Raw genomic sequence first — 56763 nt, 5'->3', positions numbered from 1 at the left:
TCGGAATCTTCGCCCGCTTCACGCCTTTCACGTCGTCGGGGTCGATCCACGTCACGGTTTTCGCAGACGTATCGGCCGGTCCACGCCAACCGTGTTCCATCCACTGCCGTGAGTACGGCGTGAACACCTTGTACGGCTCACCGTCGTTCTTGGTGATCCGTCCGGGCGCAACGGCATACGGCGACCCGGTCTCGACCAGCGTCACCTTCTCACCGACGCGCTGGTCCCGCTCCCGGCCGTATGGACCGTAATCGGCGCTGATGTGCACCTCGTCGGCGTCGATCGCCTTCGCCACCTTCGGCACCACCGACTCGGGGTCGCCGTGCACCACCATCAGTCTTCCGTCGAGCTGCTCGTTCAGTGCCTCGAGCGACCGGAACAGGAAGTCCTTGCGCGGACCGCCGGAGGGCTTGAGCAATCGGTCGTCCAGTACGAAGAGCCCCAGTACCGGATCCCCGGTCTCGGCAGCGGCGGTGAGGGTGGGCAGATCCCCCAGTCGGAGATCACGGCGAAACCAAACGAGCGACATGCCGTCAGTCTTACCCAACCCGGCTACGAGCAACCCCCATCACTGTTTCGGGGATTCTCAGAGAATCGCCAATCCATGCTCACCGCCGCCGCAACATCGGCCTCTACCTTGGGAAATACGCCGATCAGCCGCGAGCAGAGGAGAGAACATCATGACGAACATCCGCCCCTTCCCCGGTGCCCTCTCCCTCGTCGAGAGCACCTGCACGTTCGAGAAGTACTACGAGCAGCTCTATGCCAAGGCACCCGCCCTCGCCTGGACCCTCGACGCCGACGTCGATCGCCGCACGGCCCTGGAAGAATTCTTTGCCAAGACGCCCGAGGAGCGGCGTACCACCGTCGACAGCTGGGTTGCCTAGCATTGGGAGGTGACCGAATCGCCGAGCACCCCCGCCACCGTCCTCGTCGTCGACGATGACACCGATGTGTTGTCGTCGTTGCAGCGGGGCCTACGCCTGTCCGGCTTCACGGTCATCACGGCGTCGGACGGGGCCGAGGCGCTCGGCGTGGTGTCGCGCACCTCGCCCGACGCGATCGTGCTGGACATCAACATGCCGGTACTCGATGGCGCAAGCGTCGTGACTGCATTGCGCGCCATGGGGAACGACATTCCGATCTGTGTTCTCAGCGCCCGCAGCTCTGTGGACGATCGCATCGCGGGTCTCGAATCCGGTGCCGACGATTACCTCACCAAACCGTTCGTGCTCGCCGAGCTGGTGGCCCGCATCAGGGCCATGCTCCGGCGGCGCGGCACCAGTCCGGTCATTCCCGTAGCCGATCCTGGCATCCCCAATTCAGCTGTCGCCGTGGGCACTTTGGTCGTCGACATCGCCGGGTACCGAGTGCACCGCGACGGCGTCGACATCGATCTCACGAAGCGCGAGTTCGAGTTGCTGGCCATTCTTGCCCGCAACAAGGGCGTCGTACTGACGCGTGAGCGACTCCTCGAATTGGTCTGGGGATACGACTTCGTCGCCGACACCAACGTCGTCGACGTGTTCGTCGGCTATCTACGCCGCAAACTCGAGAGCGACGGCTCGCCGCGCATCCTGCACACCGTCCGCGGTGTGGGCTTCGTCGTGCGGGAGTCGGTATGAGTTTCTCACTTCGCGCCAGGGTCGCGGCGGCGACTGCCCTCGGTGCCACCCTCGTCGTGGCGGCCCTGGCCGTGGTGACGTCGGTGGCCATTTCCCGTAACAACGTCAACCAGCTCGACGAGCGTCTGACGACGGCATCGCAGGTGCTGGTCCCGAACTCGTCGACGCTGGAAGCCTTCATCGATCAGCTGTCCGGCGCGTTCGCTGTCACCATTCGCAGCGGAGACATCGTCGTCGCCTCGACGCCGACGCGGTTGCCGGCCCTCGACACCGGTTCTCAGACAGTGGATGTGGACGGTCAGCGGTTTCGGGTCTACACCGCGACCTCGACCGTGGTCTCGTCCGTGTCCATCTCCATCGGTGTCCCGGCCATCGAGGCGCAGCAGGTGACCGACGAGCAACAGAGACAGGTGATCCTGCTGGGGCTGGCGGCGGTCGCCGTGTCGACGGGCCTGGGTTGGCTGTTCGGAGGACGTGCCGTCAGACCGCTGGTGACGCTGACGCGGCAGGTCAGCGCTCAGCCTCCGTCGGCGCCGCAGACCCGAACCGGAGTCACCGAGGCCGACGAGCTCGCGGTCGCGATCGGGGGCATGCTCACCCGACTGAACGAGGCACAGGAACGCACCAATGCCGCCCTGGACACGGCGCGCGATTTCGCGGCCGTGTCGGCCCACGAGCTGCGCACCCCGTTGACTGCGATGCGTACCGACATCGAAGTGTTGCGCACCCTCGACCTCGAGCGCGCGCAGCAACAGGAAATTCTGACCGACCTCGAGCGCACCCAAGGCCGAGTCGAGACGACGCTGACCGCGCTCGAACGATTGGCATCGGGTGAATTGTCCAGCGAGGGCGACCGGGTCGAGACCGACATCATCGACATCTGCGACGTCGCCGCGCAGGATGCGCAGCGTCAGCACCCGGGTCTGGACGTTCGGGTGGAGTCGGAACCGGAGTGCGAGATCACGATTCGCGCACTACCCACCGGAGTTCGACTCGCGGTGGACAACGCGATCGGCAACGCCGTCCGGCACGGCGGGGCGAGCACCGTCGTCATTCGCGTCGAGCGCGCGGACGCGCTGGTCCGAATCCTGATCGACGACAACGGATCCGGCGTTCCGGTGGACGAACGCGAATCGGTGTTCGGACGCTTCGAGCGTGGAGCCGGAGCCGCGAAGGGCGGCTCCGGCCTCGGTCTCGCGCTGGTGGCCCAGCAGGCCGAATTGCACGGTGGCCGCGCATATCTGGCAGACAGCCCCCTCGGGGGTGCCCGATTGGTGCTCGAGCTACAGGACCGCTGACGAGAGATCTGCTACTTGACGTCGAGCAGATCGATGACGAAGACGAGCGTCTTGCCGGACAGACGGTGACCTGCGCCGGCGGGGCCGTACGCGAGCTCCGGCGGGATGGTGAGCTGGCGGCGTCCGCCGACCTTCATCCCGGGGATGCCGTCCTGCCAGCCCTGAATGAGACCACGGAGCGGGAACTGGATGGACTCGCCGCGGTTCCAGGACGAGTCGAACTCCTCGCCGGTGTCGAACTCGACGCCGACGTAGTGCACCTCTACGTTTCCGCCCGGCACTGCCTCTGCGCCGTCACCTTCGACGAGGTCGACCGTCACCAGATCCAACGGTGCCGGTCCGGCTTGAAATTCGATCACTGGCTTCGTCACTGAAGTCTCCTGCGGTTGTGCCGGCCCGCCGACGCCGACTGCGGTGTTCTGGGCATGGTCGGCACCGATTTTACGTCGTCACGGTCAGCCGATCGGAGCTGGCATCAACATCGTCTTGTATTCGCAGGTCAGCGTATTGCCGGTTGCGGGGTCGGACATCTCGACCTTCCAGGTGTCGGCGAACTGGTTCACACCGGGGTGCATCGAGATGGTGCCGGAGATCAACACGGTTCCACGGGCGAACAGTCCACGGTCGGCGAGCACGTCGAGCCAGTAGTGCGGAGCGAGAAGATCACCGAGTGTTCCGGTCTGAATTGCGACGCCGTCCGCCCACGCGGTCAAGGTGATCTCGTCCAGCCGATCGGCGACCTCCGACAGACGCCACGCGCCGGTGCCGAGCACATCGGGAGCCGCGTTCTTGCTCCACGCGACACTGTGCACCTCCAGGTCACGGTCGGTGTGATCGCAGGCGACCGTCAGCAGCACGTCGTCGATCGTGTCGCCCAGGATCACCAGCGCCCACTCGGCCTCGCCCGACGTACGGCCGTGCTGGACGGCAACGGCGTCCGTCTGCTGCGCCAGGTACGGCGAAATGGGATACAGCGCCGGGGTCACCGTCGGAGCCGGAACGCCCAGTTCGGCCAGCTCCGCGATGTGCGACGCCACCTCCTCCTGGTTGCGTCCGGCGTACCCGGCGTTGAGCAACGCGTTCACCTCGACCGATTCGGAGGTGCCGTTGGGCAGCGTGAATGTGAGCATCAGTAAGGACCCTCTCCTCGTAAATTTTCTGTTTCCGATGCGCCCAAAGGCTTGCGCATACGTCTTGTATACAGCAAGTATGGAGCACGTACAACGGAAAGAGTGATCCCAGGCACACGAAGGAGTCGTCATGACCGAACCTGTTTCGGTAGATAGAAAAGGCCTGGCCAAGGCCTTTGCGGCCAGCCTCACCGGAACGGCACTGGAGTGGTACGACTTCGCGGTCTACTCGGCCGCCGCAGCTCTGGTGTTTCCGCTGGTCTTCTTCCCGGACAGTGACCCACTGACCGGGACTCTGCTGGCTTTCTCGACATACGCCGTCGGGTACGTCGCCCGTCCGGTCGGAGGGTTCGTCTTCGGACGGCTCGGCGACGTCATCGGACGAAAACAGCTCCTCGTCATCACCCTGATGTTGATCGGTGTCACGACCTTCGCCATCGGTCTGATCCCCGGATACGACTCCATCGGCATCGCGGCACCGATCATTCTCGTCACGATGCGCTTCTGTCAGGGCGTTGCCGTCGGCGGCGAATGGGGCGGAGCCGTTCTCCTGTCGAGCGAATACGGCGATCCACGCAAACGCGGATTCTGGTCCTCGGCAGCACAGATCGGACCACCCGCAGGCAACCTGCTCGCCAACGGTGCACTCGCTGTTCTGACGCTGACATTGACCGACCAGCAGTTCGAGTCCTGGGGATGGCGCGTGGCGTTCCTTTTCTCCGCGGTACTCGTCGGATTCGGTCTGTGGATCCGGTTGAAGCTCGAGGACACCCCGGTGTTCAAGGCGCTGCAGGAAAGCGGCGAACGTTCCGAGGCACCGATCAGCGAAGTGTTCAAGACCGAACTGCGACCCCTGGTGGCTGGCATCATGTCTCGTGTCGCGCCGGACGTCATCTACGCGCTGTTCACCGTCTTCTCCATCACTTACGGCACACAGAAGTTGGGCTTCGAGCGCAGTGAGGTACTGACCGCCATTCTGATCGGGTCGGCATGCCAACTCGGCCTGATCCCGCTCGCCGGAGCGGTGTCCGATCGCATCAACCGACGCCTCGTCTACGGCGTCGCAGCCGTGGGCGGTGTCGCGTGGAGTGCGATCTTCTTCCTCGTCATCGGCGGAGGATCGCTACCACTGCTGATCCTGGGTGTGGTGGTGGGCCTGGCGTTCCACTCGTTCATGTACGGGCCACAGGCAGCATTCGTCACCGAGCAGTTCAGCGTTCGGTTGCGCTCCACCGGCAGCTCGTTGGCGTACACGATCGCCGGTGTCTTCGGTGGTGCGATGGCCCCGCTGATCTTCGTCTACCTGTTGGACAAGACGGACAGCTGGGTGCCGATCGCCGGGTACATCGTCGTCGTCGGTGCCGTGACACTCGTCGGCCTCGCCCTCGGACGCAACCCGGACCCCACCGAGGACGAGCACTACGTGCTGCTGGGCCAGCAGCACGAAAACGCTACGCGCGCAACAGAGTCTGAAGCGTGACCTCGAGGTGAGCGTCGATCTTCTCGTGCACCAGGCCCTCGTCGCCGGCACTCAGTGCGTCGATGATGGCCTGGTGCTCGGCGCACACTCGGTGTTGCCGGTTGGCGGCGGTGAACAACGCACTCAAGCCCACTCGGAGCTGACGCGCCCGCAAACCGGCATACGTGCGCGAGAGCAGATCACTGCCCGCCGAATCGATCAAACTCTGATGGAACGTCCCGTCCCAGTCGATGAATTCCTTGGGAGCGTCGGTGCTGTCGGAGTTCATCAGCAGCTCCTGCTGATGCAACGCATGCTGCATCGCCGCGATCGGAGCGTCACCGGCACGCAACGCCCGCGACGCCGCGTGCCGTTCCAGAACGCCGCGCAGATCCATCAATTCGCCGATCTGTCGTCCGGACATCGCCGGCACATGGGCACCGCGCTTGGGCACCATCTCGACCAGACCCTCGGACTGCAGCATCAGCAACGCCTCACGCACCGGCGTGCGCGATACGCCGATTCGAGTCGCAAGTTCCTGTTCGTTCAGAAAAGTGCCGGTGGCGGCCGGTGACGACAACACCTGATCACGGACGAACTGGTACGCCTTGTCCCTCCCCGACAGTGGTTGCATACGATATGTATACCTGTCTTCCCCCGACGAAACCAGGAGTCACACCGTGAGCTCGACTATCCGCATCAGCCTGGCCCAGATCACCAGTGGCGAAAACCCCACCGAGAACCTCGAACTCATCGAGACCCACACCCGCGCCGCGGCGCACGCAGGCTCGGACCTCGTCGTGTTCCCGGAGGCGATGATGCGCTGCTTCGGCGGACCCATCCGAAAGTTCGCGCAGCCACTGGACGGCGAATGGGCACAGACCGTTCGTCGGATCGCGTCCGACGCCGGCATCACCGTCGTCGCCGGAATGTTCACTCCCGCGCCCGACGACAGAGTGACCAACACACTGCTCGTCACCGGCCCGGGCGTCGAGGCGAGCTACGACAAGATTCATCTGTTCGACGCGTTCGGATTCGCCGAATCCGATACCGTCGCACCGGGTTCCGACCCGCTCGTGCTCGACATCGCGGGAGTCCGCGTCGGCTTCGCGACCTGCTACGACATTCGCTTCCCTGCCCTGTTCCAGAAACTCGGCGACCTCGGTGCCGAACTCGTCGTGGTACCGGCGTCCTGGGGATCGGGTGACGGCAAAGTGGAGCAGTGGACCCTGCTCGCCCGCGCACGCGCCCTGGACTCGACCACTTTCATCGCGGCCTGCGATCAAGCCGAACCTGCTGCCGCCGAAGGCAATGCCCCACTGGGCGTCGGCCACAGCATCGTCTGCTCCCCCACCGGCGAGATCCTCGGCCAACTCGACGCGACACCCGGCATGCTGACGATCGACATCCATACCGAGCTGGTCGACGCCGTGCGCAAGAACCTGCCAGTGCTGAAGAATCGCAAGCACTTCGACGCCTGAGTGCGCCGCGAACTCGAAGTTATGGACGAATTCTGGCCCAAATCCGTCCATAACTTCGAGTTCAGCGAGGATCTGCGCGCCTGGACCAGAACTCGTCGACCACCTCGGCCAGTCGATCCGGCTGCTCCAACGCCGGTATCACCCGCGCGCCGCTGACGGTGACCTCGCGCGCATCGACCATCGTGGCGACCACGGCGCGGGCCTCCTCCGGCGTCCATTCACCACGATCGTCGGTGGTGACGAACAGGGTCGGACACGTCAAGGCCCGTGCAGCCCAATTCAAGTCCGTTCGATTCAGAATCGCCGTTTCGATGGCCAGGATGGTCGCCCGACGGCCCGCCCGCCCGATTGCGTCGCGCAGCAACTGCACCGCCTCGGGGTCGTGAGCTCGGGAGTGATCGGTGAAAATGGTTTCCTCGATGGCCGATCGCACCGGGCCACGAAGCCCGACAAGATGATACAGCGGCAGCAGCATGCGGACCTTGCGACGCAACGGCTCGTCGATGGGATGCGTCGGCGCACTGATCGCAACGAGGGTCGAGATCAAATCCGGTCGTCGCGCGGCCACCTCCATACCGACATGACCACCCCAAGCATTTCCGACCCAATCGACGCTGCCGAATCCCCATCGGCGCTGCATCTCTTCCACTAGTTCGACAGCGGCATCGGCACACGCCGAGATATCGGCGGCTTCGCTCAACGGGTCGCTCGAACCACAGGATGGGGCGTCGACCAGGTGCACAGTCCGAGCTGCAGCCAGCTCCGGCAGGACGCGATCCCAGCTCGAGGAGTCGACGAACATGCTGTGCCACAGCACAACCGGCGGTCCCGTGCCCGTCACTCGGACGTGTAACCGACCGAGTCGAGTAGGAAAGTGGTACTCGTTCATATTTAACATTACACAGCGTAATCTCAATTATGTCTAGACTGCGTCTCATGGCCAGGACTTACTCGTCGGACCTGCGTACCGAGCGCGCTCGACTCAACCGCGCCGCAGTGACCGACGCCGCACATGCGATGTTCCTGAGTCGAGGATGGGTCGCCACCACCATGGCCGACGTCGCGTCGGCTGCCGGTCTGACCCGGCAGACCGTCTACCAACAATTCGACGGCAAGCTCGCGTTACTGGACGGATGCATCGACAGTGCGCTCTCGAACGGCCTGGACTCGCCCGTCCGCCAGTTGCCGGACTACGAGAAGATGGGCACCGGAACGTTCGAGGAACGACTCGCCGCCGGCGCGGCCTGGCTCCGCGGGGCACATGAGCGATCCGCGGCCATACAACACGTGCTGGACGAGGCCGCAGTAGTGGATCCAGTTGCTGCGCAGCGACTCTCGGTCCGCGAGAAAACGCGATGGGACGAGAACCGTTGGGCAGCAGGGCTGATTCTCGGCGGTCCTCCGCCGGACATCGTCGTCGACGCCATGTGGTTGCTCACGGCTCGCTCGGTGTGGCTGAGATTGACCCGCGAGCGCGGATGGACCTCCGAGCAATGGGAGCAGTGGTTCATCGCGCACGCTCGAACAGAACTGCAGCCGCGAACTCGAAGTTAGGGATGGATTCCGGCCGAATCTCGTCCATAACTTCGAGTTCGCCGGGACACCAAGCCCCGTCACGCAGCGAGATCGCAGTTGTGCAGCCAAGAGTGGCCATATCACCTGCGTAACTGCGAACTCGGCGGGATACGCAGGCCGTAAACGACAACGCCGCCGACTCCCGAGGGGAGCCGGCGGCGTTGTCCTGCAGCAAGAGCTAGCGGGAGCTGACGTCCTGGTAGTCGCGCTCGGTGTAGCCGGTGTAGATCTGGCGCGGACGGCCGATCTTGCCGGTGGTGTCCTCGTTCTGCTCGCGCCAGTGCGCGATCCAGCCCGGGAGACGACCCATCGCGAACAACACCGTGAACATGCGCGGCGGGAAGCCCATCGCGCGGTAGATCAGGCCGGTGTAGAAGTCGACGTTGGGGTACAGCTTGCGCTCGACGAAGTAGTCGTCGGTGAGTGCGGTCTCTTCGAGCTTGAGGGCGATCTCGAGCAGTTCGTCGCCGTTGCCCAGCTTGCCCAGGATCGTGTGTGCGGTTTCCTTGACCAGCGTCGCGCGCGGATCGAAGTTCTTGTACACCCGGTGTCCGAAGCCCATGAGCTTGACGCCGTCTTCCTTGTTCTTCACCCGACGCAGGAAGTCCGTGGCGTCGCCGCCCTCGGCCTTGATCTTGTCGAGCATCTCGAGCACGGCCTGGTTGGCACCGCCGTGCAGCGGACCCCACAGCGCGTTGATGCCGCCGGAGATCGAGGTGAAGAGGTTGGCCTGCGAGGATCCGACGAGGCGGACCGTCGACGTCGAGCAGTTCTGCTCGTGGTCGGCGTGCAGGATGAGCAGCATGTCGAGTGCCTTGACGATCTCGGGATCGACCTCGTACGGCTCGGCGGGGAAGCCGAACGTCATGCGCAGGAAGTTCTCGACCAGGCTCTTCGAGTTGTCCGGGTAGAGGAACGGCTGACCGACCGACTTCTTGTAGGCGTACGCCGCGATGGTCGGCAGCTTGGCCAGCAGACGGATGGTGGAGAGCTCGACCTGCTCGGGATCGTTCGGCTCGAGCGAATCCTGGTAGTACGCCGACAGTGCGTTGACCGCGCTCGACAGCACCGGCATCGGGTGGGCGTTGCGCGGGAAGCCGTCGAAGAAACGCTTGAGGTCCTCGTGCAGCAACGTGTGGCGACGGATGCGGTCGGTGAACGTCTCGAGCTCGTCCTCGGACGGCAGCTCCCCGTAGATCAACAGGTAGCTGACCTCGATGAACGACGACTTGCCCGCAAGCTGTTCGATCGGGTAACCGCGGTAGCGCAGGATCCCCGCGTCACCGTCGATGTACGTGATGGCCGACTTGGTGGACGCGGTGTTGACGAACCCGCCGTCCAACGTCGTGTAGCCGGTGGTCGCCAGCAGCTTTCCCAGCTCGATACCGTTGTTGCCTTCACTGGCCTCGGCAATCGACATGGAATATTCGCCACCGGGGTAGGTGAGGGTGGCTTTGGCATCATTCTCAGCGGGCACGAATGGTCCCTCTCGAACTCGTGTAACGGACACGTACTTAAAACGGACAGTTCTAACGTCGCTAGTGAAACTAGTCTCTCGGTGCCTCGGACGCCCAGGGAGGGTCGGCACCGGGTCGTGAAACCGTGATCGCGGCTGCCGTGGCAGCGAACGAAAGAGCTTGCCGCCAATCCTCCCCGGTCATCTCCTGTACCGCTTTCGATGTGATAATGGTCTCTTTTTCCAGGTAGCTCAACAGTGCGCCGTGCACGGTGTCACCAGCGCCGATCGTGTCGACGACGTCGACGGCAACGCCCGGTACCGACACCTCCTCGGCTGCTGTCACTCCCGTGGCCGTCGTCTCTCCGGACGCGGTGAACACCGAGATTCCGTCCCCGCCGCGGGTCATCACCACCGCGGTCACCCCGGCGGCGAGCCAGTCGTCGACGGTGGTGCCCTGGGTGCCCAGTCCCAGCCAGTGCGAGTCGTCCTCGGACACCTTGAGAATGTCGATGCTCGGCAACCACGAGCGAAAGCGATCGCGGAATCCGTCGGCGGTGATGTCGCCGCTGGTGCTGTCGATGGCGGCCGGGCGAATATTGGGGTCGAGCATCGTCAGCTTGCCCGCGGCCCGAGCTCGATGCAGCAGTTCGGCGTACACCGACGCGCCGGGCTCGTACAGCAACGACAACGTGCCGAAGGACAGAACGCTGATCTCGTCGGGCAGATCACCGGGATCGGCGACGAGTCGATCGGCCGTGCCATCGGCGTAGAACGAGTACTCGGCGCTGCCGTCCTCGGCGAGGGTCGTCATCGCCAACGTCGTCGGCTCGTCACCGCGCTGCACCCACGAGATGTCGACACCGGCATCGCGCAGACTCGCCAGGATCTGCTCACCGAACGAGTCGCGAGAGATGCGGGAGAGATAGGCAACCGGCGACCCCAACCGACCGATCGAGATGGCGACGTTGAACGGCCCGCCGCCGAGTTTCGGTGAGAGCAGCGGCCCCTCGTGCACCGGCACCAGATCCACCAATGCTTCGCCGCACACCAGAATCGTCACTTCTCGTACTCCATTCCCCAGCTGCCGGACCAGGTCTGACCCGGGTCGAGCACGATCAGATCGATCTCGGAATTCAACGCGTCGGGCGGGCAGGTCATCGGTTCGATCGCCAACGCACGTCCCCGATCCGGGTACGCCTGATCGTTGGCGGGATCGGCGGTGAACACCTGCACCCACCCGAAGTTGCTGTCGGTCCACAGCACCGTCGCGGTGCCGTCGGGGCCACGCAGTGTGTGCTTCGCGCGTCCGTCCACGTCCGGCACCGAGGCACTGAACGGAGTGTCGAGCTGCACGCCCTCGAGGTTCCGAGGCTGCCGAAAGTCGTACTCGGTATCGGCCGTCGGAACCGAAAGTCCTACAGGCAGATTGCGTACCGGATCGAGCGGTAGCCGCGTACCCGCGGACAGTTCGAGCGTGCATTCGTCGAGGGGTACGTCCCCCACACGCACGTAGGTATGGAATCCCATCCCGTACGGCGCAGCCGATTCGCCCGTGTTCGTCGCCGACGCGGTCACCGTCAGACCGTCGTCGGACAGCTCGTGTGCCACCGTCAATCGCAACGAGAACGGCCAACCCTCGTGCGTACCGATGTCGACGCTCTGCTCGACGCGAGACTCGGTGTGCTCGTCGAGAGTCCACTCCACCCGTCGGACGAAACCGTGGCTTGCGTTGTTGCGGGCCGGTTCGGTGACCTCCAACCGATGTTCGACGCCTTCGAACGTGAACGTTCCGTCGGCCGTTCGATTGGGCCACGGGGCCAACACCAGTCCCGCCGACAGCGGCGGCTTGGTGCCCGCCTCCCACGTTTCGGTGAGCGGTGAGCCGTCGTATTCGAGGACCCGCAGGCCCGCTCCGACAGCAGCGACGTCGGCGCGATACTTGCCGCTCGTCAACGAATACGTCTGCGCCTCAACTGTGGGAGCCATGCGAGCCATTGTCCACGACGGTGTCGTCCACCGTCTTGCTACCGACGATTGCGCCCACTCGGTAGCGAATGAATGCCGGTAGCGCGAGGGCTGCGATCGAGACACCGATGACCACCAGCACACCACCTCCTGCGGCGGCCGCGGCCGTCCCCACCGAGGCCGCTGCCGCGCCGTGCAGAACATCGCCGATCCGGGGCCCTCCCGCGACGACGACGATGAAGACGCCTTGCAGTCGGCCGCGCATCTCGTCGGTCGCCACCGTCTGCAGCATCGTGCTGCGGAACGCCGCCGAGATCATGTCGGCACCTCCACCGAGCGCCAGAAACGCCAGTGCGAACCACAGGGCAACCGTCGTCGCTCCGTCGGTCGCCGCACCGACGGCGAGCCCGAATCCGATCATCGCCACGCCCCAGACGACGATGCAGATCAACACCGCAAGTCCTTGACGCTGCACGCGCGGTAGCCAACCGGAGAACACTCCACCGAGCACCGCTCCCGCGGACATCGCCGCGAACAGCATGCCGAGCACGGGCCCACCCGAGGCCGGGTCCCCGAAACTGTCGTGGGCGATCTGCGGGAACAGCGCCCGTGGCATCCCGAACACCATGGCGATGATGTCGACGACGAAGGACGCCAGCAGCACCTTCTGGGTCGCGAGGTACGCGAAACCCTCGAACACCGAACGTAATCCGGCGCGTTGACCGGACTTGGCCGGCGGAATGCCCGGCAGCCTGATCACCGCCCACAGCGTGGCGAACAGTGCGATGGTGTCGATCAGGTAGAGCGTCTCCAGTCCGATGTAGTAGATGAGGATGCCTGCACTGAGCGGACCGGCGATGGCACCGAAGTTCATCACCGTCATGTTCAGAGAGTTCGCGGCGGGCAACTGCCCCGCGGGCAGGATTCGCGGCAGTATCGCACTGCGGGTCGGCTGATTGACGGCGAAGAAGGCCTGCTGAACTGCCAACAGCACCAACACGATCCACACGTTGTTCAGTTGCAGGAACGCCTGCAACCAGAACAGTGCCGACGTTCCGATCAGGCCGAACGTAGTGATCATCAACAAGGTTCGGCGGTCCATCACGTCGGCGAGCGCCCCGCCCCACAGCCCGAACACGATGAGGGGCACCAGAGCGAACACGCCCGTCAAGCCGACGTAGGCCGAGCTCAGGGTGATCTGATAAACCTGTTGCGGCACAGCGACGATCGAGAGCTGCGCGCCGATGACGGTGACGATGTTCGCCAGCCACAGGCGGCGATATGCGGGAGTCTTCAGCGGGGTCGTGTCGGCCAGGATGCCGCGCAGCCCGCTCACGGTTGCAGTCGCACGATCACACCGCTCGCCGGCATCACTCGAATTCTGTTGTGCATCCGGCTGGTTCGACCCTGCCAGAATTCGACGACCTCCGGTTCGACGCGGATGCCGCCCCAGTTCGGCGGTACCGGCACCTCGCGTCCGTCGAACGTCGCGGTGACCTCGGCCAGTTGCGCGGCGAGGGCGTCGCGAGACACGACGGTTCGCGATTGCTCCGACGCCCATGCGCCCAGCTGCGAGCCGCGCGGTCGCGTCCGCCAGTACGCCTCGGTGGTGTCGCGGTCGACTCTGGTGACCGGTCCGCGGACGGTGAGCTGACGGGCGATGCCGATCCACGGAAAGGTGATGGACGCGTACGGCGTCGACGCCAGTGCGCGGCCCTTGTCCGAGTCGTAGTTGGTGTAGAACACCACGCCCTCGGCGTCGAGGTCCTTGCACAGGACGGTGCGGGTCGCGGGCCTACCGGCAGCGTCGACCGTGCCGAGCACGATCGCGTTGGGCTCGGGCAGATTCGCGGCAACGGCGTCCGAGAGCCACTGCCGGGCCAGTGGCAACCAGCCGTCGCTCAGGGCGTCGACGTCGAGATCCTTGGGCTCGCCGTAGTCCACTCGCATGGTGGCCAGGCGCTGTTCGTCTGCAGACACGAACCCAGACGCTACTCCCGCGTAAAAGCTCGCTATGGTTTCCGCAAGCACGCCCGGATGCGGCGCAGAGCCGGGCGCAGTCGCGACGAGGGAGTCCACAGACCATGGCTGTTCAACACGTTCCCGAAGATTTCGTTCCCGGTCTCGAAGGTGTGGTCGCCTTCACCTCCGACATCGCCGAACCCGACAAGGACGGCGGCGCACTGCGTTACCGCGGAGTCGACATCGAAGAACTCGTTGCACAGGGCGTCACCTTCGGCGACGTGTGGGCACTGTTGGTCGACGGCGAATTCGGCCGCGGCCTGCCACCGGCCGAGCCTTTCCCCCTGCCCATCCACACCGGTGACGTTCGCGTCGACGTGCAAGCAGGCCTGGCGATGCTCGCTCCCATCTGGGGGTATCAGCCGGTACTCGACATCGACGACAGCACCGCCCGCGACAACCTGGCCCGCGCCTCGGTGATGGCGCTGTCCTACGTCGCGCAGTCCGCTCGCGGCATCTACCAGCCCGCTGTGCCCCAGAGCCGCATCGATCAGGCGGCCACCGTGACCGAGCGCTTCATGGTCCGCTGGAAGGGCGAGCCCGACCCCGCCCACGTCGCCGCCATCGACGCCTACTGGGTGTCGGCCGCCGAACACGGCATGAATGCGTCGACGTTCACCGCCCGAGTCATCGCCTCCACCGGAGCCGACGTCGCAGCATGTCTCTCCGGTGCCATCGGCGCGATGTCCGGCCCGCTGCACGGCGGCGCGCCGGCCCGCGTACTGCCCATGATCGAAGAAGTCGAGAAGACCGGCGACGCCCGTGCGCTGATCACCGGGATCCTCGACCGCAAGGAGAAGCTCATGGGCTTCGGGCACCGCGTGTACCGCGCCGAGGACCCCCGAGCCCGCGTGCTGCGCGCCACCGCCAAGCGCCTGAACGCTCCGCGCTACGAGGTTGCCGCCGCGCTCGAACAAGCCGCGTTGACGGAACTGCGCGAACGCCGCCCCGATCGAGCCATCGAGACCAACGTCGAGTTCTGGGCCGCCGTGATCCTCGACTTCGCCGAGGTGCCCGCGCACATGATGCCCGCAATGTTCACCTGCGGGCGTACCGCCGGCTGGTGTGCTCACATTCTCGAGCAGAAGCGCCTGGGCAAGTTGGTGCGCCCGGCTGCCCTCTACACCGGCCCCGAACCGCGCACCCCCGACTCCGTCGACGGCTGGGACCTGATCCGGTAGTCGACGGTGTCATGACACCCGACTAGCCTGTGGAGGCCATATTCCATCGACGCTAGGACGCGCTACTCCATGGCCGATTTGCCGATCATTCCCGCCGATCTTCTTCCCGCCGACGGACGCTTCGGTTGCGGCCCGTCCAAGGTTCGCCCCGAGCAGCTGCAGTCCCTGGTCGACGTCGGTGCGTCCGTGTTCGGCACCAGCCACCGGCAGAAGCCCGTCAAGGACGTCGTCGGTCGCGTACGCAGTGGTCTGAAAGACCTGTTCTCGCTCCCCGAGGGCTACGAGGTCGTGCTCGGCAACGGTGGTACCACCGCGTTCTGGGATGCCGCTGCGTTCGGTCTCATCCGGGAGAAGTCGCTGCACCTGACCAACGGTGAGTTCAGCTCGAAGTTCGCCTCGGTGGCCAAGAACAACCCGTTCATCGGCGATCCGATCGTCGTCAAGGCAGAGCCCGGCAGCGCGCCCGAGCCCACGTCGGATCCGTCCGTGGACCTCATCGGTTGGGCCCACAACGAGACCTCGACGGGCGTGGCCATCCCGGTCAGCCGTCCGGCCGGCTCGGAGAACGCCCTCATCGCGATCGACGCCACCTCCGGTGCCGGCGGACTGCCGGTGAACGTCGCCGATTCCGACGTCTACTACTTCGCTCCGCAGAAATGCTTCGCCGCCGACGGTGGCCTGTGGGTCGCGCTGATGAGCCCGGCTGCGCTCGCCCGCGTCGACGAGATCGCCTCCAGTGGCCGGTGGGTTCCGGACTTCCTGTCGTTGCCGATCGCCGTCGACAACAGCAGCAAGGACCAGACCTACAACACCCCCGCAGTGGCGACGCTTCTGCTCTTCGCAGACCAGATCGAGTGGCTCAACAGCAAGGGCGGCCTGGATTGGGCCACGAAGCGGACTGCGGACTCGTCCTCACGCCTGTACGACTGGGCCGAGAACAGTGAATTCGCAACGCCGTTCGTGACGAACCCGGATCACCGCAGCCAGGTCGTCGGCACGATCGATTTCGACGAGAAGGTCGACGCGGCCCAGGTCGCCAAGATCCTGCGCGCCAACGGCGTCGTCGACACCGAGCCGTACCGCAAGCTCGGCCGCAACCAGCTGCGTGTCGGTATGTTCCCGGCCATCGAGCCGGACGACATCACCGCACTGACGAAGAGCATCGACTGGGTCGTGTCCACGCTGAGCTAGTCGGCAGCCAACTCACAGCTACAGCGCTCCCTCCGAGGCCTACACTTGCTATAAATTACGCAAGCGTAACGACCTCGGAGGGAGCGTTCGTATGTCCAGGCTCCTCTCCGTTGTTCTACGACTGCGGGTGACGCTCGTGTACTGCCTGCTCACAGCCGCAGGAACCGTCACTCTCGGGCAGATCGGGCCGCACGATCGTTGGCATGTGCTGCACGCCGCGAGCACCAACCTGCACAATCTCACCGACGGTCATCTCGCCACGCTCGTCACCAGCGCCTTCCTCACCGAAGGCCGGCCCGATTGGTGGTGGCTCGCCTCGGTCGCCATCCTGTTCGCCGTCGCCGAGTGGGTCTCGGGGTGGCGCCGGTTTCTGCTCACGTTCTCCGCCGGGCACATCGGCGCGACGGCACTGGTGGCTGTCGGGTTGTTCGTCGGCATCCACGTCGACTGGTTTGCCGACTCGCTGGCCGTAGCCGTCGACGTCGGGGTCAGTTATGCCGCAGCTGCGGTGGCGGGGTCCTTGATTCGATACCTGACGATGCCGTGGCGCGCAGTGTGGGGCGCATTGTGGATCGCCGTTGTCGCCGCCGGAGCCATCACGGATCCCTCGTTCACCGCTGCCGGCCACGCCCTGGCGCTGACCATCGGACTCGGACTCGGCGTGTTCTTTCTTCGCCGAGACGCAATGCCGTTGTCCCGCAATCGAATCGACTCGACTTCGGCCGATCGGGTGCAACCGAGCGCGCAGCTGTCTACTCTCTGAGAAAGAAACCGACGCCACCGCCGCGAGGCGTGTCGGACACCCGCCGAATACGGTAGGTGAACTAGGCTCGAATTCGACGGTATCGCGAGCCGGCGCGATGAGGAGGTCAAGGTGCGAGACTTACGTGTGGTGGGTCTCGAGGCCGACGGAAAGTTCGTCGTATGCGCAGATCCCAAAACCGGCGACAGATTCCGGCTTCCAGCCGACGACAAACTCCGCGCAGCCTCACGCGGAGACATCGCTCGACTAGGACAGATTGAGATCGAAATGGACAGTTTGCTCCGGCCGAAGGAAATCCAGGCCCGTATCCGCAGCGGCGCGACCATCGAACAGGTCGCCGCAGATTCCGGAATGGCCATCAGCCGAGTCGAGGTGTTCGCGCACCCCGTACTGCTCGAGCGTTCGCAGGCAGCGTCGATGGCCCAGGCCGGACATCCGCTGCGGCACGACGGCCCGGCTGTGCAGACCCTGCTCGACATCGTCACCCTCGCCTTCCGCGCTCGCGGACACAACCTCGACGACGCGGCGTGGGACGCCTGGCGCGACGAGGACAACAAGTGGGTCGCCCAGCTGAAGTGGCAGGCAGGGCGCACCACCAACAAAGCGCACTGGCAGTTCTTGCCCGACGGTCACGGCGGCACCATCGCACCACTCGACGACACCGCACGCGAACTGATCGACCCGGACTTCGGACGTCAACTCCGCGGCCTGGCCCCGGTACGTGCACTTGCCTCCGCCGAGGACTCCGACGACGAGACCTCGCAGCACAGTTTCGACGAGTACTACGGCACCACCGCCGACAGCGAGATCGACGCCGAGACCATCGACGTCGAGGTGGACGATGCGCCGACTCCCGAGCCCGAGCAGCCGCGCGAACCGGTGGCGAGGGAGCCCAGGCCCGCACCCAAGCCTGCCGCCGGTCACACCAGCGGCAAGGACAAGCGTGGCAAGCCGGCCATGCCATCGTGGGAAGACGTCCTGCTCGGTGTGCGCAGCAGCGGTCACAACTGAGTTCTTCGTGTGACCGATGTGCCGCGCGATGTCGGAGTGCCGACACCCACACCGTAGGCTTCGATGGAAGTCACGGAGAGAGAGGTGCCGGTAGTGGGGGCCAAAGCATCAACGATCTGGTACGTGGACGCACCGGATCCCATATCGGTACTGCGAGAAGCCACCACCTCCGACTGGAACGCCGCCAGTGCGCTCGTCGGACGGCTCTACCCCCATCTCACGGCCGTCCCCCTCGAGCAGGGACCCATCTCGACTTCGGCGGGTGTGGACGACGATCACGTGTTCATCGGGTGCTACCCCGGCGTCACCGTCGTCTGCGGATCCAACTTGTCGGTGCCCACGCCGTCGACCCTTCCCGAATCCGTCACCCGCCCACTGGCCTCCGAGCACACCTACCTCGTCGCCTCGGACCCCGAGCATGCCTGGGGTGCGTTCGCCTACTGGGAGCGCGGTGAATTCCGACGCTCGTTCAGCGCCACCCCCGTCTACATCTACGAAGACGTCGGGCTGCCTCTGGTGTGGGAGCGTCCGTTCTGGGCCGGTGACCACCCGCTGATCTATCCGCCCGGAGTGATGCCGGATCCGCAGTCACTGCCGTTCCACCCCCAGGAATTCGCCGAAGCCGCCAACGCCGAATGGCTCGGCTTCCGCTACACCGGTGCCCCGAAGCCCGGCGAGCTCGACCCGAATGCGCTGCCTGTCTGCGGTTTCACCATGTACGTACCGGGCCAAGAGCCGCGGCCGCAGAACGTGCCGGTCCAGAATGCACCCGCAGCGGACTCGGCCGAGCCCGCACCGCGACCGAAGAAGCGCTGGTTCTCCCGCAAATAGTGGCTCGGGTGGGCACCGTTGCACACAACGACCGGCAATCGACGGGATTCCGCCGATCGTCGCCGGTAGTGCGCACCCCTGCCCGGGCCGGCTCAGAACGCCAGAGCCGCCAGGGCCACGAAACTCAGAAGCGCACCGGCGCTCGCTCCGTACACGGCCCAACGCCATACCGGAACGCCGAACCACCGCATGACCGTCGGGGCTGCGCCTGCCACGACGACGAGGTTGAGGCCGATCGCGAGCAGCGGATGAACTCTGGCCAGTTCCAGGCCGAACGCCGTCAGTGCCACCGCGACGAGGATCGCCGCGATCACGGCAACCGGGACACCGGTCCAGCGAACGTCCGGATCCTTCACGTCAGACGCACCCGTTCGTAGAAGCCCATCGCCGCGGCCGTCGCGACATTCAGCGAATCGGTACCGGGAGCCATCGGAATACGAGCGCGAATGTCGGTGGCGCGCATGGCGTGTTCGGTCAGACCGGGCCCCTCGGCACCGAGCAGCAACGCGACCTTCTCCCCCGTCATCGCCGTCGCCAAGGACACTGCCTCCGGGTTCGGCGTCAGCGAGATCAGCTGAAAACCGTGCCGCCGCACCCGATCGAGGCCACGAGGCCACTCGGGCACCTTCGCGAACGGCACTCGGAGCACATGACCCATCGACACCCGGACAGACCGTCGGTACAGGGGATCGGCGCAGGCGGCACCGAACAACACCGCGTCCACCCCGAGACCGGCCGCATTGCGGAACATCGACCCGAGATTCTCGTGATCGTTGACGCCTTCCAGAATCGCCACCGTGCTCGCGCCCGCCAGCACGTCGTCCAGATCGAGGGCCGGCGGCCTGTTCGCCGCCGCCAACACACCACGATTGAGGTGGAAGCCGACGACCTCGGCCATCACCTCGGCCGACGTCCGATAGAACGGAACGTCCGAATCGGCGAGGTCCTCGCGCAACGCGTCGAGCCGTCGATCCACGCCGAGCAGGCTGATCATCGGAAAACGCGAGCTCAGCAGGCGCTGCGCGACGAGCACGCCCTCCGCGATCACCAACCCTTTGCCCTCGGGCAGATCGGGGCGCCTGTCCGAGGAATTGAGGTCGCGGAAGTCGTCGAGCCGCGGGTCGAGGGGATCGTCGATGTCGATTACATGCACCACCTGCTCATCTTCTCACCCGGCATTTCTGGCAGTCCCTCGGCGAACCACCACCCCGGTATGGAAAAGTTGTGAGCGATGACTACCGACGAATCGATCACCATCCGTACCGCCACCGACGACGACTGGGATGCCGTCGCGCTGCTCGACGCCCATGCTTTCGGCGAGCACCAGAACGCCGAGGACCTGGCCGAGACGCAGATCCTGACGAAGTCCGAGCACGTCTACCTGGCGTGGGACGGCGAGACCCCGGTCGGTGTGGCCATGCACTTCCCGATGTCGGTGACCGTTCCCGGCGGAGCTCAGGTCGAGGCATCGGGAGTGTCCTGGGTGTCCGTCGCGCCGACACATCGCCGACGCGGCATCCTGCGATCGATGTTCACCCAGCAGCACCGCGCTCTGAACGACGCGGGTGCGCCGCTGTCACTGCTGACGGCCAGCGAGGCGACGATCTACGGACGCTTCGGGTATGGGCCGGTGACCGAGGAGATCAGCGTCTCGATCGACCGTCGATTCGCGCAGTTCCGCAAGGACGCTCCCCCGGCGACGGGTGTGCGGCTGATCGAATCGGCCGAGGCCACCGAACTGCTCCCGGACATCTACCACCGGTGGCAGCAGCAGACCGCAGGCGCGCAGCCCAAGCCGCCGATCCGCTGGGAGCGCTTCTTCGCCGATCGCGAGAACCGACGCGGCGGACTGACCGCACTGTTCTTCGTCGTACATCCCGACGGGTACGTCGCTTACCGACGCGGACGCAACCCGAGCCGGGTGGTGGTGGAGGAATTCATCGCGGTGACCGACGACGCCTACGCCGCGCTGTGGCAGATCCTCGTCGGTGTGGACCTGGTAGACACCATCGAGGTACGGCAGGCACGCGACGAGGCACTGCCGTTCCTGCTGACCAACAACCGGCTGCCGAAGGTCACCGCTCACCACGACGCTCTGTGGGCCCGGATCATGCATGTCGAGGCTGCCCTCGAGGCGCGCACCTATGCCCTCGACGCATCACTGATCATCGCCGTCCGGGATCCCTTCCTCGACGCAGGCGGTACCTATTCGCTGACCGTCACGAACGGCAGAGCCACCTGCACGCGGGTGGAATCCGAGCCGGACATCGAACTCGACATCGATGTGCTCGCCAGCATCTACTTCGGAACGCACCGTGCCCGATTGTTCGCCGCGGCCAATCGCCTCACCGCCCGCAACGAAGAATCCCTGCACGCACTCGATCTGACGTTCGGAACAGCGCGTCCCGCCGTCATGGGTTGGGGTTTCTGAGCGACTACCCTGCCAGCCCGTGCGTGAAGGCGAAGTGCACGGCCTGCGCCCGATCTCGCAGTCGGGCTTTGGCGAACAGATGGTTGATGTGTGTCTTGACTGTCGCCTCGCTGACGAACATCTGCTGAGCGATCTCGCGGTTCGACAGGCCGGCCGCGATCGCGCGTAGGACCTCGACCTCACGCGGGGTCAAACCAGCTGGGATCTCGGGCGGACGGGAGTGCTCGACGGCTCCGAGCAGCCGAGCCTGTACCTCCGGGTTCAGTACGGACTGCCCGGCTGCCGCCGCCCGCAATGCCGCCGCTATCTCGACCCTTCCGGCGTCCTTGGTGAGATATCCGCGTGCGCCCGCACCGAGTGCATCGAGTATCGAGCGTTCGTCGGAGAAGGTCGTCAACACCACCACGGGTAGATCGGGGAAGAGCCCCTTCAGTATTCGGGTCGCCTCTATCCCGTCGGTGCCCGGCATCCGCAGGTCCATCAGCACGACATCGAGGGATTCGGTACTCATCGCGGCCTGCACTGCGGCGACCGCGCTGTCGCCGTCCGTCGCGGTCGAGACGACGGTGATGTCGTCGATCAGATCGAGCATGGTCGCCAGCGCCTCGCGCACCGACGCCTGATCGTCGGCGATCACTATCCGAATGCTCATACCCTCACCTTCGTGTCGTCTTCAGTGTGGTTGCGGCACAGCAACTGTGGCACGGACCGTCCAACCCCGCCCGTCCTGACCCGCCGCGATCGACCCGCCGACCAGTGCGGCGCGCTCGCGCATGCCGACCAATCCCATTCCGGTACTGTCGACCGGTTTCGGCGGCGACTGGGCCGGGCCGTTGGTCACGGAGAGCTCCACTTGTTCTGCCGCGAAGCGAAGCACTACGTCGACTGCCGCTCCGGGAGCATGAGTACGGGCATTGGTCAGCGCCTCCTGCGCGCACCGAACCAGGAACTGTGACTGCGGCGTATCGAGATCGGCAGCCTCGCCCTCGACCCGGAAGTTTCCGTCCGCATCCACCAGAGCGGCCATGGTCGGCACCAGGGGCAGCACGTCCTGACGCAAAGTCTGCACGGCCCTGCGGGTTTCGGTGAGGCCCTCGCGAACCAGGCTCTGCGCCTTGCCCACCGCGGCTCTGGCCTCGTCGGCGCGACCGGCGTCGAGCAACGCGTCGGCGACTTCGAGCTGCATGTTGACCCCGGACAGCGAATGCGCGAGAACGTCGTGGATGTCGCGTGCGATACGGGCCCGCTCGGCCAGGGCATGCTCGCGCAATTCGGCGTCGGTGGCGCGCCGGGCATTGCGCAGTGCGTCCAGACGACTGCGTCGTGAATACCCGATCAGTACCGGCCACCCGGCGAAAAGACCGGCGGCCCATGGCCACCCGTCGACACCGCGGTGATCGGCGATCCACAGCGCGCACGCGCACGCCACGCTGAGCGACACCGCATACGGAAACGCAATCGACGGCTTGAACCGCCACCCGGCATGTCCGGCGAACAGGAACGGAAACGCTGCTGCGACCCCGGTTCCGCCCAGAGGAAGAATCGCGGCGGAGGCGACCAGTGCGATGCCGGCCCCGGCGAGCGAGAGCCGGAGACCGGTCGACCGTCGCGACACCGTCGAGGCCGCCAGTACGAGACTGTTGACGACGAGCAGCGTGAGCACGAGCGGATCGTGCAGATCCGACGTCGCGAACGCCGCCACGACGACGACGGCCGTGACATACGGCCGACTCGACAGCCGGAAGCTGTCGAGTGCGGGTAACCGTACGTCCGGCGTGGGTGCCGACGTCACCGAATCTTCGCCCGTCCTTCGCGAACCCGACTGTGCATGTCGGCCAGCGTAGGCGACAACGTGTGGTTGCCGGACTTGTCGGCTCGCCACACGATGGTGGCCTCGGAATGCATGGCTCGGTAGAGCACCACGACCGACTCGGCGAGGAATCCGACCCCCACGGCCAACATGGTGGCCTGCCCGGCGACCGACGCTGCTGCCGGATCCACGACATTCTCCACCGGCACGAGGAGGAGGCGCACCGCGATCGCGGCCACCCACAGGCCGACCGACGCCAACGAGTAACGCATCCATGCCGCTCCGTCCCGCTCGGCGATCCGGACGGTGTAGCCGCGGACCACCCCGAACACGGCTCCGACGACACAGCCGAGGAGCAAGAACCCGATCGCCGTGGCCGAGAGCGCCGTCGAATTCAGTGACGCCAGTCCGGCGACGGCGAGGATCGCCGGAAGCACCAGCATGCGCCGAGCTTCCATGAGCTGGCCGGTCATGCGCCGCACCAGCAGGTATCCGACCAGAAGGACTACGAGAGCAATCGTTGCAATGTTCATGGCAGCAACGCTACGAAGATCGCGGTGGGGGCACATCGACCCACGGGTGGAGATCGGGTGGAGACACGCGCGCATGACGTTTGTCATGGCTGGACCGTGACGCTGTCACCTCAGGTCATGATGCGCTGCACTGTTTTCGGGGCTCGACGCGCAGCAGGATCGTAGTCATGAAGCAACCAGACGAAGGAAATCTGTTCACCGATCTGATGGAGCTCGGGCCTGCTCCGACGATGGCGCGTGAGATCGTCGTCATCGTCATCAGCATCGCGATCATCGCCGTGTTGTTCGCGATTGTGGGGCCGTCCGTTCCGGCGTTCGTCGCACTGGGCGTCATCGTGGCCTTCATGGGTGTCCGGTTCGTCATCGGACTGCGCCATTGGGGGACGCAATCATGACCATCATCGACGTCGACGGGATGACGCGCCGGTACGGATCGGGCAAGAACGCCTACGAGGCCGTCCAGGCTCTCGATCTCCATGTCGCGGAGGGTGAGCTGTTCGGCCTACTGGGCACCAACGGTGCGGGCAAGACATCCACTCTCGAAGTGATTCAGGGCCTTTCGCGACCCAGCAAGGGCACGGTGCGGATCATGGGAATGGATCCGGTGGCCGATCGCCGCAAGGTCCGGCCTGCTCTGGGAATCATGCTGCAGAAGGGCGGACTGCCTCAGGATCTGACCACCGCCGAGAGTCTTCGGATGTGGGCCGGCACCTGCAGCCATCCGCTGCCGGTGGCGGAGGTGCTCGGTCGCGTGGACCTGGCCGACCGTGCCGATACGCGGGTCAAATTCCTGTCCGGCGGCGAGCAGCGCAGGCTGGACCTGGCATGCGCGATCATCAGCCGTCCACGCATCTTGTTCCTGGACGAGCCGACCACCGGTCTCGACCCCGAAAGTCGCCGCAACACATGGCGGTTGATCCAGGAACTGAAGAACTCCGGCGTCACGATCATGTTGACGACGCACTACCTCGACGAGGCCGAATCGCTGTGCGATCGACTCGCGATCATGCACCGCGGCAGAGTCGTTCGCAGTGGCACCGTGGACGAGGTGGTCGCCGACCATCCTGCGAAGATCGAACTGAAGGCCCCCGGAACGGCACTGCCGTCGCTGCCGGGCACATCCATGGACGTCTCGGGAGAGACGGTCTCGATCCAGACGTCCTCGGTTCAGGAGACGTTGACCGATCTGCTGCTGTGGGCTCGGAACAACGGGGTGACCCTGCACGGACTGGACGCCCGCGCGGCATCGCTCGAAACCGTGTTCCTCTCCATCGCAGACGAATTCGAGAATTCCCCAATCGACGAACCAGCCGATGACAAGACCGAGGTGATGAGCGCATGAGCACGATGACCGCCCTGTCGCGAGCAGAATTCACACTGCTCGGACGCAACCGAGTACTACTGTTCAACGCGACCGTCATACCTCTCGTGCTACCGGTGGTCATGCTGATCATCAGCAGTCGGGGCGACGACGGATTGACCGACGTGGGCGTGGGAGCGGCACTCGAGTTCTTCGCGCTGTTCCTGCTGGTGTTCATGGTCTACTACAACATGCTCTCGATCTACGCCACACGTCGAGACGAGTTGGTACTCAAGCGACTTCGCACCGGCGAAAGCTCGGACATTCAGATTCTGCTGGGGCCGGCGGTCCCCTCGTTCGTCCTCACCGTCGTACTGGGCTTGATCGTCGGAGCTGTAGTGCTGGCCTTCGGTGGGCCCATTCCCACCAACGTCCTGCTCGTCGCTGTTGCCCTCCTCGGCGGCGCGGCACTGTTCGCCGCACTGGCGTTGATCACGTCTGCCTTCACCCGTAATGCGGAAGCAGCGCAGATCACCAGCCTGCCGGTCATTCTGATCGCGATGGCCGGCTCGGCCATGCTGCGCGACGTTTTCCCGGATTCACTGAGCCGAGTCGTCGAGCTGACTCCCATGGCCGCGGTGTCGGACCTGTTGAATCTGGGCTGGTTCGGTACCACCAACCCCGGCGACGCGTCGGTCGGGTTCGCCGCCACCTTCGGCGAGGCCGCCATGCCGGCGGCGGTGATGCTGGCCTGGATTCTCGGCAGCCTGCTGATCGCCCGCACCCACTTCCGCTGGGAACCGCGGTCCTGATCGCACTGTCGTCGCCCGTCTGCAAGGCTGGAGATCATGAAGCTGTACGAGTACCTCAATCCACTGCACGGCTGGAACGACAGCAGTGCAGTGGAGAAGGTACGCGTCTACACCCGCCAATCGTTCCTGCTGATCACCGTCGGTGTCGCCGTCGGCGCGATGCTGACGACGCTTCAGTACGACGACTATCGATCGACGGTGGCGGCAGCGGTGTGTGCCGCCGCCGCTTTCGTGGTCGTTCAGCGCACCCCGGCACTCGGCGGCGAGTCGACGGCCAACCCTCGAATCCCGTTGGCGATCACGGCCGTCGCCGCTGTGGTGCTGGTTGCCGGAGGGACGACGAGCAATGCACTCTGGGCCGCGGTACTCGTCACCACCGCGGTCGCGACCCTGATTCGATTGCGCTGGTCTCTCGCGGCAGCCGTGGCCGCCGCCGCGATTGCCGCGGCCGTGGGAACCCCGGCGCTGGAAACGGTAATACTCGGCGTCTTCATCGCTTTCATGGCCTTCACCGTGCAACTGTCGGCGTGGCTGCTGCGCATCGTGACCGAACTCGACGCCACCCGCGACGCAGCCGCAGCTCTCTCCGTCGCCGAGGAGCGCCTGAGGTTCTCGCGCGATCTGCACGACGTCGTCGGACGCGCGCTCTCGGCCATCGCGGTCAAGAGCGAACTTGCCGCAACGCTGGCCCGTCGGGGTGACGACCGCGCCGCGACGCAGATGGACGAGGTGCGCGCGTTGGCGCAGGAATCGATGACCGACGCCCGAAAGCTGGTGCGCGGCTATCGATCGGTGGATGTCGCAGGCGAACTCGACGGTGCCCGCTCGCTCCTGTCGGCGGCCGGGATATCCACCGAGCTCACCGGCGAGACCTCGGCACTGTCCGAGCGCGCGGCCGAGGCGGCCGCCTGGGTGGTTCGTGAAGGCGTGACGAACATACTGCGTCACTCCGCGGCCACCTATTGCCGAATCGAACTGACCGACAGCAGTATTCGACTGACCAACGACCACCCCGGTGCGCCGAACGGCCGCAACGACGGCACGGGTCTGAGCGGCCTGCGGGAACGCTTGGTCGCGGTCGGAGGGGAACTGCGCACGGAACAGACAACCGAGAAATTCACCCTCATCGCAGTGTTGCCCACATCGCCCCAGAACCCGAGGACCACACCATGATTCGAGTTCTACTGGCCGACGACGAGAACCTGATTCGATCGGCGCTGGCGACAATGCTGGATCTGGAGGACGACATCGAGATCGTCGGACAGGCCGATTCGGGCGAGAAGGCCCTGACGGTTGCCGCGGCCCTCGCACCCGACGTGGCAGTGCTGGACCTGCAGATGGGCGGGATCGACGGCATCGAGACGGCGCAGAAAATTGCCGAGACACTGCCCACCTGCGCGTCGATCATCGTCACCAGCCACGGTCGGCCGGGCTACCTGAAGAAGGCGCTCGAAGCCGGCGTGCGCGGGTTCCTCCCCAAGACCACCTCCGCCGCCACCCTGGCCGAGGTGGTGCGCACCGTGCACGGCGGCGGGCGCTACGTCGACCCGACGCTCGCCGCGGAAGCCATCGGGGCCGGGGACTCACCGCTCACACCGCGGGAAGCCGATGTGCTCGAGTTCGCCGCCGACGGCGCATCGATAGCGGAGATCGCACAGCGTGCGCATCTGTCGCCTGGGACCACCCGCAACTATCTGTCTGCGGCAGCGGCGAAACTCGGAGCGGCGAACCGGCACGAGGCCTGCGCACTGGCCCGACGCCACGGCTGGATCTGAACGCCTCACACCTTGGCGGTCGCGGCTACGGTATCGAGTGTGGGCAGCCGATGACCGTCGGCGGGCGGCACCACGGTGATCCGCAAGTTGTTGTGCCGCAGCAGATACACGGCAGCGAAGAGTCCCGTCGCCAATGAGATGACACCGCCGAACAGGAGCGGTGCGCGTGGGTCGAGGGCGTCGGCGAGCCAGCCGAGCACCGGGCTGCCCAGCGGAGTTCCGCCCAGGAAGCACAGCATGTAGATGCCCATCACGCGGCCGCGCATGTCGGACGGCACCGACATTTGCAGAATGTTCATCGCCGACGTCGTGAACGTCAGCGTCAATGCGCCGGTGGGCACCAACAGCACTGCCACGAGAACGTAATTGGGCATCAATCCCACGAGTAGCTCGAACAGACCGAACGCGATGACCGCACCGATGAAGAGCCGCAATCGAGGGGCGGTGGCGCGCCGGGCCGCCAGGGTCGCTCCCGCGAGCGTGCCGACCGCGAGGGTGGTCGACAGCAACCCGTATGCGTCGGCTCCGCTGCCGAACGTGTTGCGCGCCAGCACCGACAGACTCAGCGGAAAATTGAGACCGAACGTCGAGACCATGAACACCGTCGCCAGCAACACTCGTAGGTCTCCCCGCCCCCAGACGTAGCGAAAGCCCTCCCGTACCTGCCCTTTGGCGCGCGGTGCCGGTTCGACACGGAAGAGTTGACCGACGTTCATCGCCAGGAGGGCACCGAACACCGCGGCGAACGACACCGCGTTGATCAGGAACACCCAGCCGGTACCGACGAGGGTGATGAGCACTCCCGACACCGCAGGCCCGACGATCCGCGCCATGTTGAACGTCATCGAGTTCAACGCGATCGCGTTGGACAGAGTTTCCTTGCCTACCATCTCGATGGTGAACGATTGCCGCACCGGCGCGTCGATGGCGGACGAGCAGCCGAGGATGAAGGCGATGACATAGACGTGCCAGAGCTCGACCATGTTGCCGACATCGAGCACACCCAGCACCAGACCGCAGACTGCGGCGAACACCTGGGTGATCATGAGGAGTTTGCGCTTGTCGTACCGGTCTGCGAGTACTCCGCCCCACACCGACAGAAACAGCGTCGGCCCGAATTGCAGGGCCATGACGATGCCGACGGCGAAGCCGTTGCCGCCGGAGAGCGTCAGCACGAGCCAGTCCTGGGCCACCCGCTGCATCCACGTTCCGACCAGCGAGACGATCTGCCCCGACGCCCACAATCGGTAGTTGCGAGTCTTCAGAGCAGCGAACATCGTCGCGCCGGACGTACGTGAAACTGGAGCCACAGGTCAAATAATAAACCTAGGTAACTACTCGGAGTCGCTGACCAATGCGCTGATGATGCTCACCGCATCTCGCAGCGTCGCGAGCTGCTCGGGTCCGAGGCCTGCCAGCTGTGCGGTCATCCACGCCTCGCGAGCACTCGCCTCGTCCGCGATCAGTTCCTTGCCGGCCGCCGACAACGACACGATCACCTGACGGCCATCGGTGGGATGCGGCGTGCGCTCCACCAGACCCAGCTCGGCCAACGACGCGATCACCCGCGTCATCGACGGGGGCTGGACCCGCTCCCGAGCCGCCAACGCGCCAGGCGTCATGTCGCCCTCCCTACTCAGCGTGGCCAGAGCCGACAGCTGAGTGAGCGACACTTGCGAGTCCACTCGCCTACCTCGAAGGTGACGAGTCAACCTCACCACCGCAAGCGACAGGTCGCTTGCCAATTCCCGATTGTCTTTCACACTGTTTCCCGACGTCACAGCGCAGAGAATACGCCCTGGTACCGACCCAGCATCAGGTAACCGCATCCGTGATGGGACCGACTGCGAAAAACGCCACGAACAGCAACGCGACGACCCATAACAGGGGATGTACCGTCTTCGCTCGGCCCGAACCAACGGCGAGCACGACCCACGTGATGAAACCGACGCCGATACCGTTCGCGATGGAGTAAGTGAACGGCATCACCAGGATGGTGAGGAAGGCCGGCAGCGCGTAATCGAAGCGCTTGAAGTCGATGTGGAGAACCTGACCGATCATCAGGGCACCCACCACCACCAGCGCCGGAGCAGCCGCCTCGATGGGCACGACAGCCGTGAGCGGGGTGAAGAACATCGCCAGCAGGAACAGCAGGCCGGTGACGACGTTGGCCAGTCCGGTGCGTGCGCCTTCCGCGATTCCCGAGGCCGACTCGACGAACACCGTGTTCGACGATGCGGACGCGCCGCCGCCCGCAATGGCTCCGGCACCTTCGACGACCAACGCCTTGCCGATGTTGGGCAGCGTGCCGTCCTTGTCGAGATTCGCTTCTTTACCCAGACCCGTCATCGTTCCCATCGCGTCGAAGAAGTTCGCGAGGACGAGCGTGAACACCAACAGACTCGCGGCCAGCACACCGATGCGGGTGAACGCACCGAACAGGTCGACGTTGCCCACCAGCGACAGGTCCGGCGACTGTACGAGAACGCTGGGCAGCTGCGGCACGGACAGGTTCCAGCCCTTGGGGTCGACGCCGTTCGACGGCCCCACGTCGGTGACCGCCTCGATGATGGCCGCCAACACCGTCGTGACCACGATGCCGATCAGCAGACCGCCGCGGACCTTGCGCACCACGAGCACACCCATCAGCAACAACCCGAACACGAAGATTACCGTCGGCCACGACGCGATGGACCCGTCGATGCCGAGGCCGACGGGAACCGTCGTGCCTGCGGCGTCGGGGATCCGGCGTACGAAGCCGGAATCGACCAAGCCGATGAACGCGATGAAGGCACCGATGCCTGCGGCGATCGCAGCCTTCAGTTCGGGCGGAATCGCGTTGAACACCGCCGTCCGGAAGCCGGTGACGGCCAACAGAACGATGATGATGCCGTCGATGACGACCAGGCCCATGGCCTCGGGCCAACTGACCTGAGGAGCGATGGTGACGGCCAGGAGAGTGTTGATGCCGAGGCCGGCCGCGATACCGAAGGGGTAGTTCGCGATGATGCCGAACGCGATGCTCATGAAGCCGGCGACCAGTGCCGTCACGGCGGCAACCTGGGCGACGGGCAGGATGTTTCCGAGCACGTCGGTCTTGGCAGCTGCGTCGTCGGCGGAGAAACTACCGAGGATCAGCGGGTTGAGCACGACGATGTAGGCCATCGCCACGAAAGTGACGACACCGCCGCGAACCTCGGAACCCACAGTCGAGCCGCGCTCGGTGATCTTGAAGTAGTTGTCGAGTAATCGCGACGACATAGGCATGAGTGAAAGATAAAGCACACCGCGAGGGTTGGCGAAATATGGTGGCGTAGCGTGAATTCGTGGCCGACGTCCCGCAGATCCCGCCCCGCCTCACCGATCCGGTGCCGGTGTTGACGATCGGCATCCTCGGTTGGATCGTTGCGCTGGTCGTGTTCACCGCCACCGGCGACCGCAGCGACGACGCGGTGGCGACGTGTTGGTCCGGCATCGCGGTCGGCGCTGTCGGGTTCGCTCTGTTCCTGGCGCAGAGAGCCGCGTCACGACGCGGCAGCAGAACCGCCCAACGCGGCCTCGATTGAGATCAGGATCACGTTAGCCCGATCACGAAAACCGTTCTGACGTGGGCAAACTAACCCCTCAGCCGGTTGAGTAACACAGAGTTAACGTGGAGCATAGGTTATGTCAGTTTCGATAACCTTTGATCCACGAAAGCACAGGCCATGAAGTTCGTCGCTCAGTACCGCAACCGCCGCAACCACGTCCGCTCGCTCCGCGCCCTCTACGCACGCGCCAACGCTGTCTCCAGCCCGGCCATGCGTGACGAGCTCCTCGTTATCGCGCAGCGCTCGGATTTCTCGCGCTGATCGCTTTTTCGGCGTAGATCCAACCCAGCCCCCACAGGGCACCGAACACCCAGCCGGCCAGCACGTCCGTCGTCCAGTGCGCACCCAGATAGATCCGAGAGAATCCGATCAGCAGGGCCGCGACCACGGGCAACGTCAGTAGCACCGGCCGATGCAGCCACGGAGTGGACGATCGCAGCATCACCGCGATCGCCACCGTGGCAAGCAACATCGACATCGTCGCGTGGCCGGACGGAAACGAATGGCTCGAAATCTCCACCAGGCGTTCAGGAATCGGTGGACGTTCCCGCGCGAACGCGAACTTCAGCGCATTCATCAGCCCCCACCCGGTGAGCATCGAACCCGCGACCATCCACGCGTCGACAGTCCTCTTGGACGTCAGCAACGCGCCCCACACCCCCGCGGACAACACGAACATCATGAAGGTGTTCCCCACCGTGGTGATGATCCAGAACATCGTCGTGACCCAGCCGACTCGATGCTCGACCATCCACTCCAACACGGCATGGTCAGGCCCCACGAGGTCGCTCCCAACTTTCCACACAATGCACTGTTCCGTCCGCGGTCACCCACCACGGCACAGCACGGTCACCGCTGACAGCCCCCGACAACCGCACCACGAGTTCGCGGTGCACCACCACCGAACCTGTCGGCAGCGGTAGACCCAGCACCGCACAGGCCAGCACGGCCCCGGGCTCTCGATCCCACGAGCTGACGCGTCCGACTCCGCGAACCTCGCCGGTGATGGCCTCCGACGCCCGCCTGATGTCGAGGACATCGGCCAACGCGGCTGCCGTGGTCATGTCCGAGAGCACCGCCACCTCCGGTGGCACGACCGGTGCCAGCCATGGCGCATCGACGACCAACCCGTCCGACGCATCGGCCACGGTGCCGCCGAGAGTGCGCACGCGATCCGGTGGATCGAGATCCGCCACGTCGATGCGTCGATCCAGGACGGCACTGGCGATCAGCGTGTGCGTGCGCGCGATCACCGCCGCCGTCGGATGTCGCTGCGGGTCCTCGAGTGCACGCAACAACACCCGCGCGCTCTCGACGCTCTCACACGTCGACGCGGCGAGCACCGCGTGCAGTTCGTCGGCGCGCGGATGATCGAACGGATCGAGCAGACCGGCGAACGTCTCGTCCGACGGCGCCCGGAACGTGGTCGGCGAGCGGTTGTCGATCAGCGCATGACGTCGCAGCCACCATGCCGTGTAGCCGTCCCGGTCGGTCATGGCTGCACGGGTACTCGGTTCGTCGAGCAGAATCGTCAGAGCTTCGGCCCAGGCATCCGACCGGACCAGGTCGAGATCACGAACCGCAACAAGGGTTTCCGGCTCCGTGGCCAGACTCGACCACCAGGCGGGCTCGTCGTCCAGGTCGTGATCCGGCCCCGTCGGACACTCGTCGCGCACCACCGAGAACCCCCAGCCGACGCCCACCGCGCGCAGGGCCCGCTCACCGAACCTGGCCACCGAGGCCGCCGACAGAACACCGAACGGCGAATCCCGAACCAACAGCCTCGCCAACGGTGCACCGGGCAGCAACAGTTCGTCCGCACTGCGCAATTCGCCCTCGTCGTCTTCGAGTGGCAGACTCCCGAGCCACCCCGGAAGCTCTCCCGCCTCCCCCGCCAGCGCCAGCACTGCCGACACCAGGCCATCCACCTCGTCGCCGTCCCAATCGAGATCGTCGAGGGCCGCTTCGAGGGCGGGATCCGACAACAGCTCGGCCGCGGTGGCCTCCCGCGCACCCAGCCGAATCAACAACGGACTCACCGCATCCGGATGCACCAGGCGTACCCACGTGACCTCGGCCGACGCGTCCGACCCGACGACGGTAGTCCGTGGACCGGTGACCGTACGACCGTCCGCAAGCGGAACCGGCAGCGCAGCAAGTTCTTCCGCTGCCAACCCGTCGACGACGAGCGGAGTCAACGCGTCGTACAGCCGCCGCCACCAGGCCGGCTCACGGGCCTGCCCGCCGAGCATCTCGGCCAACCGCGCCAACCCGATGCGGTGCACTCCCACCGCCGACAACGCCGACGCGTGCCGCGCGCCCGACAGAGTGGCGTCCACCAGATTCGGGACCACATCGAGCAACACCGCGGCGAGTTCCTCGGTGGCATCGGCAAGAACATGCGCACGTTCTGGTACGAGATCGGGTCCGTCGGCAGCGGGAAGCCATGGTGCGGTGGACAATCGGCGGAAGATCAGCTCACGTAGCGCACCGTCGATCGCACTGCGCGCGAACCCGACCTCGGGTACGAACGACACTCGCGCGGACGCAGGCAACGACGCCACGAAATCGGGATAACCGTGGGCCACCTCGGCGACAGAGACGCCGGGCAACACCCGTCGACGATCCGGCTGCATGGGTACATCGGCAACGACCAACGCGGGCAACGACAACAGCTCGTCCGACCGCGTCGGGGCCCGCAACACATCCGGCGCTGCGGGAACGGGTAGACCGTCGACCATCGGAACGATCCACCGCGCAGCCGAGGTGGTGTACTGCAGCCACGTTCGCGAACCGATGGCGATCTCGACGCGTGCATCGTCGAGTTCCGTTCTCACACAGTCGACGACAACACCATCGATCTCGATGGAATCCAACGCGTCGAGCTCGAGCAACAATTCGACGGCCTCGTCGAGGAACCCCCCGGCAAAGGATTCCGCTTGCACATCGGGTCGCGGCGTCAACACGATCTCGGTATCGAACCCGGCAGCGGGAGGTGTGGAAGTAGGCCACGCCAACCGAAGCACCGGCACACCCGACTCCGGCACTGTCATGTCCCGCTCGCGCAACGCGCTCAGAGTGCGCTCGGCACTGAAGATCACCCCGCCACCGCGCGAGCGGACCTCGATCTCGTCGGACGCCGATCGCACCGCGGTGAAGCCGACCCCGAACTGTCCGACACCCGGATCGGCCGCAGCTTTCGCCGACGCCCGCAGCGCGGTGAGAGCGTGCACACCCGACACGTCCAGTGCGGCACCGGTGTTGGCGACATGCAGTGCACCCGCCTCGTCGGTCCACACCGAGAGCCGACCCGGGACGCCGGCTCGCTGCGCAGCATCAGCCGCGTTCTGTGCCAACTCGGTCAACAAACGATCGCGGTATCCCCCGCGCACCAGATCTGCCTCGGATGCCGAATCTTCCCGCAGCCGCGTGGGCGAGGAACCCCAGGACGCGAGAATCGACTCGCGAAGCGACCCGGTACCGAAAGGATCGATCAGCTCGGCGATGCCGAATCCTCCTGCTGCACAACATCGTCGACACTGGAATCGGCGACGAGGTCGACATCGGAACCGACAGCGGAGGAAGCGTCGTCAGCCGGAGAAGCGTCGGGGGCCGCGTCAGTAGAAGGGGCTGCGTCAGCGGCATCGTGCCCGGTCTCGACCACCTCTGGCTCTGCCGGTGCGGAGTCTGCCGACTCGGGTGCTGCCGATTCCGGTGCTGCCGCGTCGGGCTGGGGCTCCTCGGACTCCGCCACCGCTACCGTCTCGGCCGACGAGACGGTCGCCTCCAAATCATCTTCTGCAACAGCGTCGTTCGCGGTAGGCTCGTTCGACTGTGCGGCACCGGTCGGCGACGGAGTGACGTCGAGTGCTGCGTCGTCGTACGGCTCGAACTGCGGCGAGCCCGCTCCGGTGGGCAGCTCGGTATCGGAGTGCGCGCCGCAACCGTATTCGACGTGCACCACATGACCGTCTGCGGCGAACTCGTTGCCGCACACTCCGAACGCTGCGGAGAGCGATCCCGCGAGGGGTAGGTAGAAACCGCAGAGTCCGCACGTGGACGGCGCGGCCTTGGCCATCTCGCTGTCCGGGCCGAAGTCGCCGTCGTGCCATCGTTCGGCGGCATCGAGCCGTCCTTCGAGGCTGGTGACCTGAGTGCGGCCGAGCCCGATCTCGCCGGCCACCTCGTCGATGGCGGGGTCACCGGACGCGACGTATCCCGGCACCAGTCGCGGGTCGTCTCGACGTGGAGAGAGCAGATCGCCCGGCCCGAGATCACCGGGTCGGATGCGCTCGTCCCATGGCACCCAGGACGGTGCCACGAGAGCATCGGGACCGGGTAGCAGCACGAGTTCGCTGACGGTGGCGTGATCGGCGTCGTCGGGAGCAGCGACGACAACGGCCCACTGCCATCCGCGATAGCCGTCCAGATCGCTGGCGAAGCGGTGGGTGGCAGCACTGTCGTCCTCCACGGTCACGCCGAGGTACTCGCCGACACCGCCCTCTCCCAGCTCGAGCAGAGCCTGCCGCGCGAGATCCACGGCATCGGCCAAGACGGGGCGGATGGATCCGAGCTCTGGAGAAGATACGACACTCACACATTCAGTTTGCCGCATCAACTCGGTGACGCCCAGTTCGGGCTGCCATCATGGATGCAATGACCGTCCGCGCTCGCACCTTCGCTGCACTCGTGACGTCCCTGTTGACCGTCACCGCCTGCTCGTCGACGTCGGGTCCAGGCGACTCGGCCCCCATCACGTCGGACTCGGTACCCACGCTGGGCGCCGAGGTTCTGCGTTCCTACGATCGCGCCGACGACGCCTTCACTCAGGGGTTCGAGATCGACGGTGATGTGTTCTACGAGGGCACCGGGCTGGAGGGCTCCTCCTTCGTCCGCCGCACGTCGCTCGAGAACATGACCGAGCTGGGGCGGGTCGATCTGCCGTCCGACCTGTTCGGCGAGGGCATCACCGTCGACGGCGACACCCTGTGGCAGATCACCTGGCAAGACGGAGTCGCCATCGCCCGCGACCGAGACACCCTGGCCGAACAGCGCCGAGTGGACTACGACGGCGAGGGATGGGGGCTGTGCACGCAGGGTGAAGGAACCCCGGACGACCGACTGGTCATGAGCGACGGCACGTCCACCCTGACCTTCCGTGACCCCACATCCTTCGACGCCGTGAACACCGTCGACGTCACACTCGACGGCAATCCGGTGGAACGGCTCAACGAACTCGAATGTGCCGAGGACGGCTCGATCTACGCCAACGTCTGGCAGACCTTCGACATCATGCGCATCGACCCCACCACCGGCCGCGTCACCGCCGTCGTCGACGGCAAGCCGATGTGGGATTCGATGTCGGCCACCGAGCGAAACGGAGCCGACGTCTTCAACGGCATCGCCCAGATCCCCGGGACCGACAGATTCCTCGTGACCGGCAAATTCTGGCCAAAGATCTTCGAGGTGCGATTCACCGATCCCGCGGCCGTAGGACAGAATTGATCACGTGACCGATCCGCGACTCCCCCACCCCACGCCAGGTGCGGAAAACTCGGGCGCTGGCACCGAAATAGGTCACTCCGCAGGCTCCGCTCCTGGCAACGAAACCGGTCACTCCACTGCTGACGAACAGAGCTCGGAGCATCCCGGTTTCGTCAACTATCCACCGGCCGACCCCAGCGCCGGCGGCCACGTTCCGAGCCGCCGCCAACCGTTGCCGCCGCTGCACCCGGCGCGCACGCAGCAGATCACTGTGGCGCGTGGCCGAACCGGCGGGCGTAAGCCACCACCGATGCCCAAGAAGCTCACCGTCACCCGCGTCGCGGCGATGCGTGGGCGCGAGCTGACCGGCAAAGGAATCGCGTCGTTCCAGCGGGCCGCGAAAGCCGATGGGGCCGACAAGTCCGGGCTGACCGCGCTGACCTACGCGACGATGGCGAACTTCGCATCGGACGCTGCCCTGGCGATTGCACTGGCCAACACGCTGTTCTTCTCCGCGGCGACCGGTGAGGACAAGACGAAGGTTGCGCTGTACCTGGTGATCACCATCGCTCCGTTCGCGCTGATCGCGCCGCTGATCGGCCCGTTGCTCGACCGGTTGCAGCACGGCCGACGCATCGCGCTGGCCACCTCGTTCGGCCTGCGTACCGTGCTGGCGGTGGTGTTGGTGTTCAACTTCGACAGTTGGGTGCTCTATCCAGCGGCGCTGGGCATGCTCGTCCTGAGCAAATCGTTTGCGGTACTCAAGAGTGCGGTGACGCCGCGGGTACTGCCAGCGGAGATCGACCTCGTCCGCGTCAACTCGAGGCTCACCGTCTTCGGACTGCTCGGGGGCACCATCGCCGCAGGCGCTGTCGCCGGCGGTATCGCCTTCGTCGCCGATTCGCCCGGCGCACTGTGGTTCGTCGCCGCGATCACCGTGCTCGGCGCATACCTGAGCATGCGCATCCCGTCCTGGGTGGAAGTGACCGAGGGCGAAGTTCCGGCCACCCTCGGCTACCACGCCGACCAGCATCACGGCAGCGATTACCCCGGCAGCGGTGCCCCGACCGAGAATCTGAGGCGCACCCCGCCGCCTGCCACCGCCGCCAAGAACCGCAGGCAGCCACTGGGCCGTGCGGTGATCGTCGGACTCTGGGGCAACGGCACGATCAGAATTCTCACCGGCTTCCTCACGCTGTACATCGCGTTCGTCGCAAAATCCCGCACCGAACACGAGCCGCTGCAGCAGGCCGCGATGCTCGGACTGGTCGGAGCCGCCGCCGGTCTCGGCAACTTCGCCGGCAACGCACTCGGTGCCAGGATCAAGCTCGGCCGACCATCGGTGGTGGTCCTACGGTGCACGGTCGCGGTGACGGTCGTCGCCGTCGTCGCAGCCGTCACGGACAGTTTGCTCACTGCCGCCGTGGCCGCCCTGGTCGCGTCGAGCGCGAGCGCACTGGCCAAGGTCTCGCTCGACGCGTCTCTGCAGTCCGACCTGCCTCCGGAGTCCATTGCATCCGGGTTCGGCCGCTCGGAAACCGTCATGCAGCTGTGCTGGGTTCTCGGCGGAACGCTCGGGGTGTTGCTTCCCACCGAGTACTGGCTCGGTTTCACGGTCGTGTCGGTGTTGCTTACGATCGGCCTCGTGCAGACCTTCCTGACGTACCGCGGTCGATCATTGCTACCCGGGTTCGGTGGCAACCGGCCCGACCATGTCGAACAAGAAGTATCCGACAGCTCCTACGGCGAAAACGTGACCAAGTGAACCTGGCTCCCCGCACCAAGAAGATCGCGTCGCTGATCGCCGCCGGCCTGTTCGTCATCGCCGTCGCGTTCGTCGGTGTACTCGCCGTCCTGATCGGCAATGCTCCCGACAAGGAACCGGTCGTCACGGCGTACTCCAACGGTCGAGCCGTACAAGTCGAGCCGTACCTGTACTGCGCCGTGAGCGACCCGCTGTGCACCAACGTCGGCGAGACCGCCGAGATACAGGTGGGATCTGCCCCGACGGTGCAGTTGTCGATGCCCGAGGCCGTCTACTCCGCGCCGTGGGAACTGGCACTGGTCTACGGCGACGACACCGGGGCGGTCGTCGAGAGCAGCCAGTTCAACCAGCCCGGAACCCGGCTGAGCGTCACCGTCCCGACGACGGACGACGGCGGCCGAACGTTGCTCGGCATCGAGGTTCGGCTACCCACGGGAATCATCGACACCGACACCAATACCGAGAGCTTCGTCAGCCACGCGATCTGGTCCATCGGCGCGCGTCCGTAACGATCAGCTGTCGAGCTCGCGAGCGACGGCGCGGACCACCTCGGAGATGCGCTGAGCGATCTTGCGGTCCGGGTACTTGCCCTTGCGGAGTTCCGGCTGCACCGTCGCTTCGAGCAGCGTGATCATGTCCTCGACCATGCCGTGCAGTTCGTCGGGTGTGTGCTTGCGCTCGACGGGCTCGCGGCGGGTGCTGCCGCTGTTCTGGCGAATCGACGGGGCAGGCTCGAGAACCTTCAGGCTCAGTGCCTGCGGGCCACGACGGCCCGCGGCCATGCCGAATTCGACGCGCTGGCCGGCTTTGAGGCCGTCGACGCCTTCGGGCAGCGCTGACGAACGCACGTACACGTCCTCGCCTTCCTCCTGCGAGAGGAATCCGAATCCCTTGTCGACGTCGTACCACTTCACCTTGCCGGTCGGCACTGAGCTCACCCGTTCATCTGTTGCTGTCGTTGGTTTCGTATCCGCACGCCCGATGTCGGGACCCTGCGGTGTGCACAAGTTTCGCGCCCCACGAAAACGCAGGACGCGAATACGCCAGTCTAGCGCGCAGGCCCCGAATAGGGCATTCCGGTTTTTCGCACGACGCAACGCCGCGCACTACCGTGGTGGTGTGGACTCATCAACTCGCAAGCGAAGTACTGCACTGCTGCGCATCGCGCTGGTGCTGTTCGCGATCGGCCTCGTTGCCATCGTCGCGATCCTGTTCTTCCCGGTCTTCTCCGACGCCAAGCCGCCACTGGGCCTGTACCTGACGGCGATGTTCTCGGCACCCGCCGGATTCGTGCTCGCTCTGGTGTACGCGCTGCTCTCCGGCCGACGGGCGCGATAGATCATGCGACTGCTCCTGAACGTCATCTGGCTCGTGTTCGGTGGACTGTGGCTCGCACTCGGCTACTTCTTCGCGGGACTCCTGCTGTGCATCCTGATCGTGACCATTCCGTTCGGGATCGCGTCGTTCCGCATCGGCGTCTACGCCCTGTGGCCGTTCGGGTCGACGATCGTCGACAAGCCCGGCGCGGGTTCGGGTGCCCTCGTGGGCAACGTGCTGTGGCTCGTCCTCGCCGGGTGGTGGCTGGCGCTGACACACGTCGTCACGGCGATCGCGATGGCCATCACGATCATCGGTATTCCGCTCGCGATCGCGAACCTCAAGTTGATTCCGGTCTCGCTGATGCCGCTGGGAAAAGACATCGTTGCGGTTCGGTGACCTTTCGAGGCCCCTTCGTGTGATGTGACTTCCGTCACATCACGCTTCGGTAACAGACCGGCAACAGCACGGGGTCGATCACCGAGAACAGCCACTAGCTGGGCCTATTCGAGCGACCGGAATCAGACCGTCGGGACGGTCGCTGACACACGAAAAAATCGACAGTTACCAAATAGTGACGTAACCCGGGAATTTCAGTACGGTCAGCAGCGGCCGGAAAGTTCGGCCGAATTCCGGCCCGCAGCGCCAAACCTCGTCCCGCGGGAACCGGAACAACCCTCGACGATCACCCAGGGGACGAGGACGGGGGACCCACGTCCTCCACGGACAACCGGGAACTTGTAGCGACTCACGAAGCCGCACCGAGTTCCCTTGGGGTGAAGCCCAATTGCTCATCCGATATGGAAGAGCAAGAAGGCCGGGCTACCTCTCAGCCCGAACCCGACAGCTGACCTCGCAGGCGCGTGTGGAGAGGATTTCAACTCGTATGAGCGGACGTCATCGCAAGCCGAGCACCACTGGCAAGACCGTCGCAAAGGTCGCCGTCACCGGTGCCATCATGGGCACCGCGGGCATCGCCTTCACCGGTACCGCCAACGCGGCACCGGATTCCGACTGGGATCGCCTTGCACAGTGTGAAGCAGGCGGCAACTGGGGCATCAACACCGGCAACGGCTTCCAGGGCGGATTGCAGTTCTCCCCCAGCACCTGGAACGCACACGGTGGACAGCAGTACGCGGCAACGGCCAACCAGGCCAGCCGTGAAGAGCAGATCGCAGTCGCCGAGAAGGTCCTCGACTCGCAGGGCTGGGGCGCATGGCCCTCCTGCTCCTCGAGCCTCGGTCTGAGCAGCGCACCCACCGAGCGCAGCGTTCCGGCCACCCCCAAGGCCCCGGAAGTTCCCGCCCTCCCCGATCTGACGTCGATCCCGTCGATCGATGCGTCGGCCGAGGTCGTCAACGGCATCGTCACCGCCGTCCAGAACATCACCAACGATCCCCAGATCGCGTCGTTCGTCCAGAACGCCGCTCAGGGCATCCAGCTCGATCCGCAGGTCGTCAGCTTCTACCAGGCGAACAAGGCGTTCCTGCCCCAGTAGCAAGAACCGCCGCTATACGAGAAAAGCCCCCGACATCGCGAAGATGTCGGGGGCTTTCTCGTTTTCGGGTGCCGTTGTCAGCGATTGACGACGGTCACCGGATGGGCGTAGGGCAGGTCTTCGACGGGCAGCGGGAACTCGGTGTCCTCACCGAAGGGCGACAAGCCACCCGATCGAGCGGACGAGAGTTCGGTCACCGCGTGGTCACCGCGAGCGGTTTCCGGCCAGCCTGGATCGACATAGGGCTTCTTCGACTTGTTCACCATGGGCCCATTTTGACACCTGCCCTGCGGCGAGCACCAGCCCAGGTCTCTAATCTGATAGACGATGACCGACACGACTGCGCCCCGACACACCGACATGCCTCCCGATCTGCCTCAGTGGATCGCAGCTCGCACCGACGCGGAGCTGATCAAGGCCATGTCGTTGCGTCCGGATCTGACTGCGCCGCCGCCTGCCTCGCTGGCCGTGCTGGCCGGCCGGGCCGAGCAACGCCGGTCGATCCTGCACACTGCGGACACCCTCGACACCCTGGCCCTGACCGTGCTCGAGATCCTGGCCATCGAAGAGGCCTACGAGCGTCCGGTCACCAGGGCCACGCTGCTGTCCGTCATTGCCAAGCGCGCCCCGGCCAAAGCCGTGGACAAAGCGCTGTCCCAACTGCGCGAACGCTTTCTCGTCTGGGGCGACGCCGCCGGGTTCCGGATCAGCGCAACCGCTGCGGACGCCGTGCCGTGGCGCATCGGCCGCGCACTCGACCCGGTGGACACCCTCACCGAAACCCACATCACCACAGCGCTGGCCGCACTCGAAGACGGCGAACGCAATCTTCTCGACACCCTGGCCAGGTCTTCGCCCACCGGCCGTACCCGAGACGCCGCACCGGGCACCCCACCCGATCGGCCCGTGCAGAAACTGCTCGCCGCAGGCCTGCTGATCTGGTTGGACGAGCAAACCGTCGAACTCCCCGCCCAGGTCGGACAGATATTGCGCGGCGAGCCCATGACGGATCCCCGCTCACTCGCCGAACCGAAGCTGACGACCACTGCACATGCGCTCGCCGACGTCGACGCTGCCGCGGCGGGCGAGGCACTGGAGCTCGGGCGGCACTGTGTGGCCATCATCGAGGCGCTGTCCGCGTCACCGGCTCCCGCCCTCAAGGCCGGCGGGCTCGGAGTGCGCGAGCTGCGCAAGATCACCAAGGCCACCGGACTCGACGACGACCGCGTGAGCATCCTCGTCGAACTGCTCGCCGCCGCCCATCTGATCTCCAGCGGAACCCCGGACCCTGTCCCCTCCGCCGACACCGGCGACGACTACTGGGCACCGACGCCCGCCGTCGACGCGTGGCTCGCTGCCGCCCCGGCCGCCCGCTGGCACACTCTCGCCTCCGCCTGGCTCGAGACGCCGCGAGCCCCGTGGGTGATCGGCATGCGTGACCCCAACGACAAGCCCATCGCTGCGTTGTCCGACGAAGTCCGCTCGCCTGCCGCGCCCCGCGACCGTCGCATGATCCTGGAGCTGCTCGCCGAGCTCGGCAGTGGACACGCCGCGACACCCACCGACCTCACCCGCACACTGACGTGGCGTCGACCCCGGTGGTCCGGACGGTTCGGCGTGACACCCGTCGGGCACGTGATCGCCGAGGCGACCGCGCTGGGAGTGGTCGCGCGCGGCGCGATGTCGACGCCGGGACGCTCGCTGCTGCACGACGGTAATGCCGAGGCCGACATGCGCGCGGCACTCCCCGAGCCGATCGACTACGTGTTGGTGCAGGCCGACCTGACGCTGGTGGCACCGGGACCGCTCGAACCGGATCTGCAGGATCGGATCGCGCTCGTCGCCGACGTCGAGTCGGCGGGTGCCGCGACGATGTATCGCATCAGCGACACGAGCCTGCGCCGGGCCCTCGACGTGGGCCTGACGGCCTCGGAGTTGCATTCGTTGTTCGCGACCCATTCCCGCACTCCGGTTCCGCAGGCCCTGACGTATCTGATCGACGACGTGGCCAGGCGTCACGGCCGGCTACGCGCCGGCGTGGCCGCGTCGTTCGTCCGGTGCGAGGATCCGGCGTTGCTCGCCGAGGTGATGGCCTCTGCGGCCGCCGAGTCGCTGGCCCTGCGCGCCCTCGCCCCGACCGTCGCGATCTCCCAGGCACCGCTGGCCGAGGTGCTGTCGGTACTCGCCGGGGCCGGATTCGCGCCCGCGGGTGAAGACTCGTCCGGCACCATCGTCGATCTTCGAGCCCGCGGCTCCCGGGTGTCGGCGCGGCGTCCGCGCCAGACCTTCCGTACCCCGGCCGTTCCCACCGACGAGCAGCTCGGGTCGTTGGTACGCGGAATGCGAGCCGCCGACCGCGCTGCGGGCAACGGCGGTGCGGTGGTGCGCGCCGACGGATCTCGCGCGAGCAGCACCGCGACGATGACGCTGCTGCAGACAGCAGCGAAGGTCAAGCGCAGCGTCAGCATCGGGTACGTCGACGCACAGGGCGTCGCGACCCACCGCATCGTCGATCCGATCAGCATCGGCGGCGGTCAACTCGACGCATTCGACCCCGCCACCGGGGGCGTGAGGCGGTTCACTCTGCACCGCATCACCTCCGTCGCCTTGGTGGACTGAGTCACTGCTCACGTGCACGCGGGCCCCTACCTGTGGACAATGGAGAAGTTGCGCTCTTTCGGGCGCAGCAGAAGTCTCTAGGAGGAACCGTGACCGACGGCCCGCTGATCGTCCAGTCCGACAAAACGCTGTTGCTCGAGGTCGATCACGAACTCGCGGGCGCAGCGCGGGCGGCGATCGCACCGTTCGCCGAGCTCGAACGTGCGCCCGAGCACGTGCACACCTACCGCATCACCCCGCTGGCGCTGTGGAACGCGCGCGCTGCCGGTCACGATGCCGAGCAGGTGGTCGACGCGTTGGTCAACTTCTCGCGCTATGCGGTACCGCAGCCGTTGCTGGTCGACATCGTCGACACGATGGCCCGATACGGCCGGTTGCAGTTGGTCAAGAGCCCGGTCCACGGTCTGGTGCTGATCAGCCTGGACCGCGCCGTGCTCACCGAAGTGATGCGGCACAAGAAGATTGCGCCCATGCTCGGCGCGATGGTGGACGAGGACACGGTCATCGTGCATCCGAGCGAACGCGGCCACGTGAAGCAGATGTTGCTCAAGATCGGCTGGCCCGCCGAGGACCTCGCCGGCTACGTCGACGGCGAAGCGCACCCGATCGAGCTCGATACCGAGGGTGGCAAGTGGACGCTGCGCGACTACCAGGAGATGGCCGCGGATTCGTTCTGGGCCGGCGGCTCCGGCGTCGTCGTGCTGCCGTGTGGTGCGGGTAAGACCATGGTCGGTGCGGCGGCGATGGCCAGAGCCAAGGCCACCACGCTGATCCTGGTCACCAACACCGTCGCCGGCAGGCAGTGGAAGCGCGAGCTCATCGCTCGCACGTCGCTCACCGAGGAGGAAATCGGCGAGTATTCGGGCGAGCGCAAAGAGATCCGCCCTGTGACAATCGCCACGTACCAGGTCATCACCCGTCGAACCAAGGGTGAGTACAAGCACCTGGAGCTGTTCGATTCCCGCGACTGGGGATTGGTGATCTACGACGAGGTACACCTGCTTCCCGCACCGGTGTTCCGCATGACAGCCGACCTGCAGTCACGGCGTCGACTCGGCTTGACGGCCACGCTCGTCCGCGAGGACGGACGCGAGGGCGACGTCTTCTCGCTGATCGGCCCGAAGCGCTACGACGCGCCCTGGAAGGACATCGAGGCGCAGGGGTGGATCGCACCGGCCGAGTGCATCGAGGTGCGCGTCACCCTCACCGACGCCGAGCGCATGTCGTACGCGGTCGCCGAACCCGAGGAGCGCTACAAGCTCTGCTCGACGGCGCACACCAAGATCGCCGTCGTGAAATCGATCCTTGCCAAACACCAGGACGCTCCGACGTTGGTGATCGGCGCGTACCTCGATCAGCTGAACGAACTCGGTGAAGCCCTGAACGCGCCGGTGATCCAGGGCTCGACCAAGAACAAGGAACGCGAGGTGCTGTTCGACGCCTTCCGCAAGGGTGAGATCCAGACTCTGGTGGTGAGCAAGGTGGCGAACTTCTCGATCGACCTTCCCGAAGCGTCGGTGGCAGTCCAGGTTTCGGGAACGTTCGGCTCCCGACAGGAAGAAGCCCAGCGACTGGGCCGATTGCTTCGGCCGAAACACGACGGTGGTCAGGCGCACTTCTACTCGGTGGTCTCGCGCGATACCCTCGACGCCGAATACGCCGCGCATCGGCAGCGGTTCCTCGCCGAACAGGGATACGCGTACCGCATCACCGACGCCGACGACCTGCTCGGCCCGGCAATCTGACGCTTCGTGTCGGGATCGGCGGCATGCTAGGAATAGCAGTGTGCGCCGATTCGAGTTCCCTGTAGACGTAGCCCACGCGAAGTCGGTCAACGAGACGTTCACCGAACTTCGCCGGCTGCGGATGTCCGCGGCGCTCACGGCAGCGGTCCTGCTGGCACTGGGGATCTGGTTCTTCTGGATCGCGACGCCGTGGTCGTACATCCTCGGCGGCGTGTTCTGCATCGGGGCGGCGACGTCCCTGTGGGTCATGGTGTGGGCACCGAAGAAGATGGGGTCCATCGAATCGCTCTACACCCGGGGCGATCTGGTTCCGGCGGTGGTGGCCGAGACGATGCCGAGCGGCGCGACGTTGCTGTCGCTGGTCGATGTCGCGAAACCAGGAGTCGACGAGCCGCACTACGTCCTGATCACGCGCGTCGTCCGTGCGCTGCCCGGCCACGCCGTCGAACGCGGTGCCGAGGTGCCTGCGGTGTCGGTGCTCGCCGATCGCGGCCGTAACACCGGTGGACGCACCTGGCAGCTGGTGTCGGCGATGCCGATCGCCTGGGGCACCACCGACGCGGCCGTCCTGGCGCGCGCCGCCGCCGAGATCACCGAGGGCGAATGGGCACTGCTGCACGCCAACATCGGACTGTCGGAGAAGGTACGCAAGGCCAAGAACCAGCAGCTGCTCGTGGACCCCGCCGATCTACCCGAGGACCTGACGCGGCCTACCGAAGAGCCGGGAGTGGAGCCTGCGGAACGACCTACCGAAGAGCCGGGATGACCTCGCGCTCGAAGAGTTCGATGCCGGAGCGGTCGTAGGCGGCTTCCGGGAAGTAGAAGATTCCGTACGTCATGCCCTGCTGCTGCAGTTCGGTGAGGTTCTCGACGATCTGCTCGGGTGTTCCGACGGCGGGCATTCCGCGGTATGCGCCCAATGCCTCGTGTGCCTTCTCGGCTCCGACGTGTTCGGTCAGTCGAGCTTCGAGAGCGCGTAGCCGCTCCTGCACCTCGGCCTCCGTGGAGCCGATGGCCACGTTGTAGTTGGCCGAGCGGACGATGGCGTCGAAGTCCGTGCCGACGGTTGCGCAATGATCGCGCAGCAGAGCCGATTTGGCGGCGAAACCGGTAGGGGTTCCATCGAAGTTGGTGTAGTTCGCGTATTTCGCTGCGATCTTCAGTGTCACTTTTTCGCCGCCACCGGCGATCCACAGTGGGATGCCGCCCTCCTGCAGGGGCAGTGGGCGCACCACGGCACCGTCGATCTCGTAGTGCTTGCCGTCGAGATACACCTCGCCGGTGGTCCACGCTTGTTTGAAGATCTGTACGCCCTCGTCGAGGCGGCCCAATCGTTCACCGGCAGAGGGAAATCCGTAGCCGTAGGCGCGGAACTCGTGCTCGTGCCAACCGCCGCCGATACCCATCTCGACCCGACCGCCGGAGATGATGTCCACTGTCGCAGCAACTTTCGCCAGATAGGCGGGGTTGCGGTAGGACATCGCCGTGCACATCTGACCCAGTCGGATACGCGAGGTGGACGCGGCCAATGCGGACATCAGCGACCAGGCCTCGTGCGTCGCCTCGTCCGTCGCGACAGGAACGGTGTGGAAGTGGTCGTAGACCCACAGCGATTCCCACGGTCCGGCTTCGGCGGCAACGGCATGCTCGCGCAGCACACTCCACTGCTGGGCCGGATCGATCCCGACCAGATCCAGCCGCCAACCCTGAGGCACGAACATTCCGAATCGCATGACAGGCACAGTACAGACGCAGGTCCGACGCTCGCGCCGACTGTGTGAACTACGCTGCAGGAATGTCCGAGATGTTGCCGTCGCGCACAGTGACCCGGTTGCGCCCGTTCGCATCGACCATTTTCGCCGAGATGACCGCACTCGCGGTGGCGAAGAACGCCGTCAATCTGGGGCAGGGATTCCCGGACACGGACGGACCGTCGGCCATGCTCGAGGCCGCGCGAGACGCCATCGCGAACGGCCTCAACCAGTACTCCCCCGGCCCGGGCATGCCGGTCCTGCGCGCCGCCATCTCCGACGACCGGCTCGCCCGGTTCGGACTTCGGTACGACCCCGATTCGCAGATTCTCGTCACCGTGGGTGCCACCGAGGCCATCTCGGCGACGCTGCTCGGCTTGATCGAGGCGGGCGACGACGTGCTGTTGATCGAGCCGTTCTACGACTCCTATGCGGCCGCTGTGGCGTTGGCCGGAGCCACTCGCACGGCCGTACCCCTGGTCACCGACGGCAACGGATGGACCGTCGACACCGACGCCCTCGAACGGGCCGTGAGCCCACGAACGCGCATGCTGATCGTCAACTCGCCGCACAATCCCACCGGCACCGTGTTCGATCGCGAGACGATGATCCGTATCTCCGAGATCGCGATCGCCCACGACCTGCTCGTGCTCACCGACGAGGTGTACGAGCATCTGATCTTCGACGACGGTGTGCACACCCCGATCGCGACGCTGCCGGGCATGTTCGAGCGAACCGTCACCGTGTCCAGTGCCGCGAAGACGTTCAACGCCACCGGCTGGAAGACCGGGTGGGCGCTCGGACCGAAAGAGCTGATCGATGCGGTGCGCGCCGCCAAGCAGTTCATGAGCTTCGTCGGCGGTACCCCGTTCCAGCCCGCCGTCGCGTACGCACTCGGTCACGAGCAGGCGTGGATCGCCGCCATGCGCGACGGTCTGCAGCACAAGCGAGACACGCTGTCCGCGGCGTTGACCGAGGCGGGTGCGGACGTCAAGCACAGTGCCGGAACGTATTTCGTGTGCGCCGATATCGCGCCGATCGGCCGCGGTGATGCGTACGAGTTCTGCCGCAGCCTGCCCGATCTCGTGGGCGTCGCCGCGGTACCGGTGACTGCGTTCGTCGACGAGCCCGCGCCGTGGAATTCGTTGGTGCGATTCGCTTTCTGCAAGCAGGACCACGTACTCGCCGATGCCGCCGAGAGGTTACGGCGATTGTGACTGCGCAACCGACGATTCCGGCGTACTTCGTCAGGCAAGCCGTCGACCTCGCGGCCAACGGCGGAGTGGACCTGACGTACCCGTTGTCGATGGCCGGGATCGGAACCACCATTCTCGACGACCCGGCGGAGCGGCTCACCACCCGACAGGTCACCGCGTTCACCCAGGCCGTCTGGGCGATGACCGGCGACGAACTCTTCGGACTCGCCGCAGTTCCCGTGCGGCGCGGCAGTTTTCGGGTGGTGTGTCAGACGTTGATACACACGGAAAATCTGTGGGCAGCGCTGATTCGAATGTCCGAGACCATGCGCGTGCTCATTCCGGTGAAACCGATGACGCTGGATCGAACCGAGCAGTCGACGGTTCTGACGGTGCACGTCGAAGCCACGACCGATCTCAGCCCCGAAGCGAACGAGCTCGCCGAACGATTGCTGACCGACTTCCTGTTGATTCTGCTACATCGGTTCGCGGCGTGGCTGATCGGTAACCGGGTCAAACTCCTGTCGGTTCAGTTGCCCTATGCACTGCCCGGGCCCGAGGCCGGGAAGATGTACGACACCATATTCGGAACTCATGTGCAGTTCGGATCCGACCGCGCCGCACTGGAATTCGACACCGCGCTCATGCGCGCCCCGATAGTGCAGACCGAGGCCACACTGGCCGAGTACCTCGCGGAGTCACCCAACCTGCTGTTCTCGTCGAGGGACTACGACAGCACTGCGTCGAGTCAGGTCCGAAGGGCCCTGGAGACCGGATTCAGAGGCGGTACGCCGGCTACCGAAGAGATTGCGGCCATGCTCAACATCAGCCCGCCGCATCTGCGCCGCGTCCTTCGCCAGGAAGGCACCTCCATCAATCAGCTCCGCGAGGAGGTTCTGCGCGACGCGGCCATCTCGGGGTTGAGCCGCGGCGACAGCGTGGACGACATCTCGGCCCGCCTGGGCTTCTCCGAACCGAGCGCATTCCGCCGGGCCTTCAAGCGCTGGACCGGGCAAACTCCCGGCGCGTATCGATAGAGCCGGCGCGATCAGCTGACGCAGAACTCGTTGCCCTCGGGATCGGTCATGGTGATCCAGGTGCTGGGCCCTTGCTGCCCGCGATGCAGTAACGACGCGCCTCGACCTTCGAGTTCGGTCACCACCGCCTCGCGTCCGTCACCGACGCGAACGTCGAGATGGAGTCGGTTCTTCACGGACTTCGATTCGGGTACCGCCTGAAACAGCACCCGCGGGGTGCCCGGAGATTCCGGATCGGTGATGCCCTGGCCTGCTCGCCACACCAGAACGCCGTCGAACACGGTTGTGTCCTCCTCTCGGGCGTGGCCTGCCGCAACCATCTCGCGAATGAACTCCTCGTTGCTGGGTTCGACCTGCCAGCCGAGAGTCTGTGCCCACCATGCCGCGAGCGCATGCGGGTCGACGCTGTCCACGACGACCTGAATTCGGTAACCCATGCGAGAACGATACCGCCGGGAGCTGGTAATGGGAACACCTGTTCGATACAGTCGAGTCATGTCGCTCGCGATGCAAGGTTCGCTGTTCGGTGACGACGACGGTGGCGTCGGGTCGCTGCAGTCCGTCACCCGCCGCGAGCTGACGCTCGGTGCCTGGGTCGATGTGCGGCCGGGCTGGTTGTCCGACAGCGACCTTTTCGATTCGCTGGTCACCGACGTCGACTGGCGCGCCGAACGCAGGCAGATGTACGACCGCGTGGTCGATGTGCCGCGCCTGGTTCGGTACTACGCCGAGCGGGAGCACTGGCCGCATGCGGCACTGTACGAGGCCCGCGATGCACTGGACGACCACTACCGAAGCGAGCTCGGAGAGTCGTTCGCCACCGCGGGACTGTGTTACTACCGCGACGGGTCCGACAGCGTCGCCTGGCACGGCGACAACATCGGCCGCAGCGCCACCGAGGACACGATGGTGGCGATCGTATCGCTCGGTGCGACAAGACAACTCATGCTCCGTCCCCGCGGCGGCGGGACCTCTCTGAAATTCACCCTCGGTCACGGCGACCTGGTGGTGATGGGCGGGTCCTGTCAACGGACCTGGGAGCATGCAATTCCCAAATCGACCCGCGCGGTCGGCCCACGCATCAGCGTGCAATTTCGACCGCGCGGGGTTCGGTAACGCACGACGCGTCAGCGCGCGGCGTTCGAGGCCCGACGCGTCTCGACGGCCGCCGCGAGAGTGGCCAATTGCGTTGCCGTCGTGTCCCAGTCGAGGCATGCATCGGTGATGGACTGGCCGTACACGAGCTCGTCGCGGTGGCCGAGCTCGAGGTCCTGACGCCCCGCGACGAGGAAGCTCTCGAGCATCAGCCCGACAGTTCCGTGCTCGCCGGCCGCGACCCTGGCGGCCACGTCGGTGACGACGTCCACCTGCTTGTTGTGATCCTTGCGGCTGTTGCCGTGGCTGGCATCGATGACGACTCGCTCCGGCAGACCCGACTTACGCAGGCGAGCAACGGTATCGGCCACGGACTCGGCGTCGTAGTTCGGTCCGTCGACGCCGCCGCGCAGGATGACATGGCAATCGGGGTTTCCGACGGTCCTGATCAAAGCCGCCTTGCCGTCGAGATCGGTTCCGGGGAAGACGTGGCTCGCCGCGGCGGCGCGGGTTCCGTCCACGGCGACCTGGATGTCACCTTCGGTCGAGTTCTTGATGCCGACCGGCATCGACAAGGCGCTGCACAGCTGCCGGTGCACCTGGCTGGCTGCGGTCCGTGCTCCGATGGCACCGTAGCTGACCAGGTCCGCAATGTACTGCGGGGTGATCGGGTCGAGGAATTCGCAGCCGACGGGCAGGCCGAGCGCCGAGATGTCCAGCAGCAGCTGGCGTCCCACTCGAAGACCTTCGTTGATATCGAAGCTGCCGTCGAGGTGCGGATCGTTGATCAGACCCTTCCAGCCGAGCGTCGTCCGCGGCTTCTCGAAGTAGACCCGCATGACGATGTGCAGTCGATCGCCCAGCTCGGCTGCCGTGGCGGCGAGGCGTCGGGCGTAATCGAGGGCAGCGTCGGTGTCGTGCACCGAACACGGGCCGACCACGACGATCAGTCGGTCGTCACGGCCGTCGAGAATGTCGACGACACCGGAGCGTCCGGTACGAACACTCGCCGAGATCGCGTCGTCCACCGCGTGCTCGCGGCGTACGACCGACGGAGCGACCAGCGGACTGATGCTGATCGTGCGCTGATCGTCGAGTGACGGGGTGTCGAGGGAGAGCGTCATGAGAGGGTTTCCTGTTCCCAGGCCGGCTCCGCATGCTCCGCGCGCACTTCGAGCCGGTCTGTATCCGGCTCGTGGGGTGGAGGGTCAGCGCATGGCGTCGCTGGCTGACCCACCCGGGGCCGGCCTGCTAAACCAGAAATACGTGCGCTGCATGAAGAGCACCGTAACAGACTCTCCCGCGATGCATCTATGCTCGTCCCTGCAGTCGGTTCGCCAGGTGGTCATGAGGAGCCCCGAAGTTCACCTCGGCGTCGAGCGGTGCGTGCAGTCACGGCGCATCGCGAGAGGGAACCCGGTGAGAATCCGGGACTGTCCCGCAGCGGTATGCAGGAACGACCACCGTCATCACGCACTGAAGAAGCCTCTTCGGGAAGCGACGGCCAGTAGGAGTGGGCTCTTCGTCCGCGCGCCTGCAAGTCCGAATACCTGCCCTCTGTGCTGTGCACGCCGTGTGCAGCGGTTCACCGCCTCGTGGAATGGGCGCGTAACCCTGGTATGGCTGTGGTCAGGGCTCACCGGGATCTGCGCGCCCGTGAAGACGGTGCACCACCCACGTGTAGTCACCCTGGAGATCAACTGTGAACAACGATTTCACCGCCACCGTGCTCGGTTCGGCTCGCATCGGACCCAACCGAGAACTGAAGAAAGCCGTCGAATCCTATTGGGCCGGAAAGATCGACGCCGAGGCCCTCGAATCGGTCGCGAAGAATCTTCGCGAGAACGATTGGCACACACTCGCAGCCAGGCTCGATTCCGTTCCGGTGAACACCTTTTCGTACTACGACCAAATGCTCGACACTGCGGCCCTCCTCGGAGCGTTGCCACCGCGAGTCGAGGCGGTCGAAGGTGAACTCGATCGGTACTTCGCCGCCGCCCGCGGCACCGAGACCATCGTCCCGCTCGAAATGACCAAATGGTTCGACACCAATTACCACTACCTCGTGCCCGAGATCTCGCCGGAGACCACGTTCTCCCTGCACCCGGACAAGGTGCTCGGCGAGGTGAACGAGGCTCGTGCACTGGGGATCCCGGCACGTCCGGTGATCATCGGACCGGTCACCTTCCTGTTGCTGTCCAAGTCCGTCGGCTCCTCCGATTCGCTGCTGGGACGGGTGGACGAACTGATACCGCTCTACGACCGTCTGCTCGAACTCCTCGCCGCAGCCGGAGCCGAGTGGGTCCAGATCGACGAACCGGCGCTGGTGCGCGATCTCGACGACGAGACCGTCGCAGCGGCGACCCGATGCTTCGAGCAACTCGCAGCCTCGCAGACCCGCCCGGCCATTCTGCTGGCGTCCTACTTCGGCGACCTGGGCGACGCGCTGCCCGCAGTGGCGTCCACCGGGATCGAGGGCCTGGCCGTCGATCTGACCGTTCCTGGTGTGGCCGAGCAACTTGCAGCTACTCGCGCTACCTCGACGATGCTCGTCGTGGCCGGCGTCGTCGACGGACGCAATGTCTGGCGCACCGATCTCGACGCCGCGCTCGAGACACTGTACGAGGTCGGCAGACATGCGCGCGCAGTGGCGGTGTCGTCGTCGTGCTCGCTGCTCCACGTTCCCTATTCGTTGGACGCCGAACCTCAGCTCGAACCGACACTGCGGTCGTGGCTGGCGTTCGGGAACGAGAAGATCACCGAGGTCTCGGTGCTCGCGCGCGCACTCCAGGGCGGAACAGCCGGGGAAACCGATCGATTCGTGTCGGACCGATTCGAGTCGGCCCGCGCGGCTCTGGATTCGCGGAGACACGATGCACGGTTGCACGATCCGGCAATCCGTACGCGCGTGACCAGCGCTGCCGGCCGTGACCGCAGCCCAGGAGACGTCCGCCGCATCGTGCAGTCCGAGCATCTCTCGCTCCCTGTTCTGCCGACGACGACCATCGGCTCCTTCCCACAGACGAGCACGATCCGCCGCGCGCGGGCGGCGCTGCGCAGCGGCACCGTCGACGAGGCGGAGTACGTGCGGCAGATGCGTGCGGAGATCGCCGATGTCGTTGCACTGCAGGAGCGTCTGGGGTTGGACGTGCTCGTCCACGGCGAGCCCGAACGAAACGACATGGTGCAGTACTTCGCCGAGCAACTCGACGGATTCGTCGTGACCGCCAACGGCTGGGTGCAGTCGTACGGGTCACGGTGCGTGCGACCACCGATCCTGTACGGCGACGTCTCGCGCCCGGCACCGATGACGGTGGAGTGGGCGACGTACGCGCAGTCACTGACCGACAAACCGGTCAAGGGCATGCTGACCGGCCCGGTGACCATTCTCGCGTGGTCGTTCGTCCGAGACGACATCCCGGCGGCCGAGTCGGCAGCTCAGATCGCCTCGGCGATTCGAGACGAGACGATCGACCTGGAGTCGGCGGGGATCCGCGTCGTCCAGGTGGACGAGCCCGCGCTCCGCGAACTGCTACCGCTGCGCTCGAAAGATACTGCAGCGTATCTGGATTGGGCCGTCCGCTCGTTTCGGATCGCGACGTCCGGCGTCGACGACGCGACACAGATCCACACGCACCTGTGCTATTCCGAGTTCGGTGAGGTCATCGACGCCATCGTCGCCCTGGACGCCGACGTGACGTCCATCGAGGCCGCACGCTCGCGCATGGAGGTGCTCGACGACCTCACTGCGGTCGGCTTCGCACTCGACGTGGGACCCGGTGTCTACGACATCCATTCGCCGCGAGTTCCGACGGTCGCCGAGATCACCGAGTCGCTCCGCGCAGCGGCCGAGGCAGTTCCCCTCGAACGGCTCTGGGTCAATCCGGACTGCGGACTGAAGACACGGGGCCCGGCCGAGGTCGAGCAGTCGTTGAGAAACATGGTGCTGGCCGCGGCAGCGCTGCGCTGACCCCATGTGAGCGGAACTTCGACCCCTGCTACGAAGTTCCGCTCACGTGGTCGCCAGGCTAGGGTTACCTATCCATGCCCGCTCGGTGAAAGAGATCGAAGTGAAACGTCTGCTCGTCGTCACTGCCCTCGTCGCAGTCGCAGCTCTGACCACCGTCGCGTGCGGCGACAGCGGCGGGCAGACACCGAGCACCGCCACCCCTCCCACCTCCAGCACCGACGCGGCATCGGACGCACCGGGCCCCACCGGCATTCCCGACGGCATGGGTTCGGGTGCCGCCGACGGCGAGTTCCCGCGCACCGTCGGGCATTTCGGCGGATCCACCGACATCCCCGCCGAGCCGAAGAAGATCGTGGTGATCGCCACCGGCCAGCTCGACGCCGCATTGACCCTGGGCGTGATCCCCACCGGTGCCGCCTACGGCGACGGAGCCGATCTGGTGCCCGACTACATCAGCTTCTCGTTCCCCCAGTACGCGGACCAACTGACGCAGATGGCAGATCTGGGCAACCGCCAGAGCGTCGACATCGAGGCCGTCGCCGCCGCCGAACCCGACCTCATCCTGGCCAACAAGACCGGCTCGGAAGACATCTACGCGACGCTGTCGGCCATCGCGCCGACCGTATTGACCGAGGGCACCGGCGTGAACTGGAAGCAGGACTTCCTTCTTCTCGCGGATGCACTGGGACGCACCGAGCAGGCGCAAGGGTTCCTGGACACATTCGCGTCCGACGCTCGCGCACTGGGTGATTCGGTCTCCAACGGCGGCGGATCCGGGGGCGCTCCGACGGTGTCGTTCGTCCGCTTCACCGCAGACCGGGCACGCGTGTTCGGCGTCGCGTCGTTCGCTGGATTCATCGCCTCGGACGCCGGTCTGGCGCGCCCGCCCAGCCAGCAATTCGACAAGACCTCGCAGGACTTCAGCGAGGAAGAGATCCAGTTGGCGAACGCCGATTGGGTATTCGTCTCCAGCCAGGACGCGGGAGCCGATTCGAACGCTGCGTCGTACACCACCAATCCATTGTGGACCGGGATGAGCGCGGCAACACAGAACCACATCGTGCGCGTCGACGACGACCCGTGGTACCTCAACGCCGGCCCCACGGCGGCGACCATCGTGCTCGACGGCCTGAGAAACGCTCTGCAGAGCTGACCCCCATGTGAGTGACACTTCGTAGCAGGCTACGAAGTTCCACTCACATCGGGCGGATAGGTTGCGCACAACTTAACCGTGCGCTACCGTTCTTCTCGTGACCAACGAACTCGCACTCGATCGTCAGGTGTGCTTCGCGCTGTACTCCGCTTCGCGGGCTACCACCGCGGTGTATCGCCCGATGCTCGACAAGTTGGGCGTCACGTACCCGCAGTACCTGGTTCTGCTGGTGCTGTGGGAGAAGGACGGGCGCGGCGTCAAGGACATCTGTGCCGAACTCGACCTCGACACCGGCACGCTCTCGCCGATGCTCAAGCGACTCGAAGGTCTCGGTTTCATCGAGCGTCGACGACTGAGCACCGACGAACGCCGCGTCGAGATCCACCTCACCGAGACCGGTAGCGCCATGCGCGCGAAGGCACTCGACCTCCCCCGCAAGCTGGCCGAGAAGACCGGCATGGGAGTCGACGATCTCGTCAGGCTCAAGGAATCGCTCGACGCATTGACGAGCGCTCTCCATCACACCGATTCGCGCACGACAGAAGGAGAATCATGAAGACCATCTACACCGCAGAGGCACTCGCCACCGGCGAAGGCCGTAACGGCCACGCCCGCACCTCCGACGGACGTCTCGACCTCGATCTCGCCATCCCGGAGGCCATGGGCGGCAGCGGAAACGGCACCAACCCCGAGCAGCTGTTCGCAGCCGGCTACGCCGCGTGCTTCCACTCCGCACTGCAGATGGTGGCGCGTCAGGACAAGGCCGACGTCACCGACTCGGCTGTCGGCGCTCGTGTCGACATCGGCCCCAACGACGCAGGCGGCTTCCAGCTCGCAGTCACCCTCGAGGTGACTCTGCCGAACCTGAGCCGCGAGAACGCCCAGGCCCTG

At 65.6% G+C, this 56763-nt stretch carries 61 protein-coding genes and 2 riboswitches (2 of these 63 running past the window's edge); of the genes, 35 read left to right on the top strand and 26 right to left on the bottom strand.

Annotated features, from left to right (window positions below; genetic code table 11):
• On the bottom strand, window positions 1–529 hold the 5' portion of the coding sequence (locus K414_RS0110660) for a deoxyribodipyrimidine photo-lyase (protein ID WP_027495936.1). It extends 800 nt beyond the left edge of the window; only the first 529 of its 1329 coding nucleotides appear in the window; it begins with the start codon at window positions 527–529; its stop codon lies beyond the left edge, outside the window.
• A 151-nt stretch (window positions 530–680) separates the two neighbouring features.
• Here K414_RS0110660 and K414_RS0110655 point away from each other — a divergent pair, with 151 nt between their 5' ends.
• The 3 genes from K414_RS0110655 to K414_RS0110645 are packed head-to-tail and all read left to right on the top strand — an operon-like array spanning window position 681 to window position 2923.
• The gene (locus tag K414_RS0110655) at window positions 681–887 is read left to right on the top strand and encodes a hypothetical protein (protein ID WP_032365896.1); all 207 of its coding nucleotides are present in this window, start codon (window positions 681–683) and stop codon (window positions 885–887) included.
• A 9-nt stretch (window positions 888–896) separates the two neighbouring features.
• The gene (locus K414_RS0110650) at window positions 897–1625 is read left to right on the top strand and encodes a response regulator transcription factor (RefSeq protein WP_027495934.1); all 729 of its coding nucleotides are present in this window, start codon (window positions 897–899) and stop codon (window positions 1623–1625) included.
• Entirely contained in the window at window positions 1622–2923 is a 1302-nt protein-coding gene (locus K414_RS0110645; RefSeq protein WP_027495933.1) for a HAMP domain-containing sensor histidine kinase, read from the top strand. Before K414_RS0110650 ends, K414_RS0110645 begins: the two co-directional genes overlap by 4 nt.
• A gap of 11 nt (window positions 2924–2934) precedes the next feature.
• Here K414_RS0110645 and K414_RS0110640 read toward each other — a convergent pair whose 3' ends face one another.
• Complete coding sequence (locus K414_RS0110640; RefSeq protein ID WP_027495932.1) at window positions 2935–3294, bottom strand: FKBP-type peptidyl-prolyl cis-trans isomerase; 360 nt, start codon at window positions 3292–3294, stop codon at window positions 2935–2937.
• 84 nt (window positions 3295–3378) lie between these two features.
• A complete protein-coding gene (locus K414_RS0110635) occupies window positions 3379–4053 on the bottom strand; it encodes a DUF2848 domain-containing protein (protein ID WP_027495931.1) in 675 nt (224 codons plus the stop codon).
• Window positions 4054–4183: 130 nt separating this feature from the next.
• On the opposite strand from K414_RS0110635, the gene K414_RS0110630 reads away from it, so the two are divergent.
• Window positions 4184–5533 carry an MFS transporter gene (locus K414_RS0110630; RefSeq protein WP_027495930.1) on the top strand — a complete coding sequence of 450 codons (1350 nt, stop codon included), beginning with the start codon at window positions 4184–4186 and terminating at the stop codon, window positions 5531–5533.
• On the opposite strand, the gene K414_RS0110625 is transcribed toward K414_RS0110630, so the two are convergent.
• Window positions 5505–6146 (bottom strand): GntR family transcriptional regulator, encoded by a 642-nt coding sequence (locus K414_RS0110625; protein WP_027495929.1) that lies wholly within the window; start codon window positions 6144–6146, stop codon window positions 5505–5507. The two genes, K414_RS0110630 and K414_RS0110625, sit on opposite strands and share 29 nt — an antisense overlap.
• Window positions 6147–6192: 46 nt before the next feature.
• On the opposite strand from K414_RS0110625, the gene K414_RS0110620 reads away from it, so the two are divergent.
• Window positions 6193–6993, top strand: a complete 801-nt coding sequence (locus tag K414_RS0110620; RefSeq protein WP_027495928.1) for a carbon-nitrogen hydrolase family protein — start codon at window positions 6193–6195, stop codon at window positions 6991–6993.
• Between the two features lie 61 nt (window positions 6994–7054).
• Here the strand turns inward: K414_RS0110620 and K414_RS0110615 are convergent, their stop codons facing one another.
• Complete coding sequence (locus K414_RS0110615) at window positions 7055–7882, bottom strand: alpha/beta hydrolase (RefSeq protein ID WP_027495927.1); 828 nt, start codon at window positions 7880–7882, stop codon at window positions 7055–7057.
• Between the two features lie 47 nt (window positions 7883–7929).
• Here K414_RS0110615 and K414_RS0110610 point away from each other — a divergent pair, with 47 nt between their 5' ends.
• Complete coding sequence (locus tag K414_RS0110610; protein WP_027495926.1) at window positions 7930–8547, top strand: TetR/AcrR family transcriptional regulator; 618 nt, start codon at window positions 7930–7932, stop codon at window positions 8545–8547.
• A 199-nt stretch (window positions 8548–8746) separates the two neighbouring features.
• On the opposite strand, the gene K414_RS0110605 is transcribed toward K414_RS0110610, so the two are convergent.
• The 5 genes from K414_RS0110605 to pdxH form a co-directional block, all read right to left on the bottom strand.
• Window positions 8747–10045, bottom strand: a complete 1299-nt coding sequence (locus K414_RS0110605) for a citrate synthase (protein WP_027495925.1) — start codon at window positions 10043–10045, stop codon at window positions 8747–8749.
• 70 nt (window positions 10046–10115) lie between these two features.
• Window positions 10116–11087: a carbohydrate kinase gene (locus tag K414_RS0110600; RefSeq protein WP_027495924.1), complete on the bottom strand. Its 972-nt coding sequence runs from the start codon at window positions 11085–11087 to the stop codon at window positions 10116–10118.
• Entirely contained in the window at window positions 11084–12013 is a 930-nt protein-coding gene (locus K414_RS0110595; protein ID WP_027495923.1) for an aldose 1-epimerase family protein, read from the bottom strand. Before K414_RS0110595 ends, K414_RS0110600 begins: the two co-directional genes overlap by 4 nt.
• Window positions 11997–13319: an MFS transporter gene (locus K414_RS26635; protein WP_051365345.1), complete on the bottom strand. Its 1323-nt coding sequence runs from the start codon at window positions 13317–13319 to the stop codon at window positions 11997–11999. Before K414_RS26635 ends, K414_RS0110595 begins: the two co-directional genes overlap by 17 nt.
• A 5-nt stretch (window positions 13320–13324) precedes the next feature.
• A complete protein-coding gene (gene pdxH / locus K414_RS0110585) occupies window positions 13325–13972 on the bottom strand; it encodes a pyridoxamine 5'-phosphate oxidase (RefSeq protein WP_081701577.1) in 648 nt (215 codons plus the stop codon).
• A gap of 104 nt (window positions 13973–14076) precedes the next feature.
• Between pdxH and K414_RS0110580 the strand changes: the two genes are divergently transcribed.
• The 5 genes from K414_RS0110580 to K414_RS0110560 all read left to right on the top strand — a co-directional run bounded on the left by K414_RS0110580 (window position 14077) and on the right by K414_RS0110560 (window position 18991).
• Window positions 14077–15195 (top strand): citrate synthase 2, encoded by a 1119-nt coding sequence (locus K414_RS0110580; RefSeq protein WP_027495921.1) that lies wholly within the window; start codon window positions 14077–14079, stop codon window positions 15193–15195.
• Between the two features lie 69 nt (window positions 15196–15264).
• Window positions 15265–16386, top strand: a complete 1122-nt coding sequence (gene serC / locus K414_RS0110575) for a phosphoserine transaminase (protein ID WP_027495920.1) — start codon at window positions 15265–15267, stop codon at window positions 16384–16386.
• 91 nt (window positions 16387–16477) lie between these two features.
• Window positions 16478–17149: a rhomboid-like protein gene (locus K414_RS0110570; protein WP_027495919.1), complete on the top strand. Its 672-nt coding sequence runs from the start codon at window positions 16478–16480 to the stop codon at window positions 17147–17149.
• Window positions 17150–17260: 111 nt separating this feature from the next.
• Entirely contained in the window at window positions 17261–18160 is a 900-nt protein-coding gene (gene sepH, locus K414_RS0110565; RefSeq protein WP_027495918.1) for a septation protein SepH, read from the top strand.
• 63 nt (window positions 18161–18223) lie between these two features.
• The gene (locus tag K414_RS0110560) at window positions 18224–18991 is read left to right on the top strand and encodes a hypothetical protein (RefSeq protein ID WP_094716694.1); all 768 of its coding nucleotides are present in this window, start codon (window positions 18224–18226) and stop codon (window positions 18989–18991) included.
• Between the two features lie 92 nt (window positions 18992–19083).
• On the opposite strand, the gene K414_RS0110555 is transcribed toward K414_RS0110560, so the two are convergent.
• Complete coding sequence (locus tag K414_RS0110555) at window positions 19084–19347, bottom strand: DUF2537 domain-containing protein (protein WP_027495916.1); 264 nt, start codon at window positions 19345–19347, stop codon at window positions 19084–19086.
• A complete protein-coding gene (locus tag K414_RS0110550) occupies window positions 19344–20147 on the bottom strand; it encodes an RNA methyltransferase (protein ID WP_027495915.1) in 804 nt (267 codons plus the stop codon). The genes K414_RS0110555 and K414_RS0110550 overlap by 4 nt, the downstream gene beginning before the upstream one ends.
• Window positions 20148–20222: 75 nt before the next feature.
• Between K414_RS0110550 and K414_RS0110545 the strand changes: the two genes are divergently transcribed.
• Window positions 20223–21422 carry a GNAT family N-acetyltransferase gene (locus K414_RS0110545; protein ID WP_027495914.1) on the top strand — a complete coding sequence of 400 codons (1200 nt, stop codon included), beginning with the start codon at window positions 20223–20225 and terminating at the stop codon, window positions 21420–21422.
• A 4-nt stretch (window positions 21423–21426) separates the two neighbouring features.
• On the opposite strand, the gene K414_RS0110540 is transcribed toward K414_RS0110545, so the two are convergent.
• Genes K414_RS0110540 through K414_RS0110530 form a run of 3 tightly spaced genes read right to left on the bottom strand, consistent with a single transcriptional unit; the run spans window position 21427 to window position 23765 of the window.
• The gene (locus tag K414_RS0110540) at window positions 21427–22074 is read right to left on the bottom strand and encodes a response regulator transcription factor (RefSeq protein ID WP_027495913.1); all 648 of its coding nucleotides are present in this window, start codon (window positions 22072–22074) and stop codon (window positions 21427–21429) included.
• Between the two features lie 21 nt (window positions 22075–22095).
• Complete coding sequence (locus K414_RS0110535; protein ID WP_027495912.1) at window positions 22096–23214, bottom strand: histidine kinase; 1119 nt, start codon at window positions 23212–23214, stop codon at window positions 22096–22098.
• A complete protein-coding gene (locus tag K414_RS0110530; protein ID WP_027495911.1) occupies window positions 23211–23765 on the bottom strand; it encodes a CcdC protein domain-containing protein in 555 nt (184 codons plus the stop codon). Before K414_RS0110530 ends, K414_RS0110535 begins: the two co-directional genes overlap by 4 nt.
• A 167-nt stretch (window positions 23766–23932) precedes the next feature.
• On the opposite strand from K414_RS0110530, the gene K414_RS0110525 reads away from it, so the two are divergent.
• The 5 genes from K414_RS0110525 to K414_RS0110505 are packed head-to-tail and all read left to right on the top strand — an operon-like array spanning window position 23933 to window position 27652.
• Window positions 23933–24160 (top strand): hypothetical protein, encoded by a 228-nt coding sequence (locus K414_RS0110525; RefSeq protein WP_027495910.1) that lies wholly within the window; start codon window positions 23933–23935, stop codon window positions 24158–24160.
• Window positions 24157–25107, top strand: coding sequence for an ABC transporter ATP-binding protein (locus K414_RS0110520; protein ID WP_027495909.1), 951 nt, complete (start codon window positions 24157–24159; stop codon window positions 25105–25107). Before K414_RS0110525 ends, K414_RS0110520 begins: the two co-directional genes overlap by 4 nt.
• Window positions 25104–25877, top strand: coding sequence for an ABC transporter permease (locus tag K414_RS0110515; RefSeq protein WP_027495908.1), 774 nt, complete (start codon window positions 25104–25106; stop codon window positions 25875–25877). The genes K414_RS0110520 and K414_RS0110515 overlap by 4 nt, the downstream gene beginning before the upstream one ends.
• A 36-nt stretch (window positions 25878–25913) precedes the next feature.
• On the top strand, window positions 25914–27050 hold the full coding sequence (locus K414_RS0110510) for a histidine kinase (protein WP_027495907.1): 1137 nt from the start codon (window positions 25914–25916) through the stop codon (window positions 27048–27050).
• On the top strand, window positions 27047–27652 hold the full coding sequence (locus K414_RS0110505) for a response regulator transcription factor (protein WP_027495906.1): 606 nt from the start codon (window positions 27047–27049) through the stop codon (window positions 27650–27652). Before K414_RS0110510 ends, K414_RS0110505 begins: the two co-directional genes overlap by 4 nt.
• Window positions 27653–27657: 5 nt before the next feature.
• Here the strand turns inward: K414_RS0110505 and K414_RS26630 are convergent, their stop codons facing one another.
• Genes K414_RS26630 through K414_RS0110490 form a run of 3 tightly spaced genes read right to left on the bottom strand, consistent with a single transcriptional unit; the run spans window position 27658 to window position 30919 of the window.
• A complete protein-coding gene (locus K414_RS26630) occupies window positions 27658–28929 on the bottom strand; it encodes an MFS transporter (RefSeq protein ID WP_037219106.1) in 1272 nt (423 codons plus the stop codon).
• Between the two features lie 57 nt (window positions 28930–28986).
• A complete protein-coding gene (locus K414_RS0110495; protein WP_027495905.1) occupies window positions 28987–29415 on the bottom strand; it encodes a MarR family transcriptional regulator in 429 nt (142 codons plus the stop codon).
• Window positions 29416–29467: 52 nt separating this feature from the next.
• Window positions 29468–30919 (bottom strand): NCS2 family permease, encoded by a 1452-nt coding sequence (locus K414_RS0110490; protein WP_027495904.1) that lies wholly within the window; start codon window positions 30917–30919, stop codon window positions 29468–29470.
• Window positions 30920–30978: 59 nt separating this feature from the next.
• Between K414_RS0110490 and K414_RS0110485 the strand changes: the two genes are divergently transcribed.
• The gene (locus K414_RS0110485) at window positions 30979–31218 is read left to right on the top strand and encodes a DUF2530 domain-containing protein (RefSeq protein WP_027495903.1); all 240 of its coding nucleotides are present in this window, start codon (window positions 30979–30981) and stop codon (window positions 31216–31218) included.
• Window positions 31219–31359: 141 nt separating this feature from the next.
• A complete protein-coding gene (locus tag K414_RS29370; protein ID WP_167327272.1) occupies window positions 31360–31503 on the top strand; it encodes a hypothetical protein in 144 nt (47 codons plus the stop codon).
• Here the strand turns inward: K414_RS29370 and K414_RS0110475 are convergent.
• From K414_RS0110475 to K414_RS26625, 3 genes are read right to left on the bottom strand one after another with little or no spacing between them, the layout of a single operon-like run.
• Window positions 31472–32023 (bottom strand): phosphatase PAP2 family protein, encoded by a 552-nt coding sequence (locus tag K414_RS0110475; protein ID WP_027495902.1) that lies wholly within the window; start codon window positions 32021–32023, stop codon window positions 31472–31474. The genes K414_RS29370 and K414_RS0110475 overlap by 32 nt on opposite strands.
• Window positions 32013–34739: a hypothetical protein gene (locus K414_RS0110470; RefSeq protein ID WP_027495901.1), complete on the bottom strand. Its 2727-nt coding sequence runs from the start codon at window positions 34737–34739 to the stop codon at window positions 32013–32015. The genes K414_RS0110475 and K414_RS0110470 overlap by 11 nt, the downstream gene beginning before the upstream one ends.
• Window positions 34736–35857 carry a DUF3027 domain-containing protein gene (locus K414_RS26625; RefSeq protein ID WP_081701576.1) on the bottom strand — a complete coding sequence of 374 codons (1122 nt, stop codon included), beginning with the start codon at window positions 35855–35857 and terminating at the stop codon, window positions 34736–34738. Before K414_RS26625 ends, K414_RS0110470 begins: the two co-directional genes overlap by 4 nt.
• Window positions 35858–35889: 32 nt before the next feature.
• Between K414_RS26625 and K414_RS0110460 the strand changes: the two genes are divergently transcribed.
• From K414_RS0110460 to K414_RS0110450, 3 genes are read left to right on the top strand one after another with little or no spacing between them, the layout of a single operon-like run.
• Window positions 35890–36747, top strand: coding sequence for a glutaminyl-peptide cyclotransferase (locus K414_RS0110460; RefSeq protein ID WP_152530400.1), 858 nt, complete (start codon window positions 35890–35892; stop codon window positions 36745–36747).
• Window positions 36748–36751: 4 nt separating this feature from the next.
• Window positions 36752–38491, top strand: a complete 1740-nt coding sequence (locus K414_RS0110455; protein WP_202595060.1) for an MFS transporter — start codon at window positions 36752–36754, stop codon at window positions 38489–38491.
• Window positions 38488–39000: a DUF2771 domain-containing protein gene (locus tag K414_RS0110450; RefSeq protein WP_027495898.1), complete on the top strand. Its 513-nt coding sequence runs from the start codon at window positions 38488–38490 to the stop codon at window positions 38998–39000. Before K414_RS0110455 ends, K414_RS0110450 begins: the two co-directional genes overlap by 4 nt.
• 3 nt (window positions 39001–39003) lie before the next feature.
• On the opposite strand, the gene K414_RS0110445 is transcribed toward K414_RS0110450, so the two are convergent.
• Complete coding sequence (locus K414_RS0110445) at window positions 39004–39420, bottom strand: cold-shock protein (RefSeq protein WP_167327283.1); 417 nt, start codon at window positions 39418–39420, stop codon at window positions 39004–39006.
• Between the two features lie 190 nt (window positions 39421–39610).
• Between K414_RS0110445 and K414_RS0110440 the strand changes: the two genes are divergently transcribed.
• From K414_RS0110440 to K414_RS0110430, 3 genes are all read left to right on the top strand, one after another.
• On the top strand, window positions 39611–39829 hold the full coding sequence (locus tag K414_RS0110440; protein WP_027495896.1) for a hypothetical protein: 219 nt from the start codon (window positions 39611–39613) through the stop codon (window positions 39827–39829).
• A gap of 3 nt (window positions 39830–39832) precedes the next feature.
• Window positions 39833–40207: a YccF domain-containing protein gene (locus K414_RS0110435; RefSeq protein WP_027495895.1), complete on the top strand. Its 375-nt coding sequence runs from the start codon at window positions 39833–39835 to the stop codon at window positions 40205–40207.
• 270 nt (window positions 40208–40477) lie between these two features.
• Window positions 40478–40686, top strand: a riboswitch (cyclic di-AMP (ydaO/yuaA leader).
• Between the two features lie 8 nt (window positions 40687–40694).
• On the top strand, window positions 40695–41306 hold the full coding sequence (locus K414_RS0110430) for a transglycosylase family protein (protein WP_027495894.1): 612 nt from the start codon (window positions 40695–40697) through the stop codon (window positions 41304–41306).
• Window positions 41307–41383: 77 nt separating this feature from the next.
• On the opposite strand, the gene K414_RS0110425 is transcribed toward K414_RS0110430, so the two are convergent.
• Window positions 41384–41572, bottom strand: coding sequence for a hypothetical protein (locus K414_RS0110425; protein WP_008719333.1), 189 nt, complete (start codon window positions 41570–41572; stop codon window positions 41384–41386).
• Between the two features lie 61 nt (window positions 41573–41633).
• Between K414_RS0110425 and K414_RS0110420 the strand changes: the two genes are divergently transcribed.
• The 3 genes from K414_RS0110420 to K414_RS26620 all read left to right on the top strand — a co-directional run bounded on the left by K414_RS0110420 (window position 41634) and on the right by K414_RS26620 (window position 46436).
• Window positions 41634–43925 carry a helicase-associated domain-containing protein gene (locus K414_RS0110420; RefSeq protein ID WP_027495893.1) on the top strand — a complete coding sequence of 764 codons (2292 nt, stop codon included), beginning with the start codon at window positions 41634–41636 and terminating at the stop codon, window positions 43923–43925.
• Window positions 43926–44014: 89 nt separating this feature from the next.
• The gene (locus K414_RS0110415) at window positions 44015–45670 is read left to right on the top strand and encodes a DNA repair helicase XPB (RefSeq protein ID WP_027495892.1); all 1656 of its coding nucleotides are present in this window, start codon (window positions 44015–44017) and stop codon (window positions 45668–45670) included.
• A gap of 40 nt (window positions 45671–45710) precedes the next feature.
• On the top strand, window positions 45711–46436 hold the full coding sequence (locus K414_RS26620) for a DUF3239 domain-containing protein (RefSeq protein ID WP_169879424.1): 726 nt from the start codon (window positions 45711–45713) through the stop codon (window positions 46434–46436).
• Here K414_RS26620 and K414_RS0110405 read toward each other — a convergent pair.
• Window positions 46417–47403, bottom strand: a complete 987-nt coding sequence (locus K414_RS0110405; protein ID WP_027495891.1) for an LLM class F420-dependent oxidoreductase — start codon at window positions 47401–47403, stop codon at window positions 46417–46419. The two genes, K414_RS26620 and K414_RS0110405, sit on opposite strands and share 20 nt — an antisense overlap.
• Before the next feature lie 62 nt (window positions 47404–47465).
• Here K414_RS0110405 and K414_RS0110400 point away from each other — a divergent pair, with 62 nt between their 5' ends.
• Together K414_RS0110400 and K414_RS0110395 are read left to right on the top strand one after the other, a co-directional pair.
• The gene (locus tag K414_RS0110400; protein WP_027495890.1) at window positions 47466–48638 is read left to right on the top strand and encodes a pyridoxal phosphate-dependent aminotransferase; all 1173 of its coding nucleotides are present in this window, start codon (window positions 47466–47468) and stop codon (window positions 48636–48638) included.
• The gene (locus tag K414_RS0110395; protein ID WP_027495889.1) at window positions 48635–49654 is read left to right on the top strand and encodes an AraC family transcriptional regulator; all 1020 of its coding nucleotides are present in this window, start codon (window positions 48635–48637) and stop codon (window positions 49652–49654) included. Before K414_RS0110400 ends, K414_RS0110395 begins: the two co-directional genes overlap by 4 nt.
• 11 nt (window positions 49655–49665) lie before the next feature.
• Here K414_RS0110395 and K414_RS0110390 read toward each other — a convergent pair whose 3' ends face one another.
• Complete coding sequence (locus tag K414_RS0110390; RefSeq protein WP_027495888.1) at window positions 49666–50091, bottom strand: VOC family protein; 426 nt, start codon at window positions 50089–50091, stop codon at window positions 49666–49668.
• Window positions 50092–50149: 58 nt separating this feature from the next.
• Between K414_RS0110390 and K414_RS0110385 the strand changes: the two genes are divergently transcribed.
• On the top strand, window positions 50150–50770 hold the full coding sequence (locus tag K414_RS0110385; RefSeq protein ID WP_027495887.1) for an alpha-ketoglutarate-dependent dioxygenase AlkB: 621 nt from the start codon (window positions 50150–50152) through the stop codon (window positions 50768–50770).
• A gap of 11 nt (window positions 50771–50781) precedes the next feature.
• Here K414_RS0110385 and K414_RS0110380 read toward each other — a convergent pair whose 3' ends face one another.
• Window positions 50782–51873, bottom strand: a complete 1092-nt coding sequence (locus K414_RS0110380) for a 3-deoxy-7-phosphoheptulonate synthase (protein ID WP_027495886.1) — start codon at window positions 51871–51873, stop codon at window positions 50782–50784.
• Window positions 51874–52112: 239 nt separating this feature from the next.
• Window positions 52113–52322: riboswitch (cobalamin riboswitch) on the top strand.
• 129 nt (window positions 52323–52451) lie between these two features.
• On the opposite strand from K414_RS0110380, the gene metE reads away from it, so the two are divergent.
• The 4 genes from metE to K414_RS0110355 all read left to right on the top strand — a co-directional run.
• The gene (gene metE / locus K414_RS0110370) at window positions 52452–54719 is read left to right on the top strand and encodes a 5-methyltetrahydropteroyltriglutamate--homocysteine S-methyltransferase (protein WP_027495885.1); all 2268 of its coding nucleotides are present in this window, start codon (window positions 52452–52454) and stop codon (window positions 54717–54719) included.
• A gap of 100 nt (window positions 54720–54819) precedes the next feature.
• A complete protein-coding gene (locus K414_RS0110365; protein ID WP_037219101.1) occupies window positions 54820–55872 on the top strand; it encodes an iron-siderophore ABC transporter substrate-binding protein in 1053 nt (350 codons plus the stop codon).
• Between the two features lie 97 nt (window positions 55873–55969).
• Window positions 55970–56428 (top strand): MarR family transcriptional regulator, encoded by a 459-nt coding sequence (locus tag K414_RS0110360; RefSeq protein ID WP_027495883.1) that lies wholly within the window; start codon window positions 55970–55972, stop codon window positions 56426–56428.
• A protein-coding gene (locus tag K414_RS0110355) for an organic hydroperoxide resistance protein (RefSeq protein ID WP_027495882.1) crosses the window boundary here: on the top strand, window positions 56425–56763 show its 5' portion. 87 nt of this gene lie beyond the right edge of the window; 339 of the gene's 426 nt are visible here — the first part of the coding sequence; the start codon lies at window positions 56425–56427; its stop codon lies off the right edge, out of view. Before K414_RS0110360 ends, K414_RS0110355 begins: the two co-directional genes overlap by 4 nt.

Origin of the sequence: Rhodococcus sp. JG-3 (assembly GCF_000482405.1) — a bacterium.
GTDB classification, from domain to species: domain Bacteria; phylum Actinomycetota; class Actinomycetes; order Mycobacteriales; family Mycobacteriaceae; genus Rhodococcoides; species Rhodococcoides fascians.
This window is presented reverse-complemented; position numbering and strand designations above follow the sequence as displayed.

Coding starts and splice junctions, on each gene's coding strand:
- K414_RS0110655 (WP_032365896.1), top strand. CDS start 681: ATGACGAACATCCGCCCCTTCCCCGGTGCCCTCTCCCTCGTCGAGAGC.
- K414_RS0110645 (WP_027495933.1), top strand. CDS start 1,622: ATGAGTTTCTCACTTCGCGCCAGGGTCGCGGCGGCGACTGCCCTCGGT.
- K414_RS0110635 (WP_027495931.1), bottom strand. CDS start 4,053: ATGCTCACATTCACGCTGCCCAACGGCACCTCCGAATCGGTCGAGGTG.
- K414_RS0110630 (WP_027495930.1), top strand. CDS start 4,184: ATGACCGAACCTGTTTCGGTAGATAGAAAAGGCCTGGCCAAGGCCTTT.
- K414_RS0110625 (WP_027495929.1), bottom strand. CDS start 6,146: ATGCAACCACTGTCGGGGAGGGACAAGGCGTACCAGTTCGTCCGTGAT.
- K414_RS0110615 (WP_027495927.1), bottom strand. CDS start 7,882: ATGAACGAGTACCACTTTCCTACTCGACTCGGTCGGTTACACGTCCGA.
- K414_RS0110610 (WP_027495926.1), top strand. CDS start 7,930: ATGGCCAGGACTTACTCGTCGGACCTGCGTACCGAGCGCGCTCGACTC.
- K414_RS0110595 (WP_027495923.1), bottom strand. CDS start 12,013: ATGGCTCCCACAGTTGAGGCGCAGACGTATTCGTTGACGAGCGGCAAG.
- K414_RS0110580 (WP_027495921.1), top strand. CDS start 14,077: ATGGCTGTTCAACACGTTCCCGAAGATTTCGTTCCCGGTCTCGAAGGT.
- serC (WP_027495920.1), top strand. CDS start 15,265: ATGGCCGATTTGCCGATCATTCCCGCCGATCTTCTTCCCGCCGACGGA.
- K414_RS0110570 (WP_027495919.1), top strand. CDS start 16,478: ATGTCCAGGCTCCTCTCCGTTGTTCTACGACTGCGGGTGACGCTCGTG.
- K414_RS0110560 (WP_094716694.1), top strand. CDS start 18,224: ATGGAAGTCACGGAGAGAGAGGTGCCGGTAGTGGGGGCCAAAGCATCA.
- K414_RS0110545 (WP_027495914.1), top strand. CDS start 20,223: ATGACTACCGACGAATCGATCACCATCCGTACCGCCACCGACGACGAC.
- K414_RS0110540 (WP_027495913.1), bottom strand. CDS start 22,074: ATGAGCATTCGGATAGTGATCGCCGACGATCAGGCGTCGGTGCGCGAG.
- K414_RS0110530 (WP_027495911.1), bottom strand. CDS start 23,765: ATGAACATTGCAACGATTGCTCTCGTAGTCCTTCTGGTCGGATACCTG.
- K414_RS0110525 (WP_027495910.1), top strand. CDS start 23,933: ATGAAGCAACCAGACGAAGGAAATCTGTTCACCGATCTGATGGAGCTC.
- K414_RS0110520 (WP_027495909.1), top strand. CDS start 24,157: ATGACCATCATCGACGTCGACGGGATGACGCGCCGGTACGGATCGGGC.
- K414_RS0110515 (WP_027495908.1), top strand. CDS start 25,104: ATGAGCACGATGACCGCCCTGTCGCGAGCAGAATTCACACTGCTCGGA.
- K414_RS0110510 (WP_027495907.1), top strand. CDS start 25,914: ATGAAGCTGTACGAGTACCTCAATCCACTGCACGGCTGGAACGACAGC.
- K414_RS0110505 (WP_027495906.1), top strand. CDS start 27,047: ATGATTCGAGTTCTACTGGCCGACGACGAGAACCTGATTCGATCGGCG.
- K414_RS26630 (WP_037219106.1), bottom strand. CDS start 28,929: ATGTTCGCTGCTCTGAAGACTCGCAACTACCGATTGTGGGCGTCGGGG.
- K414_RS0110490 (WP_027495904.1), bottom strand. CDS start 30,919: ATGCCTATGTCGTCGCGATTACTCGACAACTACTTCAAGATCACCGAG.
- K414_RS29370 (WP_167327272.1), top strand. CDS start 31,360: ATGAAGTTCGTCGCTCAGTACCGCAACCGCCGCAACCACGTCCGCTCG.
- K414_RS26625 (WP_081701576.1), bottom strand. CDS start 35,857: ATGCGGCAAACTGAATGTGTGAGTGTCGTATCTTCTCCAGAGCTCGGA.
- K414_RS0110460 (WP_152530400.1), top strand. CDS start 35,890: ATGGATGCAATGACCGTCCGCGCTCGCACCTTCGCTGCACTCGTGACG.
- K414_RS0110435 (WP_027495895.1), top strand. CDS start 39,833: ATGCGACTGCTCCTGAACGTCATCTGGCTCGTGTTCGGTGGACTGTGG.
- K414_RS0110430 (WP_027495894.1), top strand. CDS start 40,695: ATGAGCGGACGTCATCGCAAGCCGAGCACCACTGGCAAGACCGTCGCA.
- K414_RS0110425 (WP_008719333.1), bottom strand. CDS start 41,572: ATGGTGAACAAGTCGAAGAAGCCCTATGTCGATCCAGGCTGGCCGGAA.
- K414_RS0110420 (WP_027495893.1), top strand. CDS start 41,634: ATGACCGACACGACTGCGCCCCGACACACCGACATGCCTCCCGATCTG.
- K414_RS0110405 (WP_027495891.1), bottom strand. CDS start 47,403: ATGCGATTCGGAATGTTCGTGCCTCAGGGTTGGCGGCTGGATCTGGTC.
- K414_RS0110400 (WP_027495890.1), top strand. CDS start 47,466: ATGTCCGAGATGTTGCCGTCGCGCACAGTGACCCGGTTGCGCCCGTTC.
- K414_RS0110390 (WP_027495888.1), bottom strand. CDS start 50,091: ATGGGTTACCGAATTCAGGTCGTCGTGGACAGCGTCGACCCGCATGCG.
- K414_RS0110385 (WP_027495887.1), top strand. CDS start 50,150: ATGTCGCTCGCGATGCAAGGTTCGCTGTTCGGTGACGACGACGGTGGC.
- K414_RS0110380 (WP_027495886.1), bottom strand. CDS start 51,873: ATGACGCTCTCCCTCGACACCCCGTCACTCGACGATCAGCGCACGATC.